The organism is Pseudomonas aylmerensis, assembly GCF_001702265.1.
In the GTDB taxonomy this organism is placed as follows: Bacteria; Pseudomonadota; Gammaproteobacteria; order Pseudomonadales; family Pseudomonadaceae; genus Aquipseudomonas; species Aquipseudomonas aylmerensis.
Genome location: NZ_MAUE01000005.1, coordinates 57,672 through 113,304, shown reverse-complemented (window position 1 = coordinate 113,304; position 55,633 = coordinate 57,672). Strand labels below are relative to the sequence as shown.

Here is a 55,633-nt window from a genome sequence, read left to right as displayed (position 1 = left end):
CTCGATCAAGGTAGTGCCGCCCTGGTGCCTGGGCGCGGCATTAAAAAAGCAGGTAGTCGGACAGGCAAGCATTACCGTCGTCATCCGTGTCGAAGGCCAAGGGAAGCAGGAAAATCCTGCTGTGCGGCCCAAGACTAGCGTCGGTTTTCAGCCCGCGCTGCTGCGGGAACAAAGGGAAATACTTTGGACATGAAGGCCATCATCCGTTACCGCCGACGTGGCGCTATACCTACGGCAGCACCCCAACACTGAATCGGGTCCACGGAGGGACAGCACATGCGACAACACGGTTTTACCCTGATCGAACTGCTGCTAGGGCTGATCGTGAGCAGCATCCTGGCGCACCTGGCGGTGCCCAACTTCAAGCATCTGCTGGCGTCCCAGCAACGACAAAGTGCCGCACAATCGCTGGCGAGCGCGCTGCGCTTTGCACGCACGCAAGCCATTGCACGCAACCAGGCGGTGGTGATTCACGCACGCGAAGACGACTGGAGCCAGGGTTGGCGGGTGATAGTGGATGTGAGTGGACGCGGCCATCTGGACGACGACAACCCGGTGCTGCTGGAGCGCCAGGACAGCGGGCAAGTAGCGATCGTGGGCAATGGGCCGGTCAAGAGCCAGGTTCGCTTCAGCGGGTTGGGTGAACCGGTATTTTCAGGTGGGGGATTCCGCGCCGGTACCGTGCACGTGTGCGCCACGGACGAGGCTCAGAGCCTGCACCAGATAGTGCTGGCCCCCAGCGGGCGCATCAGCCTGCGCAGCGACAGGGCCGAGCAGGCGTTGTGCCGCAGCTACTCCGGCACCCTGGCAGTCAGAGCAGCGAGCGAACCCGCAGCTCCTTGGGCATGGAGAAAGTGATGTTCTCTTCACGACCGGCCAATTCATCCGCGCCGGTAGCGCCCCAGGCGTGCAGCTGCTGGATAACACCGCGCACCAGCACTTCCGGGGCCGAAGCGCCCGCAGTAATACCAATTCGCTCGACGCCATCGAACCAGCTGCGCTGCATGTCCTCCGCACCGTCGATCAGGTACGCCGGTGTCGCCATGCGCTCAGCCAACTCGCGCAGGCGGTTGGAGTTGGAGCTGTTAGGGCTGCCGACCACCAGCACGACGTCGCACTCATTGGCCAGTTGCTTGACCGCGTCCTGGCGGTTCTGGGTGGCGTAGCAGATGTCGTCCTTGCGTGGCCCGCCAATGGCCGGGAAGCGGCTGCGCAGCGCGTCGATCACGCGACTGGTATCGTCCATGGACAAGGTTGTCTGGGTCACGAAGGCCAAACGCTCGGGGTTGCGCACCTGCAGGTTGGCGACGTCTTTCTCGTCTTCCACCAGGTAGATGGCGCCGCCGTTGCTGGCGTCGTACTGCCCCATTGTGCCTTCGACTTCAGGGTGCCCGGCGTGGCCGATGAGGATGCATTCACGGCCGTCACGGCTGTAGCGCGCGACCTCGATATGCACCTTGGTGACCAGTGGGCAGGTGGCATCGAATACTTTCAGGCCACGGCCTGCCGCTTCGGTACGCACCGCCTGGGAAACACCGTGGGCGCTGAAGATGACGATAACGTCGTCCGGCACCTGGTCCAGCTCTTCGACGAAGATGGCACCGCGCGCGCGCAGGTCTTCGACCACGAATTTGTTGTGGACGACTTCATGACGCACGTAAATCGGCGGCCCGAAGACTTCCAGGGCGCGATTGACGATTTCGATCGCCCGGTCCACGCCGGCGCAGAAGCCACGCGGGTTGGCGAGTTTGATTTGCATGCTGTGCCTCGTGTCTTTGTAGGAGCTGGCTTGCCTGCGATGCAGTCGACTCGGTGTAGAAGGTAAACCGAGTGGATGCAATCGCAGGCAAACCAGCTCCTACAGGAACCGGTTTTGTCGGTCAGATTGCTTTAACGTCGATGATTTCAACGTCGAACGTCAAGGTTTTACCGGCCAACGGGTGGTTGAAGTCGATGGTCACTTGCGCGTCATCGAAGGTTTTGACCACACCTGGCAGCTCGGTATTCGCCGCGTCGTTGAAGATCACCAGCAGGCCTTCCGACAGGTCCATGTCCTGGAACTGCGAACGCGGGATGATCTGCACGTTTTGCGGGTTGGGCTGGCCAAAAGCGTTTTCCGGCAGGATTTGCAGGGTGCGCTTGTCGCCGGACTTGAAACCAAACAGGGCTGCTTCAAAACCCGGCAGCAGGTTGCCGTCGCCGACCTTGAAGGTCGCCGGGGCTTTGTCGAACGTACTGTCGACCGTGTCGCCATTCTCCAGGCGCAGTGCGAAATGCAAAGTGACTTCCGTGTTCTGGCCGATGCGTTGCTCAGCCAATACCTGATCAGTCATTGACGGTCTCTCCGGTTTTCTTGCTCTTGAACATATCCAACGCCAGCATGATTGCACCGACGGTGATGGCGCTGTCGGCGAAGTTGAATGCCGGGAAATACCAGCGGTTCTGCCAATGCACCAAAATGAAGTCGATCACATGGCCCAGGGCAATGCGGTCGTACAGGTTGCCGAGCGCGCCACCCAGCACCAGCGCCAGGGCGATGGCGAGCCAGGTGTCATCGCGGCCCAGGCGTTTGAGCCAGACCACCAGCACCGCACTGACCACCACGGCGATCAGGGCGAACAGCCAGCGCTGCCAACCGCCACTGTCAGCCAGGAAGCTGAAAGCGGCGCCGGTGTTGTAGGCCAAGGTCCAGCTGAAGTAATCCGGGATCACCACGATCTGCTGGAACATCTCCAGCGAGCCTTCGAAATGAGCCTTGCTGACCTGGTCGATGACCAGGACCAGCACGCTCAGTACGAGCCAGCCCAGGCGTCCGAAACGACTGGCGTTAGGCATAGTGGCGAACCTCGCCAGTACCGCTGATGTTATCCACGCAACGGCCGCAGATTTCCGGATGCTCAGGGTTCACGCCGACATCTTCACGGCAGTGCCAGCAACGGGCGCACTTGGGGAAGGCCGACTTGACGACTTTGAGCTTGAGGCCCGGCACTTCAGTGGCCACGGCATCGGCCGGCGCCTGGGCAAAAGGTGCCAGGCTCGCGGTCGAGGTGATCAGCACGAAGCGCAGCTCGTTGCTCAGCTTGGCCAGGTCAGCGGTCAGGCCTTCCTCGGCAAACAGGGTGACTTCGGCTTGCAGGTTGCCACCGACGGCCTTGGCCGCACGCTGCACTTCCAGCTCCTTGTTCACCGCAACCTTCACGGCCATCACGCCTTCCCAGTACTCACGGCCCAGTTCGAAGTCGGCCGGCAGTTCGGTCAGGCCTTCGTACCAGGTGTTGAGCATCACCGATTCGTTACGCTCGCCCGGCAGGTATTCCCACAGTTCGTCGGCGGTGAAGGCCAGGATCGGTGCGATCCAGCGCACCAGCGCTTCGGAGATGTGATACAGCGCGGTCTGCGCCGAACGGCGTGCCTTGCTGTTAGCGCCGGTGGTGTACTGGCGGTCCTTGATGATGTCGAGGTAGAAACCACCCAGCTCCTGCACGCAGAAGTTGTGGATCTTCGAGTAGACGTTCCAGAAGCGGTATTCGCCGTAGTGTTCCTGCAACTCGCGTTGCAGCAATAGGGTACGGTCCACGGCCCAACGGTCCAGGGCGAGCATGTCCTCGGCCGGCAGAATGTCGGTGGCCGGGTTGAAACCGGTCAGGTTCGACAGCAGGAAGCGTGCGGTATTACGGATCCGGCGGTAGGCATCGGCGCTACGCTGCAGGATCTGGTCCGACACGGCGATTTCGCCCGAGTAGTCGGTCGACGCGACCCACAGGCGCATGATGTCGGCGCCCAGGGTGTCATTGATCTTTTTCGGCTCGATCACGTTCTTCAGCGACTTGGACATCTTGCGACCCGTCTCGTCGACGGTGAAGCCGTGGGTCAGCAATTCGCGATACGGTGCGTGGTTGTCGATAGCGCAACCCGTCAGCAACGAGGAGTGGAACCAGCCACGGTGTTGGTCCGAGCCTTCCAGGTACAGGTCGGCGCGCGGACCGCTCGCGTGGCCCATCGGGTGCGAGCCGCGCAGCACGTGCCAGTGGGTGGTACCCGAATCGAACCAGACGTCAAGGGTGTCGCTGATCTTGTCGTACAGCGGCGCTTCGTCGCCCAGCAGTTCGGCAGCGTCCAGCTTGAACCAGGCTTCGATGCCTTCCTGTTCAACGCGCTGGGCCACTTCTTCCATCAGTTCGACGGTGCGCGGATGCAGCTCGCCGCTTTCCTTGTTGAGGAAAAACGGGATTGGCACGCCCCAGTTACGCTGGCGGGAGATGCACCAGTCCGGGCGGTTGGCGATCATCGAGTGCAGGCGCGCCTGGCCCCAGGCCGGGACGAACTTGGTGTCTTCGATGGCTTTGAGCGAACGGACACGCAGGGTGTCACCGCTGGTCGGCTCTTTGTCCATGCCGATAAACCACTGCGCGGTGGCGCGGTAGATCAGCGGGGTCTTGTGGCGCCAGCAGTGCATGTAGCTGTGCTTGATGGTGTCGGTCTGCATCAGCGCACCGACTTCGCGCAGCTTGTCGATGATCGGCTGGTCGGCCTTGAAGATGAACTGGCCGCCGAAGAATTCGAGCGAAGGCACGTAGACGCCGTTGCTTTGCACCGGGTTGATGATGTCGTCGTTGACCAGGCCGTATTTCTTGCAGATGACAAAGTCGTCCACGCCATACGCTGGCGAGCAGTGAACAATGCCAGTACCCGAACCCAGTTCGACGTAGTCAGCCAGGTACACCGGCGACAGGCGGTCATAGAACGGGTGACGGAAATTGATCAGCTCCAGCGCGGAGCCTGTGGTGGTGGCGATCACCGCACCTTGCAGCTCATAACGCGCCAGGCAGGCCTCGACCATTTCCTCGGCCAGCACCAGCAGGCGATCACCGACGTCCACCAGGGCGTAGGTGAATTCCGGGTGCACGTTCAGCGCCTGGTTGGCCGGGATGGTCCACGGCGTAGTGGTCCAGATCACGATGGCTGCGGGCTTGCTCAGGCTTGCCAGGCCAAAGGCCTCGGCCAGCTTGGCGTCGTCGGCAATCGGGAAGGCCACGTCGATGGTCGAGGACTTCTTGTCTTCGTACTCGACTTCCGCTTCAGCCAGGGCCGAGCCGCAGTCGAAACACCAGTTCACCGGCTTGAGGCCCTTGAACACGAAACCGCCCTTGACGATTTCGGCCAAGGCACGGATTTCACCGGCCTCGTTCTTGAAGTTCATGGTCTTGTACGGGTTGTCCCACTCGCCGAGCACGCCCAGGCGGATGAATTCGGACTTCTGCCCTTCGATCTGCTCGGTGGCGTAGGCACGGCACAGTTCGCGGGTTTTATCCGCGCCCAGGTTCTTGCCGTAGGTCACTTCGACTTTGTGTTCGATCGGCAGCCCGTGGCAGTCCCAGCCAGGGACATACGGCGCGTCGAAACCGGAAAGGGTTTTCGAGCGCAGGATCATGTCCTTGAGAATCTTGTTCAGCGCATGACCGATGTGAATCGTGCCGTTGGCATAAGGAGGGCCGTCGTGCAGGACGAACTTCGGACGATCCTTGCCAATTTCGCGCAACTTTCCGTACAGGCCAATACTGTCCCAGCGCTGCAGGATCTGCGGTTCGCGCTGTGGCAGGCCGGCCTTCATTGGGAAGGCGGTGTCCGGAAGGTTTAGCGTGGCTTTATAGTCGGTCATTTAAGGCTCTTCGGTTAGCGATGGGCGCTAGGTGCGGCTAGTGCACGGGCGGCGGCGACATCCGCATTGATCGCCGTTTTCAACGCCTCAAGCGAGGCGAAACGCTGCTCTTCACGCAGCTTCTGGTGGAAAACCACCGTCAAACGCCGGTCATACAAATCACCGGCAAAATCCAAAAGGTGAACTTCCAGGTGGGCCTTGCCATCACCTGCAACCGTGGGCCTGACGCCTATGTTGGCGACTCCTGGCCACGATTGGCCATCGATGTCGACGCTCACCAGGTAAACCCCGGTCAGCGGCACACGACGGCGCTTGAGTTGCACGTTGGCGGTTGGCGTGCCCAATTGGCGCGCCAGCTTCTGGCCGTGCAGTACCCGTCCGGCAATGCGGAACGGGCGACCGAGCAAACGCTCGGCCAGGGCGAAGTCGGCAGCGGCCAGGGCATTACGCACCTGGGTGCTGCTCACGCGCAGGCCGTCCAACTCGACGGTTTGCGCGGCTTCGACGGTGAAACCCTGGGTGATACCGGCGTGTTGCAGGAAATCGAAATCGCCGACGCGGTCGCAGCCGAAACGGAAGTCGTCACCGACCTCCAGGTGCTGCACGCCCAGGCCATCGACAAGGATCCGGTCGACGAACTCGGCAGCGCTGAGGCTCTGCAAACGCTGGTTGAAGGCCAGGCACAGGACGCGGTCCACGCCTTCTTCGGCCAGCAATTGCAGTTTGTCCCGCAGGCGGGCCAGACGGGCCGGCGCCGTTTCGGGGGTAAAATATTCCCGCGGCTGTGGCTCAAAAATCACCACGCAGCTGGGCACGCCCAACTCGACCGCACGCTCGCGCAGCCTGGCCAGGATAGCCTGGTGGCCACGGTGAACACCGTCAAAGTTGCCAATAGTGGCGACGCAGCCCCGATGCTGGGGGCGCAGGTTGTGGAGACCTCGAACCAGCTGCATAACGCGCTTCTTGCTCATAAAGTGGTCGATTATAACCACACCCGGCCCCGGACGACAGGCAACAGCGCAGGCCAAATGGATCGAATCGATAAAACAACCGTTTTATCGCGGCAAACGCTCTATCCGAGGGACTTGCGATTGAAATCCCGCAGGCGGAAGCCCTGCAGCAGCAACATCCCGAAGTACACCACCACGCCCGCCACCACCAGAACGCCCAGGCGCATGAAGCGCTCCAGCATATGGCCTTCGTCCCAGGCCGGCATAAAGTGCATCAGCCCGAGCAACACCGCCGACATCGCCGCCACTGCCACCAGCAACTTGAGTGCAAACATGCCCCAACCTGGCTGTGGTTGGAACATCTGCTGTTTGCGCAGCTGGTAAAACAGCAGGCCCGCATTGATGCAGGCGCCGGCGCTGATCGCCAGGGCAAGGCCGGCGTGGGCCAGCGGGCCGATAAACACCAGGTTGAGCAGTTGCGTGACGACCAGCGTGAAAATCGCGATCTTCACCGGCGTGCGGATGTTCTGCTGGGCATAGAAGCCCGGCGCCAGCACCTTGATCACAATGATCCCGAGCAGCCCGACGGAGTAGGCAATCAGCGCGCGCTGGGTCATCAAGGCGTCATGGGCATCGAACTGACCGTACTGGAACAACGACACGGTGAGCGGCTCGGCCAGGATCCCCAGCGCCAGGGAGCACGGCAGCACCAGCACAAAACACAGGCGCAGGCCCCAATCGAGGATCCGCGAGTATTCCTGGCGGTCCTTGCTCGCGTAGGTGCGCGCCAGCGTGGGCAACAGGATCGTGCCAAGGGCCACGCCAAGTACGCCGGACGGCAGCTCCATCAGGCGGTCGGCGTAGTACATCCAGGATACCGAGCCCGAGACCAGCAGCGAGGCGAATGCGGTGTTGATGATCAAGGAGATCTGGCTGACCGACACGCCGAGGATCGCCGGCAGCATGTTGCGCATCACCCGCCATACGCCGGTGTCCTTGAGGTTCAGGCGCGGCAAGACGAGCATGCCGATTTTTTTCAGGTGTGGCAGCTGGTAGAGCAACTGCGCCAGGCCACCCGCCAGTACGGCCCACCCGAGGGCCATCACCGGTGGATCGAAGTACGGCGTGAGGAACAGCGCGAAGATGATCATGCTGACGTTGAGCAACGTCGGTACAAAGGCCGGCACCGAGAAGCGGTTCCAGGTATTGAGGATCGCCCCGGCCAGGGACGACAACGAGATCAGCAATATATAAGGAAAGGTCACGCGCAGCAGATCAGTGGTCAGCGCGAATTTTTCCGGGGTGTTGGCGAAGCCCGGCGCGGTAGCCCAGATCACCCAGGGCGCGGCGAGCATGCCGGCGATCGTCACCAGCATCAGCACCAGGGTCAGCAGGCCCGAGACGTAGGCAATAAAGGTGCGGGTCGCCTCCTCGCCCTGCTGGGTCTTGTATTCGGCCAGGATCGGCACGAACGCCTGGGAAAACGCTCCTTCGGCGAAGATACGCCGCAGCAGGTTCGGCAACTTGAAGGCAATAAAGAAGGCATCCGTGGCCATGCTGGCGCCAAAAATGCGCGCCAGCAGGGTGTCACGCACAAACCCCAATACCCGGGAGATCATCGTGATAGAGCTGACGGCAGCCAACGATTTGAGCAGATTCATTGAAAGAGTTTGCGCCTATAGATAAAGAGCAGGCGAACTGTGCGCCTACTTATGCGATACTGCGCGCCTGCAACAGCACAGAGCCAAAGCTCGCGAGTTTACAGGTCAAGCGCCGGAAATAAATCACCCGCCTCTTCAGATCGACCACTCAGCAGTTCGCATCAGCCGCCCTTGACAACCCATCAAGTCATCGGCATGATTCGCGGCCTATTTTGTTTGCTATTTCCTAAAAAGTCTTTCGAGGAGCTCGACGGTGGCCAACACACCTTCCGCCAAAAAACGTGCAAAACAGGCTGAGAAGCGTCGCAGCCACAACGCCAGCCTGCGTTCCATGGTTCGTACCTACATCAAGAATGTAGTTAAGGCCATCGACACCAAAGACGCTGAAAAAGCCCAAGCTGCTTACGTTCTGGCCGTGCCAGTTATCGACCGTATGGCCGATAAAGGCATCATCCACAAGAACAAGGCCGCTCGCCATAAGAGCCGCCTGAATGGCCACATCAAGGCTCTGAGCGTCGCTGCTGCAGCCTAAGTGGTAACAACTGCAACGTAACCCCGGTTGCGAAACAGTTAAGAAATGCCCCGAACCGAAAGGTCCGGGGCATTTTTGTTTGTGCGGGTTTTTTGTTTGTGCGGGTTTTTTGTGGTGAGCGGGCTTGCCCCGCGTTGGGCTGCGTAGCGGCCCCAAAACCAGAGGACGCGGTCCCACTGGAGGAATGCGGTGATCTTGATGGGGCCGCTGTGCGGCCCAACGCGGGGCAAGCCCGCTCACCACAAAAGCCCGGTGCATAAAGAGCCCGCTGGAGCAAAAAACTGTGCTCGGCTGGATTTTCAGGCACAAAAAAAAACGCCCCGAACCAGTCGGGGCGTTTTGCTACCTATTGATCAAACATCAATCAATGGTGGTGACCGCCTTCACCGTGGACGTGGCCGTGAGCCACTTCTTCTTGGGAAGCGTCGCGGATGGCAACGATCTTCACTTGGAAGTTCAGGCGCTGGCCAGCCAGAGGGTGGTTGCCGTCGACGGTTACGTCGTCGCCGTCCAGGTCACGGATGGTGACGATCTGCATTTGGCCGTCCGGCGCGGAAGCGTGGAACTGCATGCCCACTTCCAACTCATCCACACCTTCGAACATGCTGCGGCTCAGGGTGCTGACCAGTTCGGCGGAGTATTCGCCGTAGGCATCTTCAGGTTCTACGGCAACGGTCAGTTCATCACCGACGCTCTTGCCTTCCAGCGCCTTTTCCAGGCCCGGGATGATGTTACCTGCGCCTTGCAGGTAGACCAGCGGCGCGCCGCCGGCGGAGCTGTCGATGACCTCACCAGCGTCGTTGGTCAGGGTATAGTCGATGGAGACAGCCTTGTTAGCGGCGATCGTCATGGGGCGAGACCTTTTGCATAAGAATGAAGAACGGACAAGTCTAAACAAGGATTTGCCCGAAAGCGAACAGAACCCGGACGGACGGGACCGATCAACGGTCGCGACGATCACCGGATTCCACCAGGATGATGACCAGCACTGGGTTGCCGAGCTGTCTTGTGGCCATACCCAGCACCTGCGCCACCAGCCGCCCTGGCAGTCCCGCGCCTGGGTGCTGGACCCCGCGCAACGCCTGGAAAAAATAGGCCAGCCCTTTGCCTGCGGCTGGTGTGCGCAAGAGCGCGAATAACGATAACCTTGGCGCCTGATTCCCGGTAGGCACTCACGCATAGAGCGCCACCGAAGCCATGCACCTCCAGAGAATTCGCATGCAGACTTTTTTTATCGCGCCCACCGATTTTGGTGTGGGTCTGACCTCCATCAGCCTTGGGCTGGTGCGTACCCTTGAGCGGGCCGGGCTGAAAGTCGGTTTCTTCAAGCCGATTGCCCAGCCGCACCCCGGCGACACCGGGCCCGAACGCTCCACCGAACTGATCGCCCGCACCCACGGCTTGAAGCCGCCGCAACCGCTGGGCCTGGCCCACGTCGAGCGCATGCTCGGCGACGGCCAACTCGACGAACTGCTCGAAGAGATCATCACCCTGTATCAACAGGCCGCCGTCGGTAAGGACGTGCTGATCGTCGAAGGCATGGTGCCGACCCGCAGCGCCAGCTATGCCGCGCGGGTCAACCTGCACCTGGCAAAGAGCCTGGACGCGGAAGTGATCCTGGTCTCGGCCCCGGAAAACGAAGTGCTCACCGAACTCTCCGGCCGCGTGGAACTGCAGGCCCAGCTGTTCGGCGGCCCGAAAGACCCGAAAGTGCTGGGTGTGATCCTCAACAAAGTGCGCACCGACGAAAGCATGGAAGCCTTTTCAGCACGCCTGAAAGAGCATTCGCCGTTGTTGCGCAGCGGCGATTTCCGTCTGCTCGGCTGCATCCCCTACCAACCCGAACTCAACGCGCCGCGTACCCGCGACGTCGCCGACCTGATGGGCGCGCAGATCCTCAATGCCGGTGATTACGAAACCCGGCGCATGACCAAGATCATCATCTGCGCGCGCACCATGCGCAACACCGTGGAGCTGCTCAAGCCGGGCGTGCTGGTGGTAACGCCGGGCGACCGCGACGACATCATCCTCGCCGTGAGCCTGGCCGCGATCAACGGCGTGCCGCTGGCCGGCCTGCTGCTGACCAGCGACACCCTGCCCGACCCGCGCATCATGGAGCTGTGCCGCGGCGCGTTCCAGGCCGGATTGCCGGTGCTGTCGGTGAGCACCGGTTCCTACGACACGGCCAACCAGCTCAACAGCCTGAACAAGGAAATCCCCATCGATGACCGCGAGCGCGCGGAGATCATCACCGATTTCGTCGCCAGCCACCTCGATGCGCGCTGGCTGCACCAGCGCTGCGGCACGCCACGGGAAATGCGCCTGTCGCCGGCGGTGTTCCGCTACCAGTTGATCCAGCGTGCCCAGGCCGCGAACAAGCGCATCGTCTTGCCCGAAGGCAGCGAACCACTGACCGTGCAGGCTGCGGCCATCTGCCAGGCGCGTGGCATCGCACGCTGCGTGCTGCTGGCCAAGCCGGCGGATGTGGAAGCTGTCGCCCGCGCCCAGGGCATCGAATTGCCCGAAGGCCTGGAGATTCTCGACCCGGACCTGATTCGTCAACGCTACGTCGAGCCGATGGTTGCCCTGCGCAAGAGCAAGAGCCTCAACGCGCCGATGGCCGAGCAGCAGCTGGAAGATACCGTGGTGATCGCCACCATGATGCTTGCATTGGATGAGGTCGACGGCCTGGTTTCCGGGGTTATCCACTCCACGGCCAACACCATCCGCCCCGCCCTGCAGTTGATCAAGACCGCACCGGGTTGCACGCTGGTGTCGTCGGTATTCTTCATGCTGTTCCCCGAGCAGGTGCTGGTGTACGGCGACTGCGTGATGAACCCGCACCCCAGCGCCGCCGAGCTGGCGGAAATCGCCCTGCAAAGCGCCGATTCGGCCGCCGCCTTTGGCATTACTCCGCGCGTGGCGATGATCAGCTACTCCAGCGGCGACTCGGCGAGCGGTGAGGAAGTGGAGAAGGTCCGCGAAGCCACCCTTCTCGCCCATGAACAGCAAAGCTCACTGCTGATCGACGGTCCGTTGCAGTACGACGCCGCCGCCAACGAAAACGTCGCCCGCCAACTGGCGCCCGACAGCCTGGTCGCCGGCAAGGCCACCGTGTTCGTGTTCCCGGACCTCAACACCGGCAACACCACCCACAAGGCCGTGCAACGCAGCGCCGATTGCGTGAGCCTGGGGCCGATGCTCCAGGGCCTGCGCAAACCGGTCAACGACCTGCCTCGCGGCGCCCAGGTCGACGACATCGTGTACACCATCGCGCTGACTGCGATCCAAGCCGCCAACCGACCTATGGATATCTAAATGCTGGATTTTCTACCTGCCGCCGTACGCGGGGTGATCGCGTCCCTGCTGTTGGCGCTGAACACGATCCTGCTGTGTTCGTTCCTGTTTATCGTGGCGCTGTTCAAGGCGCTGCCATTTGCCAAGCGCTTCAGCGAATGGCTGATGAACCAGACCCACGAGGCCTGGATCAGCAACAACAACGCCTGGATGACCCTGGTGCGACGCACTCGCTGGCACATCAAAGGCCTTGAGGGCCTGGACTATCAGCACTCGTACCTGGTGACGAGCAACCACCAGAGCTGGGTCGACATCATGGTGCTGCAATACGTGCTCAATCGACGGATTCGCCCGCTGAAGTTCTTCCTCAAGCAGGAGCTGATCTGGGTGCCGGTGATCGGCCTCGCCTGGTGGGCGCTGGGCTTCCCGTTCATGAAGCGCTACACCAAGGCGTACCTGGAAAAACACCCGGAGAAGAAAGGCAAGGACCTGGAAACCACCCGCAAGACCTGTGCGAAATTTCGCGACAACCCGGTGGGCATTTTCAACTTCGCTGAAGGCACGCGCTTTACCCCCGGCAAGCATGCGCAGCAGAAATCGCCGTTCCGTTACCTGCTCAAGCCCAAGGCTGGTGGTATCGCGTTTGTACTGGATGCCATGGGTGAGCAGCTGAAATCACTGGTCAACGTGACCATTCACTACCCTGCCGGGCGCCCTGGGTATTGGGATTTGCTCTGCGGGAACGTGAAAGAGGTGGTCGTTCAATTTGAGGAAGTGCAGATTCCGGCCGAGTTCATTGGCAAGAATTATGAGCAGGATGGCGAGTATCGGTTGGCGTTTCAGGGCTGGATCAACCGGTTGTGGGAAGAAAAGGACCAGTTGTTGGAGAAACTGCACACAGAATTCCCAGGCAAAAGATGATCAACCTGTGGGAGCTGGCTTGCCTGCGATAGCGGTGGGTCAGTTACTGATATATCAACTGACAGTCAGCAATCGCAGGCAAGCCAGCTCCCACATTGATTGAGCCTGATCTTGAGGATGTAAAAAAGCCCGTCACCGAGTCATCGGTGGCGGGCTTTTCTTGTGGCGGCGAGGTTTAGATCGCGCCGCGCTGACGCAACAGCTCCAGCACTTGCTTGACGCTGTCTTCCAGCGACAGGGCCTGGGTGTCGATCACCAGGTCGGCATTCAACGGCACGTCGTACGGGAAAGACTCGCCAGGGATGTTATCCCCACCCGCGGCGTACAGGCCTTGCGGATCACGCTCGGCGCACACCAGCGGCGAGGCTTGCACATAGACCGTGAGCAGGCGGTCGGCGCCAATCAGCGCCTTGGCCTGTTCGCGACCCTCGGCATCCGGTGCAACGAAGGCGGCCAGGGTCAGCAGGCCAGCCTCGTTGAACTGACGCGCCACATGCGCGGCACGCCGCCAGTTTTCGGTACGCCCGGCACGGTCCTGCGGCAGACCTTTGTTCAGGTCGTGACGCAGGTTCTGGCCATCGAGTACGAACACCGCACGCCCCATGTCGAAGAGCTTGCGCTCAACCGCATAGGCCAGGGTGCTTTTGCCGGCGCCCGACAGGCCGCTGAACAATACGGTGGCCGGTTGCTGGCCGAAACGCAGCGCGCGCTCCTCGGTGGCCACATGCGCGAGACTGCCGTGCTGCGCAGCGCCGCCATGGTTGACCGGCGGTGCGATGATCATGCCCGCGGCCACAGTGCCGTTGGTCAATCGGTCGATGACGATAAACGCACCGGTGGTGCGATTGCTGTCATAGCCGTCCAACGCAATGGCGGCGTCGAGGCTGACCTTGACCCGGCCGATCTCGTTCAACTGCAGCGAACTTGCCGGGCCTTCGGCCAGGGTGTTCACGTCCACGCGGTGCACGATGCTGGTGATGGAACCCGGCACGTAGCTGGTGGCGCGCTTGATGTCGTATTTCTTGCCCGGCAGCATCGGCTCTTCGGCCATCCACACCAGCATGGCGTCGAAGGCGTCAGTCACTTGCGGCACGTTGTCGGCATGCACCAGCAAGTCGCCACGGGAGATGTCGATCTCGTCTTCCATGGTCAGGGTCACGGCCTGGCCAGGCCCCGCATGCTCCAGCTCACCTTCGAAGGTCACGATGGATTTGACCCGACTGCTCTTGCCCGACGGCAGCACCACGACTTCGTCGCCCTTGTGCACGACGCCGCTGGCCAGGGTGCCGGCGAAACCACGGAAGTTCAGGTTCGGACGGTTGACGTACTGCACCGGGAACCGCAGGTCGGTGTAGTTGCGGTCGTTGGCGATCTCGACGGTTTCGAGAATCTCCATCAGCGATTGGCCGGTGTACCACGGCGAACGCTCGCTCTTGTTCACCACGTTGTCGCCCTTGAGCGCCGACATCGGCACGAAGGCCAGGGTGCTCGGCTTGAAGGCGATACCGTCGGCGAACTTCAGGTAATCGGCCTTGATCTGCTCGAATACGCTTTGGTCGAAGCCATTGATGTCCATCTTGTTGACGGCCACCACGATGTGTTTGATCCCCAGCAACGAGGCGATGAAGCTGTGGCGACGGGTCTGGGTCTGTACGCCGTAGCGGGCGTCGATCAGGATGATCGCCAGGTCACAGGTGGACGCGCCGGTGGCCATGTTGCGGGTGTACTGCTCATGGCCGGGGGTGTCGGCGATGATGAATTTGCGCTTGGCGGTGGAGAAATAGCGGTAGGCAACATCGATGGTGATGCCCTGCTCACGCTCGGCCTGCAGGCCGTCGACCAGCAACGCCAGGTCGATGTCATCGCCCGTGGTGCCGGACTTCTTCGAATCGCGGGTGATGGCTTCCAGGTGATCTTCGTAGATCATCTTGGAGTCGTGCAGCAGGCGCCCGATCAGGGTGCTCTTGCCGTCGTCGACGTTGCCACAGGTCAGGAAGCGCAACATTTCCTTGCGCTCGTGCTGGCCCAGGTAGGCGAGGATGTCCTCGCTGATCAAATCAGATTGATGGCTCATTGCATTCAAGCTCCAAGCTGTAAGCTTCAAGCGGCAAGCTTGTCGGCGTACAGCTAGTCAGAAATTTTGTTGATCAGGCCGCAGAGCATTTTTGAAAGCTCGCGAGTTTCTGTAATCCAGTTTTCAGCCAGCGGGCGGGCGATGTAGGCAATGTCACAACCGATGAAGATCTGAGTTCGTAGCTCCCCACAAGAAGCCTTTGCAATCCAAAGAAAGTAAGCTTTCTCTTTGGCGCTACGACGTTCCATGCCTTCAGCAATATTGGAAGGCACCGAAAGTGCAGACCGGGTGATTTGATCTTTGAAGCCAAAATCCCCGCACTCCGCAAACTCGCTATAGATCTGCACCGCCAGACACTTGCTTCTTTGCCAGACAACCAGTTTCTCGAAGTCCATCACGAGTCACTCAGTAGCGGCTCGCAACAACCGGCTGCAAGCACCAAGCTGCAAAATTACGCATACCGCCTTTAACTTGCAGCTTGCCGCTTGTAACTCGAAGCTTAAAAGTACCCTTGACGTTTTTTATCTTCCATCGAGCCTGCGCCATCGTGGTCGATGACACGGCCCTGGCGCTCGGAAGTTCGCGTCAGGAGCATTTCCTGAATGATGTCGGTCAGCGTCTCGGCTTCGGACTCCACCGCGCCCGTCAACGGGTAGCAGCCAAGGGTACGGAAACGTACTTTCTTTTTGACGATTCGGGCTTTGTCTTCGTCGGACAAGTGCTCGAGGATGCGGTCGTCGTCGATCATGATCAACGTGCCGTTCTTCTCGATCACTTCGCGTTCGGCGGCGAAGTACAGCGGCACGATCGGGATGCCTTCCAGGTAGATGTACTGCCAGATATCCAGCTCGGTCCAGTTGGACAGCGGGAACACACGGATCGACTCGCCCTTGTTGACGTTGCCGTTGTAGACGTTCCACAGCTCCGGGCGCTGGTTCTTCGGGTCCCAGCGGTGCTTGCTGTCGCGGAATGAGTACACGCGCTCTTTGGCGCGGGATTTCTCTTCATCGCGACGGGCACCGCCGAAGGCGGCGTCGAAACCATGTTTGTCCAGGGCCTGCTTGAGGCCTTCGGTCTTCATGATATCGGTGTGCTTGGCGCTGCCGTGGGTGAACGGGTTGATGCCCTGCGCCACACCATCCGGATTGACGTGGGTGATCAGGTCCAGGCCCAGCTCCTCGACCATTTTGTCGCGGAACTTGTACATCTCCTGGAATTTCCAGCGGGTGTCGACGTGCATCACCGGGAACGGCAGCTTGCCCGGGAAGAAGGCCTTGCGTGCCAGGTGCAGCATCACGGCGGAGTCTTTACCGATCGAGTAGAGCATCACCGGGTTGTCGAACTCGGCGGCGACCTCGCGGATGATGTGGATGCTTTCCGCCTCCAGCTGTTTCAGATGCGTCAGTTTGTCGACCATGGTTACTCACGGAAAAACGATCTTATGGACGGCCAGCGGGCCGTGTTCGAGCGGGGCATGCTAGCACAGCACCTTCTTCTATTCAGGGAGCCAGCTAGATCGAAACGGTATATGAATATGCCTCGTGGTTTGGGGTGCAACGCGTTCAGGTGTGGGAGCTGGCTTGCCGGCGATGGCTTCAACTCGGTGTGCCGGATGTACCGAGTTGCCTGCGTCGCAGGCAAGCCAGCCCCCACAGGGGTTCAGTTGCATGGCTTAGATCGGGTTGGGGCAGTCGATGAACAAATGCTCCAGGGCAAAACGCCGCGCCAGGTAATCGCCCAGTGCCTGCACGCCGTAGCGTTCGGTGGCGTGATGGCCGGCGGCGATAAAGCTGATGTCGTTTTCGCGAGCGCTGTGGAAGGTCTGCTCCGACGCCTCGCCACTCAGGAACAGGTCGACGCCGGCGGCAATCGCGTCGTCGATATAGCCCTGGCCCCCGCCGGTGCACCAGCCGACGCGGCGGATCATCTCGCTGCCTTCGATCAGCAAGGGCTCGCGGCCCATGACGTCCTGCACCCGGCGTGCGAAGTCGCGCGGTGACAGCGGCTCGGAGAGCGAACCGACCAGGCCGACGATCTTCGGGTTGCTCGGGTCCAGCGGGCCTTCGACCGTGATGTCCAGCTGGCGGGCGAGCTGCACGTTGTTGCCGACATCAGGGTGCAGGTCCAGCGGCAGGTGGTAGGCCAGCAGACTGATGTCGTGCTTGAGCAGCGTTTTCAGGCGGCGTTGCTTCATGCCGGTGATGCAGGGGTTTTCGCCCTTCCAGAAATAACCGTGGTGCACCAGGACCAGGTCGGCCTGCGCTTCGACGGCTGCATCCAGCAGCGCCTGGCTGGCGGTCACGCCGCTGACGATGCGCATCACCTGCGGGCGCCCCTCGACCTGCAGGCCATTGGGGCAATAATCGGCAATTTTTGCACTGCCGAGGTAGCGGTCCGCTTCCTCGACGAGGGTGGTAAGGGGGACGGCCATAAAAGACTCCTAAATATCCCGTTCCGAGGCGCTCGCAGCCTCGTATAATGCGCGACATTATGGGCGCTCTCCCGCCCCCTGCAACCTGTCAGGACTTACTTGATGCTCAAGGCACTGCGTTTTTTTGGATGGCCATTGCTGGCTGGCGTGCTGATCGCGATGCTGATTATTCAGCGTTTCCCCCAGTTGGTGGGCTTACCCAGCCTTGATGTGAACCTGCAGCAGGCGCCGCAAACCAGCGCGGTGGTGCAAGGCCCGGTGACCTATGCGGACGCTGTCGTTATCGCGGCGCCAGCGGTGGTCAACCTGTACACCACGAAAGTCATCAACAAACCCGCTCATCCATTATTCGAAGACCCGCAATTTCGCCGCTATTTCGGCGATAACGGCCCCAAGCAGCGGCGCATGGAATCCAGCCTCGGCTCCGGAGTGATCATGAGCCCCGAGGGCTACATCCTCACCAACAACCACGTGACCACCGGCGCCGACCAGATCGTGGTCGCCCTGCGCGATGGCCGCGAGACCCTGGCCCGCGTGGTCGGCAGCGACCCCGAAACCGACCTTGCGGTGCTGAAGATCGACCTCAAGAGCCTGCCTTCAATCACCCTCGGTCGCTCCGACGGCCTGCGCGTCGGTGACGTCGCACTGGCCATCGGCAACCCGTTCGGGGTGGGCCAGACGGTGACCATGGGCATCATCAGCGCCACCGGGCGTAACCAGTTGGGCCTCAACAGCTACGAAGACTTCATCCAGACCGACGCGGCGATCAACCCGGGCAACTCGGGCGGCGCACTGGTGGATGCCAATGGCAACCTGACCGGTATCAACACGGCGATTTTCTCCAAGTCCGGCGGCTCCCAGGGCATCGGTTTTGCGATCCCGGTGAAACTGGCGATGGAAGTGATGAAGTCGATCATCGAGCACGGCCAGGTGATTCGCGGCTGGCTAGGGATCGAAGTACAACCGTTGACCAAGGAGCTGGCCGAGTCCTTTGGCTTGACCGGACGCCCGGGCATCGTGGTCGCCGGGATTTTCCGCGACGGCCCGGCGCAGAAAGCCGGCCTGCAACTGGGCGATGTGATCCTCAGCATCAACGGCGAACCGGCCGGTGATGGGCGCAAATCGATGAACCAGGTGGCGCGGATCAAGCCGACCGACAAGGTGGCAATCCAGGTGATGCGCAACGGTAAAGAGATCAAGCTGCTGGCAGAAATCGGCTTGCGCCCACCGCCTGCACCGGTCAAAGAAGAGGAATAAGACGCCTCGCCAGGTACCCGTTCGCGGGTACCTGTAAGCTCATATTTCAAAGCGAAGGCATTCTCATTAGACATGTTATATTGTTTCAATATCGCTATTGGAACGCTCTATCATGCCGTCTCGAAGAATTGCCCCCATGGCTGGCCTGGCCCTGGGCCTGTTATTTGACCCTGCCTACGCCGAAGACAACACCCTGGAACTCGACACCATCAGCGTCACCACCGACGCCTATGAGTCCGCCACCGGCCCGGTCAAGGGCTACCGTGCAACGCGTTCGGCCAGTGCGACAAAAACCGACACGGCCCTGCGCGACATCCCACAATCGATCAGCGTGATTCCCGCAACGGTGCTCAAGGATCTGGGCAGCACCCAGGTAGAACGCGCCCTTGAGTTTGCCGGTGGCGTGTCCAAGCAAAACAACTTCGGCGGCCTCACCCTCTACGAATACAGCGTGCGCGGCTTCACCACGTCGGAGTTTTACCAGGACGGTTTCAGCGCCAACCGTGGCTACCCGAGCACGCCGGACACCGCCAATATCGAACGCATCGAAGTGCTCAAGGGCCCCGCCGCGAGCCTCTACGGTCGTGGCGATCCCGGCGGCACCGTGAACATCGTCACCAAGAAGCCCCAGCCCGATGCCTTCACCACCGTGCAAACCAGCGCCGGCAGTTGGGATCGCTATCGCACCGCCGTCGACCTCAACACCCCGCTGGACAGCGAGGGCAACCTGCTCTCGCGAGTCAACCTGGCCGTGGAAGACAACCACAGCTTTCGCGACCATGTGCAGAGCAAGCGGGTCTTTGTTGCCCCCTCATTCAGTTGGCAGCTGGACCCGGACACACATCTGCTGGTGGAAAGCGAATTGGTGCGCCACAGCTCCACCTTCGACCGCGGCATCGTCGACGCCAGCGGCGTGTCCCGCACAACCTTCCTGGGTGAACCCAACGACGGCGATATCGACAACCATAACAACCGTCTCCAGGCCAGCCTTGAGCATCACCTCAACGACGCCTGGAAACTGCGCCTGGCCAGCCACTACAAACAGGGCAGCCTGTGGGGCGACGCCTCGGAAAACCGCGCACTGAATGCCGACGGCCACACCATCGACCGCCGCTACCGTGAACGCTCCACGGGCTGGCACGACAGCATTACCCAGGTGGAGCTGCGCGGCCTGTTCGATATCGGCAGCTGGCAGCACGAGTTGCTGGTTGGCACCGAATACGAGGACTATCGCAAGAAAGAACGCGTCACCGCGATTGGCGGAAGCCGCTACACCCTCGATATCTACAACCCGGTCTACGGCCAGCCCAAACCCAACGGCGCGCGCTCCGGCACTGACTTCTTCGAACAGACCCAAAGCCACGCGCTAAACCTGCAAGACCAGGTCATCTTCACCGACCGCCTGCGCGGCATGGTCGGTGCGCGCTTCGAGCATTTCGAGCAGAGCATCGACGACTTCACCCGCAACCACGCCAGGAGCCACCAAACCCACGATGCCTTGACCCAGCGTGCCGGCCTGCTCTATCAGCTCACGCCGCAAGTCGGGGTGTTCGCCAATGCCTCCACGTCGTTCAAGCCCAACAGCGGGCTGGGCGCCGACGGGAAATCCTTCAAGCCGGAAGAAGGCGTGGGCTATGAAGTGGGGGTCAAGAGCGAGCTGTTCGACGACCGTCTCAGCGCCACCCTGGCCGCGTTCCATATCGAGAAGGAAAATGTACTCACCCTGGACCCCGCCACCAACCTCAACCGCGCCGTGGGCAAGGCGCGCAGCCAAGGCCTTGACCTGCAACTGAGCGGGCAAGTGAGCGATGCCGTGCGAGTGATCGGCGCGTTTGCCTACATCGACGCCGAGGTGACCAAAGGCGATAAAACCCTTCCCGCCGGCAGCCGGATCCTCGGCGTGGCCAAGCGCAGCGGCAGTCTGTTGGGCGTGTATGAGTTCCAGGACGGCGCGTTGCGCGGCTCAGACCTGGGGGCGGCGTTCACTTATGTAGGTGACCGCTCGGGTGAGGCAGGGACGCGTTTCGAACTGCCGGCTTATCACACTGTTGACCTGTTGGCCCATTACAAGGCCACGGACAACCTCACCGTGGGGCTGAACCTCAACAACCTGTTTGATGAGAATTACTACGAGCGGTCCTACAGCAGCTACTGGATCAGCCCCGGCGAGCCGCGCAATTTCACGGTCAGCCTGACCCTCAACCTGTAACACCCTCTAACTGCAGGCGCCGGCAAGCCAGCGCCGAGAGGTAGATGGGTGTAAGGCCTGGTTACAGCGCTGTTGGGGCTCTCTCACACAAGGTGTTGAGCGCCTTTGCCCACTGTGGATCATCATTCAGGCACGGCACCAGCACCAGCTCCTCGCCCCCGGCCTCGCGGAACTGCTCCAGGCCGCGATCGCCGATTTCTTCCAGGGTCTCGATGCAGTCGGCGACAAACGCCGGGCACATCACCAGCAGCTTTTTCACACCTTGCTGTGCCAACGCCTCCAGGCGCGCTTCGGTGTAGGGTTCGATCCATTTGGCGCGGCCCAGGCGCGATTGGAACGCCACCGACCATTTATCTTCCGGCAAGCCCAGGCGCGCGGCAAAGTCACGGGCGACGCTGAAGCACTGCGCGCGATAGCAGGTCTTGAGCACCTCGGCGGAGGCGTTCTTGCAGCAGTCGGCATCCTTGAAGCAATGCTGGCCGGTGGGGTCGAGTTTGGTCAGGTGGCGCTCAGGCAAGCCGTGGAAACTCAGCAGCAGGTGGTCGTAATCCTGTTCCACATAAGGCCGCGCGCTTGCTACCAGGGCGTCGAGATATTCGGGCTGGTCGTAGAACGGTTGCAGGATCGAGAACTGCACATCGAGTTTTTTATCGCGCACTACGCGCCTGGCTTCCTCGATGACTGTGGTTACGGTGCTGTCGGCGAACTGCGGGTACAACGGCGCGAGGGTGACTTTCTGAATGCCCTGTGCGGCGAGGCGGGTCAACACGCTTTCAATCGACGGTTCGCCGTAGCGCATCGCCAACTCAACCGGGCCCTGGGTCCATTGCGCAGTCATCTGCTGTTGCAGGCGGCGGCTGAGCACCACCAGCGGCGAGCCCTCGTCCCACCAGATGGAGGCATAGGCGTGAGCCGATTGCTCGGGCCGCTTGATCAGGATCAGCGACACCAGCAGACGCCGCACCGGCCACGGCAGGTCGATCACGTAAGGGTCCATCAGGAACTGATTGAGGTAGCTGCGCACATCGGCCACCGAAGTGGACGCCGGTGAGCCCAGGTTGACCAGTAACAACGCGTGATCCGTCATGCAACATCCTATCTCTAGAGGCGGCTGGACACGTCATCCAAAGCCGCGCGCAACTCAGTGAACTGGAAAGTGAAACCGGCCGCCAGCAACCGCTCAGGCAAGGCCTTTTGCCCGCCCAGCAACAGGCCGGACAACTCGCCCAGCCCCACCTTCAACGCAAAGGCCGGCATCGGCATGAACGCCGGGCGGTGCAACACCTGGCCCAACGTCTTGGCGAACTCACGGTTGCGTACCGGGTGTGGCGCGCAGGCATTATACGGACCGCTGGCGTCAGGCTTGTGCAGAAGAAAATCAATCAGGGCGATTTGATCCTTGATATGGACCCATGGCATCCACTGCCGACCGGTGCCGATCGGCCCGCCCAGCGCGAGTTTGAACGGCAGCAACAGCCGCGACAAAAAGCCGCCCTCTGCGGCCAGCACCAGGCCGGTACGCACCAGCACCACACGCATGCCCAGCGCTTCGGCGCGCAGGGCGGTTTCCTCCCAGGCAATACACAACTGGCTGGGGAAATCGTCCTGCACCGGGCCGCTGGCTTCGGTGAGTTCACGCTCGCCGCCGTCGCCATACCAGCCCACCGCCGAACCGGAGATCAACACCGAGGGTTTCTGTGCCAGGCCTTCCAGCCAGGCCAGCAGGGTTTCGGTAAGGCCGATACGGCTGCTCCACAACAGCGCCTTGCGCTTATAGGTCCAGGGACGGTCTGCAATAGCCGCGCCCGCCAGGTTGACCACCGCATCCACCGGGCCGATCACCTCTTGCAGGCGCCCCACACCCAGGACCTGGTCGCCACACAAACGGGCCACCTGTTCCGGATCACGACTCCACACGGTCAAGCGGTGACCCTGGGCAAGCCAGTGTCGGCAAAGTTGGCGGCCAATCAAACCAGTACCGCCGGTCAGCAAAATGTGCATGGGATCTTCCTCATGTAACGTTTGCCGCCCATCGCTAGTCTATTTTATAAGCAGGGACCATTTGTAATCGGGCGTAACGCAGGTTCAAGCCTCAGCTTTAACCATAGGTCACGCCGTAAGAACAGGTAAGCCAAAACTTATACCAAAAAACAATATTGTACAGCTATTGGTGTCGGCGTAGTCTGTACCCAACGGTAAAACGAGGCCTCCCATGACTGTTCCCATCGCGATCATTGGCACCGGCATCGCCGGTCTCTCCGCCGCCCGAGCGTTAAGAGACGCTGGGCACGTTGTACAACTCTTCGATAAAAGCCGCGGCAGTGGTGGCCGCATGTCCAGCAAGCGCAGCGACGCCGGCGCGCTGGACATGGGTGCGCAGTACTTCACCGCCCGCGACCGCCGCTTCGTTAACGAAGTGCAGCGCTGGCAAAGCAACGGCTGGGTCGAGCAATGGAAGCCCCAGCTGTACAACTTCAAGTCCGGCCAACTCACCCCGTCTCCCGATGAACAAATCCGCTGGGTCGGCACACCGCGCATGAGCGCGATCACCCGCGCCCTGCTCGATGACCTGCCGGTGGAGTTCGGTTGCCGCATCACCGAAGTGTTCCAGGGCAAACAGCACTGGAACCTGCTGGACGCCGACGGCGAAAACCACGGCCCGTTCAGCCACGTGATCATCGCCACACCCGCCCCGCAAGCCACCGCGCTATTGGCCGCCGCGCCCAAACTGGCAAGTGCCGCCGCCGGCGTGAAGATGGACCCGACCTGGGCCATCGCCCTGGCGTTCGACAAGCCCCTGGATACGCCCATGCAAGGCTGCTTCGTGCAAGACAGTCCCCTCGACTGGCTGGCGCGCAACCGCAGCAAACCCGGACGCGACACCACCCTCGACACCTGGGTGCTGCACGCCACCAGCGCCTGGAGCAGGGACCACCTGGACCTGCCCAAGGAAGCCGTGATCGAACACCTGCATGGCGCCTTCGCTGAATTGCTGCACAGCGCCATGCCCGCCCCGTCGTTCAGCCTCGCGCATCGCTGGCTGTACGCGCGACCGTCCAGCGCCCATGAGTTCGGCGTGCTGGCCGACGCCGACCTGGGCCTGTACGTGTGTGGCGACTGGTGCCTGTCGGGCCGCGTCGAGGGTGCCTGGCTCAGTGGCCAGGAAGCCGCGCGACGCTTGATCGAGCACCTGCAATGAACCGCATCAACCCCGCGAAATTGCTGCTGTCGAAGTGGACAGCAGCGCACCCCCGCAACAAGGAAAAACACTTTTTGGTCACCGAGCTGATCCGTGACGAAGAAGGCACCGTGTTGGAAATCGACCTGCAAGCCGTCATGACGCGGCGCACCGAAAGGCTGGCGTGGCAAAGCCTGCAGAACGCCGAGGACTGGCAGATCGGCTGGAAATAACCTCCGCGAAAAATACTTGTACAAAATATTTGACTTGTACAGCATCAAACCTATGATGAGATTTAGTTGTACAAGTTTTTAGTCTTGTACAGGAATCTTGTAGAGGTTTGGCCATGTCCCACTCCGGTAAGCCAAAGATCGCGATCAGCGCCTGCCTGCTTGGCGAAAACGTGCGCTTCAACGGCGGGCATAAACAATCCCCTCTCTGCAGCCAGACGCTCAGCGACTATTTCGAGTTCGTACCGCTGTGCCCAGAAGTCGCGATTGGCCTGGGCATCCCCCGCGAACCGATTCGCCTGGTGGGCGATCCGGCGCACCCGCAAGCCGTGGGCACCGTGCACCGCGAGCTGAATGTGACCCAACCGCTGGATGACTACGGCCAGCAGATGGCCGCCGCGCATACCGACCTGTGCGGTTACATCTTCATGCAGAAGTCACCGTCCTGCGGCCTGGAGCGAGTCAAGGTCTACCGCGACAACGGCACGCCGGTGGATGGCGGCGGGCGCGGCATCTACGCCCATGCGTTTTGCTCGCGCCACCCCAACCTGCCGGTGGAAGAGGATGGTCGGCTGAACGACCCGGTGCTGCGGGAAAACTTCATGACCCGCGTCTTTGTCTACGCCAGCTGGCAACAACTGCTCGCCGAAGGGCTCAGCCGTCATCGCCTGCTGGCCTTCCATTCGCGCTACAAATACTTGTTGATGGCCCACAGCCCGGCGCACTACAAAAGCCTCGGCCACCTGCTGGGCAGCATGACCCGGAGCACTGACCTCGACGCCTTGGCCACCGGCTACTTCAGCGAACTGATGAGCGGCCTGCGCAAGTGCGCCACTCGGGGGACCCACACCAATGTGCTGCAACACATCAGCGGCTACCTCAAGCAAGCCATCAGCGCCGACGACAAACAGGAAATGCAGACCGTCATCGGCCAGTACCACCAGGGGATCGTGCCACTGGTGGTGCCGCTGACCTTGCTCAAGCATCACTTTCGCCAACACCCGGACCGCTACATCGCGCAGCAGGCGTACCTGCAACCGCACCCGGAAAATCTCAGCCTGCGTAATGCGATCTAACCTATGAAAGCCGCCCTGCAAGACGAAACCGGCGACGACATCGCCCAAGCCCTCGAAGACGGCTGGCTGCCGATTCGCGAAGTGGCGCGCCAGACCGGCGTCAACGCCGTGACCCTGCGCGCCTGGGAACGCCGCTATGGCCTGATCGTGCCCCAGCGCACGCCCAAGGGCCATCGGCTGTTCAGCGCCGATCACGTGCAACGCATCCACACCATCCTGACCTGGCTCAATCGCGGCGTGCCGGTCAGCCAGGTCAAAGGCCTGATCGACTCTGCCCAAGCCCTGCCAGAGACTGTCGAGAATGAGTGGCATGGGTTGCGCCAGAACCTGTTGAATGCCATCAGCGAATTGATCGAGCGCCGGGTCGACGACGTCTTCAACCAGGCCATGGCGCTGTACCCGCCGCGCACGCTGTGCGAGCAATTGTTGCTGCCGCTGCTGCAGGACCTGGAGCAGCGCTGGCAAGGCCAGTTCGGCGCGCAGATGGAGCGGGTGTTTTTCCTGTCCTGGCTGCGTAGCAAATTCGGCGCACGCATCTATCACAACAACCGCCAGCTGCAGGGCCCGCCGCTGCTGCTGATCAACCAGTCCGACCTGCCGCTGGAGCCGCACCTGTGGCTCAGCGCCTGGCTGGCCAGCAGTGCCGATTGCCCGGTGGAAGTCTTCGATTGGCCACTGCCCGCCGGCGAATTGGCCCTGGCCGTGGAACACCTGCAACCGCGCGCGGTGCTGCTGTATTCGAGCAAGGCCCTCCACTTGTCGGCACTCGCAAAACTATTGAGCGGCGTCAGTGGCCCAAAGTTGATCGTCGGACCAACGGTATGCATCCACCAGGCCGAGTTAGCCGTATTAACCCGTGACACCCCTGAATTGTTCGTGGCCGAAGACCCCTTGTCGGCCCACCAGATACTGATCCAGCGTGGACTTCTTTAAATGCATTTGATCTGGCTGCGCACCGACCTGCGCCTACACGACAACACCGCCCTCGCCGCCGCCTGCCAGCGCGGCCCGGTTGCAGCCGTGTACCTCATCACGCCGGAGCAATGGCTGGCCCACGATGATGCGCCGTGCAAAGTCGACTTCTGGCTGCGCAACCTGCAGCACTTGAGCCAGGCCCTGGGCAAGCTGAATATCCCCCTGCTGATCCGCCACGCCGCCACCTGGGATCAGGTGCCCGCCGCGCTCGGCAAGCTGTGCCGCGAGTTGTCGGTGGAGTCGGTGCACGTCAACGAGGAATACGGCATCCATGAAAGCCGTCGCGATGCGGCCGTGGCCAAGGCGCTGGAGGCCGATGGCGTCAGCTTTCACAGCTACCTGGACCAGCTGTTTTTCCAACCCGGCAGCGTGCTGACCAAGACCGGCACGTACTTCCAGGTGTTCAGCCAGTTCCGTAAGGTCTGCTACACCCGCTTGCACAGCGCCCTGCCGCGCCTGGTCGCGACGCCGAAGGCCCAGGCGCCTGTCCCGCTGAAAAGTGATCCGGTCCCCGAGCAGGTCGACGGGTTCGCACCACCCAGCGAGACCTTGCGCGCCCTCTGGCCCGCCGGCGAAGAGGAAGCCCGCCGCCGCCTCGACGCCTTCGCCGACCAGCAGATCAGTTACTACAAGGACGAGCGCGACTTCCCGGCCAAGCCCGGCACCAGCCAGCTGTCCGCCTACCTTGCGGCGGGCGTGGTGTCGCCGCGCCAGTGCCTGCACGCGGCGTTGCAAACCAACCAGGGCGAATTCGAAAGCGGCGATATCGGCGCCATCACCTGGATCAACGAGTTGCTCTGGCGCGAGTTCTACAAACACATCCTGGTCGGCTATCCAAGGGTGTCTCGCCACCGCGCCTTCCGCCCCGAGACCGAGGCGGTCGCCTGGCGTGACGCGCCCAAGGACCTCGCGGCCTGGCAACAAGCCCGCACCGGGCTGCCGATCATCGACGCAGCCATGCGCCAACTACTGGAGACCGGCTGGATGCACAACCGCCTGCGCATGGTGGTCGCGATGTTCCTGACCAAGAACCTGCTGATCGACTGGCGTGAAGGCGAGCGCTTCTTCATGCGCCACCTGATCGACGGCGACCTGGCGGCCAACAACGGCGGCTGGCAGTGGAGTTCCTCTACCGGCACCGATTCGGCCCCGTACTTCCGGATTTTCAGCCCACTGAGCCAATCGGAAAAATTCGACAGCGAAGGCGTGTTTATCAAGCATTGGCTGCCGGAACTGGCCGCGCTGAATAAAAAGGAAGTGCACAACCCCGAGGCAGTCGGCGGCCTGTTCGGCGTGGCGGATTACCCGCGCGCCATCGTCGACCTGAAAAAGTCCCGCGAACGCGCCCTGGCAGCCTTCCGCAGCCTGCCTTCACGCCAGGAGGTCGCCGAACATGAGTGATTTCCTGCGCCGCTTCGCCCAGGCTTTTTCCACCCTCGACAAACACAACCTGCACCTGCTCGACAGCCTGTACAGTCAGGACATCGCCTTTACCGATCCACTGCACGAGGTGCAGGGATTGCCCGCGATGCACCGCTACTTCGCCGAGTTGTACAGCAACGTCAGCCAACTGCGCTTCGACTTCCACGGCTTCGACCAGGTGGCCGAAGGCGAAGGCTACCTGCGCTGGAAAATGAGCTTTACCCACCCGCGCCTGGCCAACGGCAAGGTCATCCGCGTGGAGGGCTGTTCGCACCTGATGTGGCGTGAAAAGGTCTACCGCCATCGCGATTACTTCGATGCCGGCGCCCTGCTCTACGAACACCTTCCCGTACTGGGCAGCGTCGTCAACTGGCTGAAAAGGAGAATGGGATGAACGCACTGCCGCCCCGTCGTTATTGGCTGACCGGCGCCAGCAGTGGCATCGGTGCCTCGCTGGCCGTGGAGCTGCTCAACAGCGGCGCCCATGTGGCACTGAGTTCGCGCAGCAAAGGCCCGCTGCAGGCCCTCGCCCAACGTTTTCCCGGACAAGTGCTGGTGGTGCCTGGCGACCTGACCAACAGCCAGACTGTGCGCGAGATCGGTGAGCAGATCGCTGCGGCCTGGGGTTCGCTCGACACGGTGATCCTGAATGCGGGCACCTGTGAATACGTGGACGCCCGGCAATTCGACGCCTCGATTGTCGAACATGTGGTGCGCACCAATTTGCTCGCCAGCAGTTATTGCATCGAAGCCGCGCTGCCGTTACTGCGTGCCGGGCGCACCCCGCATTTGGTCGGCGTCGCCAGTGCCGTGACCTACCTGCCGATGCCGCGTGCCGAGGCCTACGGTGCGTCCAAAGCCGGGCTGCGCTACCTGTTCGAATCGCTGCGCATCAGCCTGTCGCCGGAAAACATCGACGTCACGGTGATCAGCCCAGGCTTCGTCGACACCCCGCTGACTGAGCGCAACGATTTCCCGATGCCCCTGAGCTGGTCCGCCGACAAAGCCGCGCGGCACATCTTCGCCAAGTTGGAAAAACGCCCACTGGAGATTGCCTTCCCGGCGCTGTTTATCGCCACCCTGTGGCCGCTGTCGAAACTGCCCAACCGTGCCCAGTTGATCATCGGCAAGCGCATGCTGCGCAGCCCGCCGCCGCAGAAGGACGACCTGTGAAGATCGCCATTATCGGCAGCGGCATCGCCGGGCTGACCAGCGCCTACCTGCTCAGCCGTCGCCACGACATCACGCTGTTCGAAGCGGGCGACCGCATCGGCGGGCATACCCACACGGCCAATGTGACGGTCGAGGGTAAAAGCTACGCGGTGGACACCGGCTTCATCGTATTCAACGACTGGACCTACCCCAATTTCATCCGCCTGCTGGGGCAGGTCGGGGTGGCGTTCAAACCCACCGAGATGAGTTTTTCGGTGTGCGACGAAAACGCCGGGTTCGAGTACAACGGCAACAACCTCAACAGCCTGTTCGCCCAACGCCGCAATATCCTGTCGCCAGGTTTCTGGGGCATGTTGCGCGATATCCTGCGCTTCAATCGCCAGGCGCCGCTGGACCTGCAGGAGCAGCGCATCAGCGCCGAAATGACCCTGGGTGACTACCTTGAGGCGGGCGGGTATGGCCCGCGCTTTATCCGGCACTACATCGTGCCGATGGGCGCGGCGATCTGGTCGATGTCCCTGCAGGACATGCTGGGGTTCCCGCTGCAGTTCTTTGTGCGCTTCTTCAAGAACCACGGCCTGCTCTCGGTGAACAACCGGCCGCAATGGTGTGTGATCGAAGGCGGATCCAGCCGCTATATCGAGCCGCTGACCCGCAGCTTTCGCGAACAGGTGCGTCTCAATTGCCCCGTGCACCTGGTCGAACGCGACGCCGAGGGTGTGGTTATCCACAGCGCGGCCGGCACCGAAGCTTTTGACAAGGTGGTGTTCGCCTGCCACAGCGACCAGGCACTGGCGTTGCTCGGCGACCCGAGCCAGGCCGAGCAGGAGATCCTCGGCGCCCTGCCCTATGCCGACAACGATGTCGTGCTGCACACCGACACCCGCCTGCTGCCCGACCGCAAGCTGGCCTGGGCCAGCTGGAATTATCGACTGACCGGCAACACGCAGACCCAGGCGGCCGTCACCTACGACATGAACATCCTGCAAGGCATCGACAGCGCCACCACGTTTTGCGTCAGCCTCAACCAGACGCCAATGATCAACCCGCTGAAGATCCTCGCCCGCTATACCTACGCCCACCCGCAATACAGCCTCGCGGCGGTGGCGGCCCAAGGTCGTTGGGAAGAACTCTGCGGTACGCGCAACACCTTTTACTGTGGCGCCTACTGGGCCAACGGTTTCCATGAAGACGGCGTGGTCAGCGCCCTGCGCGTGGCGCAAGCCTTCGGGGAGGCCCTGTGAACAGCGCCCTGTACAGCGGCTGGATCGCCCATCGCCGGTTTGCGCCCAAGGCCCACGCCTTTCGCTACCGCATCGGGCTGCTGTACCTGGACTTGAGCGAAGAAGAGCAAGTGCTCGGGCTCTCGCCCCTGGCCGGCGCGAGTCGCCTGGCACCCTTCGGTTTTCGCCAGCAGGATTACCTGCGTGAATTGACGCGCCACGGCATGAGCTTGACCGCCGCCGTGCGCCAGGAAGTCGGCAAGGCGCTGGGGCGTACACCCCAGGGCGTAATCTGCCTACTGACCCAGGCCCGCAGTTGGGGCCTGGCTTTTAATCCGGTGAGTTTCTTCTACTGCTTCGAGGCCGACGGACGTCTGGCCGCGATCCTGTGCGAAGTGACCAACACCCCTTGGCGCGAGCGCTATCACTACGTGCTGCCGGCCCAGGCCCTTGGCGCGGATGAGCACCAGCATTTCGCCGTGGCCAAGGCGTTTCATGTGTCGCCGTTCTTGCCGCGCGACCTGGAGTACCGCATGAGCTTCAGCCCGCCCGCCGCCAAGCTCGGCGTGCACATGGCCGATTGGCAAGGCGAGCTGAAAGTCTTCGATGCCACGCTGAGCCTGCACAAGGAAACACTCACCCGCGCCAGCCTGCACCGCTACCTGTGGCGCTTTCCGTGGATGACCGCCAAGACCTGCCTCGCCATCTACTGGCAGGCCTTGCGCCTGTTGCTCAAACGCACACCGATTTTTTCCCATCAGGCCGCCGATGGCGCCTCTCGCACCGCAGTCGGGTATACCAAGGATCGCCGCCATGAAATCCCCTAGCTTATCGGTCAAGACCAATCGCCTGAACGTCAACGGCCTGACCAGTGCGCTGCTGCGCAAAGGTGTGCTGCGCCAACTCAGCCAACTGCGCCATGGCCAGTTGGTGGTGATCGAGGATGGCGAGCGCCAAGTGTTCGGCGCACGCGAAGCGCACCTGCTGGGCGAGATCCAGATTCTCGACCCGGCGGTGTGGGGCCTGGTGGCGGCCAACGGTTCCATCGGCGCCGGCGAGGCGTTTATCCACGGCTACTGGAGCAGCCCGGACCTCACCGCAGTGGTGCGCGTGATGGTCAGCAACCTCGATGTGCTCGACGCGATGGAAGGTGGCCTGGCGCGCCTGGCACGGCCGTTCACCCAAGGCCTGCACTGGCTCAACCGCAACACGCGCAAGGGCTCGCAGAAAAACATCGCGGCCCACTACGACCTGGGCAACGACCTGTTCGAAGAATTCCTCGACCCGACCATGATGTACTCGGCCGCGCAGTTCCTGACCGCCGACGACAGCCTGGAACAGGCGCAACTGAACAAGCTCGAGCGTATCTGCCAGAAGCTCGCCCTCAAACCCACCGACCACTTGCTGGAAATCGGCACCGGCTGGGGCAGCATGGCGCTGTATGCAGCGCAGCATTACGGCTGCAAGGTCACCACCACGACCTTGTCCAAGGAACAGTTCGCCTACACCGAAAAACGCATCGCGGCCCTCGGCCTGCAAGATCAGGTTACGCTGCTGCTGCAGGACTACCGCGACCTGACCGGCCAGTACGACAAGCTGGTGTCCATCGAGATGATCGAAGCGGTGGGCCATCGTTTCCTGCCGACCTACTTCAAGCAGTGCGCGCACCTGCTCAAGAGCGACGGCCTGATGTTGCTGCAGGCCATTACCATCCGTGAGCAACGTTTCGAGCAGGCCAAGAACAGCGTCGACTTTATCCAGCGCTATATCTTCCCCGGTGGCGCCCTGCCCTGCGTGCAGAACATGCTGCAGATCGTCAGCCGCGACACCGATATGAACCTGCTGCACATGGAGGATTTCGGCCTGCATTACGCGCGAACCCTACGCCTGTGGCATGAGAACTTTCGCCGCGCCCAGGGTCGCCTGACGGAGCTGGGCTACGACGAATACTTCCTGCGCTTGTGGGAGTTTTACCTGTGCTACTGCGAGGGCGGCTTCATGGAGCGCACCATCGGTACCGCGCAACTGCTGCTGGCCAAGCCATCGGCCATCAACCCACCGCTGCTTGGGCGCTTCAGTGCTTAAGACCGTGGCCAATGCCGTGCTCTTCCAGTGCGGCTGGTTTGCCTGTGTACTGGGTGGGGACAGCCTCTGGCTGCTGGTGGGGCTGGCGGTACTGGCCCTCCATCTGCTGTGGATAAGTGCCTGGTCCCGCGAAGGCCAGGCGATTCTCGCCGTGACCCTGCTGGGGACAGTCATCGATACGTCGCTGCGCACCTTCGGCGTGTTTCACTTCGGCGCGCCCGGGCCGTTGATTCCCTTCTGGTTGATTGTGCTGTGGGCGCTGCTGGCCACGACCTTGCGCCATTGCCTGGCCTGGAGCGCCCAGCCCTGGTGGCGTGCCAGTCTGCTGGGCGCGCTGGGTGGGCCGCTGTCGTATTACGCAGGCAGCCAGTTGGCCGGGGTCAGTTTTGGCTACGGCACTGCCGCCACCCTAATCGGCCTCGCCCTGCTCTGGGCCGTGATATTTCCGGTGTTGCACTGGATTGCCGGGCAACTGGCGCACTGACGTCCGTCAGAGCAGTCATACGCGCATCGTCGCCTTGCCTTACACTGCACGCCTATGACCAACATCCCCCATACCCAAATCACCGAACCCGCCGTTACCTGCTCGACGTGCGCGGCCTGCTGCTGCCAGCTGGAAGTGCTGCTGATCACGGACACAGGCGTGCCGGAGCGCTATATCGATACGGACGATTGGGGCGGCGAAGTGATGCTGCGCCTGGACGATGGCTGGTGCGCGGCGCTGGATCGGGACACGATGATGTGCACGATCTACGAGCGGCGGCCGCTGATTTGCAGGGAATTCGAGATGGGCGCGCCGGAATGCCTGACCGAGCGCGAAGGCATTGCAACAGCGTATCGCTGATTGAACTACATCCTGCAGGAGCCGGCTTGCCGGCTCCTGCAGGAATGTGTGTTTAGAGCGGCATGGTGTAGTGCAGCGAGTAGCTCTCTACGCCGTCGTTGTTGCTGCTGATCCCGGCATTGGAGTAATGGGTGGCGCGAATGCCCACTTCATGCCCACCGGTAAAGCGCAGGCCGAAACCCAGGCGGTCTTCGAACTGGAAGGCCTGGCCAATGTTGTTGTCTTCCAGGCGCGTGCGGGAGAACACCGCCACACCGATCCCCGCCTCGATATAAGGCTTCACCGACTGTCCGGCGAATTCATACACAAACACCGGAGAGAACGACAGGCTGCTCGCGCCTGCACGGTCGTCGCCTTCCCAATAGGTGTAGGCACCGCTCCAGTAGCCGGTCAGGCGACCGACATCACTTTGCATCCAACTCTTGTCCCAATCCGACGTCAGCCCCAATCGATAAGTGAGCGTCGAATCACTGGTGGCCCCCAGGCCAAACTCAAGTCCAGCGGCCTGCGCCGAAAAAGAGTGTCCCACCACAGCGGCCGCAATCGCAGCCAAACAGAACAAGCGCTTCATAAGAAACATCCTTTCCGAACGAAGTTATATGGTTTTGTACAGGCAATCCCGCTATAGAAGCCTACGCAGTGTCAGAAGTTCAGCCTGGAATCACGATATTTCACGAATTTTTCACGCGCTGAAGCTTCGCACATCTCCGGGATGTTTCCATAGTGTCGGTAGGATATTTCTGAAATGACACACATCGCCACTGGTCCAGAACTGTGCGGGCTGAGGATTGCCGCTGGCGAGCAGGTCGCGCTCGCCGAGCAGACGCTTCAGCTGGCGAGCCACGGCGGCGCCGGTGTCGATCAGAATGATGCTGGGCGGCAGCATCTGCGCCAGCAGCGGCTTGAGGAAGGGGTAGTGGGTACAACCGAGGATGATGGTGTCGCAGCCGACGCTGAGCAACGGGTCGACATAACCCTGCAACAGTTGGCGCAACACCGGGCTGTTCAGGTCGCCGGTCTCGATCAGCTCCACCAGGCCGGGGCAAGGCTGGGTGACCACGCGTACATCGGTGGCGAATCGATCCAGTAGCGCGGCGAACTTGGCGCTTTGCAAGGTACCGGTGGTAGCGAGCACACCGACCACACCACTACGGGTCGCGGCGGCGGCAGGTTTGACGGCAGGCTCCATCCCCACCAGCGGCCACTCGGGATAGTCCACGCGCAAATCCGCGACCGCCGCGACCGTGGCGGTGTTGCAGGCGATCACGAACGCCTTGGCGCCCCGCTCACGGAAAAACTCGGCGACGGCCCGGGAGCGCTGAAGAATGAATCCCGGGGTTTTCTCGCCGTACGGGATATGCCCGCAGTCCGCCACGTACAGCAGCGATTCATGCGGCAGCAACTGCTGGATTTCATCCAGTACCGACAAGCCGCCGACACCGGAATCGAACACACCGATCGGCGCGCCCTTAACCATGCCGCGGCCCGCAGACGCTGCAGCCGGGGTCACGCTTGACGCGCAACTCGCGAAAACGCGTGGTCAGCGCGTCGATCAGTAGCAGGCGGCCCACCAGCGGCTCGCCAAAACCGGCCAGCAGCTTCAAGGCTTCCAGCGCCTGCAGGCTGCCGACCACGCCGACCAGCGGACCGACCACGCCGGCTTCGCTGCAGGTGAGTTCGCTGTCGCTGCCGTGCCCATATAAACAGTGGTAGCACGGGCTGTCGGCGCGGCGCGGGTCGAACACCGACAACTGGCCCTCAAGGCGAATCGCCGCGCCACTGACCAGCGGCTTGGTCGCCGCCACGCAGGCGGCGTTGACTGCTTCGCGGGTGGAGAAGTTGTCACTGCAATCGAGCACCACGTCCACCGCCGCCACAGCTGCAGCCAAGGAATCGGCATCCAGCGCACTGCGATGGGCAACCAGGCTGATTTCGGGGTTTATCGCGCCCAGGCGACGCAGGGCCGAGTCGACCTTGGTCTGCCCGACGCTGTCGGTATCATGAATGATCTGGCGTTGCAGATTGGTCAGGTCGACGCTGTCGAAATCCGCCAGGTGCAATTCGCCCACCCCGGCGGCGGCCAGGTAAAGCGCCACCGGCGCGCCCAGGCCACCGAGGCCGACGATCAGGGCGCGGCTGTTTTTGAGGCGCAACTGGCCTTCGATGTCGACATGTTGCAACAGAATCTGTCGGCTATAGCGCAACAGCTCCTGATCGGTCAGCACGGCCGGCGTCCCAGGGTAATGCGTTCGTGGCCGCCAAGGTCGATGCGGCTGGCCACCGCCTCGAAGCCCTGGCTGGACAACAGGTCACGCACAGACGCGGCCTGGTCGTAACCATGTTCCAGTAGCAACCAGCCACCGGCATTCAGGTGGGCCGGGGCCTCGCGGATGATCAAGCGCAAGTCGTCCAGGCCGTCATGGCCCGCCACCAGCGCACTCGCCGGCTCAAAGCGCACGTCGCCCGCCACCAGGTGCGGATCGTTGTCGGCGATGTACGGCGGGTTACTGATGATCAGGTCGTAGGCATGACCTTGCAGGGCACTGAACCAATGGCTGTTCAGCACCGTGGCATTGTTGAGGTGCAGGCGCTGGCGATTGCGCTCGGCCAGGGCCACGGCCTCCAGCACACGATCGACGGCGGTGACCTGCCAGGCGGGGCGCTCGCTGGCCAGGGCCAGGGCGATGGCGCCGCTGCCGGTGCCCAGGTCGAGAACCTTGGCCGGCGTGGCCGGCAACAACTCCAGCGCCGCCTCTACCAGCATCTCGGTTTCCGGACGCGGGATCAGCGTGTGAGGCGCGACCTCCAGGTCAAGTTTCCAGAAGCCTTGCTGGCCGAGGATATAGGCCACCGGTTCACCGCCACGACGGCGCTGCAGGTAGTCGGCGAACGTCAGTGCGGCCTCGCTGCTGACAATTTTTTCCGGCCAGGTGTGCAGGTAACTGCGCGACTTGCCCAGGGCAGCGGCCAGCAACAATTCGGCATCCAGGCGCGCGGTAGGCGAGTCGGGAAGGTCGGCGGCGCGCAGCAGGCTGGCGATGATGGTCATTTATTCACCTATCGCGGCCAATTGATCGGCCTGGTATTCGGCGAGCAACGGCTCGATCACCGCATCCACGCCGCCGGCGAGAATCTCGTCCAGGGAGTAAAGGGTGAGGTTGACCCGGTGGTCGGTGACCCGGCCCTGGGCGAAGTTGTAGGTGCGGATGCGTTCGGAACGGTCGCCCGAGCCCACCAGCAACTTACGTTCGCTGGCAATCGCGTTGGCGGCGGCGCTGGTCTGCTGGTCATTGAGCTTGGCCGACAGCCAGGACATGGCGCGTGCACGGTTCTTGTGCTGGGAACGCTCCTCCTGACACTCGACCACGATGCCCGACGGCAAGTGAGTGATACGAATCGCCGAGTCAGTCTTGTTGACGTGCTGGCCACCGGCGCCCGACGAGCGGTACGTGTCGACCCGCAGGTCCGCCGGGTTGATCTCGATCGCTTCCTGCTCGTCCGGCTCGGGCAACACGGCCACGGTGCATGCGGAGGTATGGATGCGACCTTGGGATTCAGTCGCCGGGACCCGCTGCACGCGGTGCGCGCCGGACTCGAACTTGAGCTTGCCGTAGACGTTGTCGCCTTCGACCCGCGCGATGACTTCTTTATAGCCGCCGTGTTCGCCTTCGTTCTCGGACAGGATCTCGACCCGCCAGCCACGACGCTCGGCGTAGCGCGAGTACATGCGGAACAGGTCGCCGGAGAAGATCGCCGCCTCATCGCCGCCGGTGCCAGCGCGGATTTCGAGGAACACGTTACGCCCGTCGTTGGGGTCCTTGGGCAGCAACATGCGCTGCAGGTCACCTTCCAGCTCGGCAAGTTTTTCCTTGGCTTCGCGGACTTCTTCCACGGCCATTTCACGCATGTCCGGGTCGCTGTCCTTGAGCAGCGCCTGGGCGCCCTCGAGGTCGGCCTGCACTTTAGTCAAGTGTTTGTAGGTGGCCACGATAGGCTCAACTTCGGCGTATTCCTTGGAATAGGCGCGGAACTTGGCTTGATCGGAAATGACCTCGCCGTCGCCGAGCAAAGCGGTCAGTTCTTCGAAACGGTCCTGGAGCACGTCCAGTTTATTGAGCAGTGACGCTTTCATTGCGGTTTTTTATCCGAAGAGCTGTCTGACGCGCCCTCACCGAGGGCAAAGAGTTCCTGGGCCATGGCCAACGCATCGAGGCGGCCTTCGGCAGTCAATTTTTTAAGCTGTACGCTGGGTGCATGGAGCAACTTGTTAGTCAGGCCGCGCGCCAGTTGCATCAGCACCTCTTCGGCGCTGCTGCCATTGGCGAGCAGGCGCTGGGCCTTGATCAACTCCTCATCGCGCAGGCGCTCGCCTTGCTGACGATACGCCTTGAGCACGTCCACCGCCGCGAGTTCACGCAGGCGCACCATGAAATCTTCGGCGCCGGTGCTGACCATTTCCTCGGCGGCCTGGGCTGCGCCCTGTCGGCTCTTGAGGTTTTCGGCGACCACTTCGTGCAGATCGTCGACGCTGTAGAGGTAAACGTCGTCCAACTCGCCGACTTCGGGCTCGATATCGCGGGGAACGGCGATATCGACCATGAAGATCGGCTTGTGCTTGCGCAGCTTCAGCGCACTTTCCACCGCACCCTTGCCCAGGATCGGCAACTGGCTGGCGGTAGAGCTGATGACGATATCGCTGCGCACCAGCTCGGCCGGGATATCCGACAGCAGCACCGCGTGGGCACCGAACTGTTCGGCAAGGATGCTCGCGCGCTCCAGGGTACGGTTGGCGACGACGATGCGCTTCACACCCAGGTCGTGCAGATGGCGGGCGACCAGGGTGATGGTCTCGCCGGCGCCGATCAGCAAGGCCTGGCTGCGCTGCAAATCACTGAAAATCTGTTTGGCCAGGCTGACGGCGGCGAACGCCACGGACACCGGGTTTTCGCCGATGGCGGTGTCGGTGCGCACCTGCTTGGCAGAATTGAAGGTGGCCTGGAACAGGCGGCCCAGCAGCGGGCCGACAGTGCCGGCCTCACGCGCCACGGCGTAGGCGGACTTCATCTGGCCGAGAATCTGCGGTTCGCCCAGAACCAGCGAATCAAGGCCGGACGCCACGCGCATCATGTGACGAACTGCCGCATCATCTTCATGCACATACGCACTGGCGCGCAGGTCGTCGAGGCTCAAATGGTGGTAATCGGCCAGCCAGCGCAGTACCACATCCGCGGAAAGATGTTCCTGCTCTATATAAAGCTCGCTGCGATTGCAGGTCGAAAGGATTGCAGCTTCGCGGCTGTCGGTGAGCCGGCAGAGCTGCTGCAAGGCCTCAACCAACTGCTCGGGCGTAAACGCCACGCGCTCGCGCACGTCTACGGAGGCAGTCTTGTGGTTAATACCGAGTGCGAGGAAGGCCATTCAATATCGCTGATGATGTCGGGAAGCCGACAATTGTCCTACTTCGAAAGATTCAGAACAACCACCGTCGTCTATTGTCCTAATGCCTTGTGTCTATAAAGGCATCCATTGAGACTCGGTTATGTTTGGCCGAAGGCTTGTGTCATGATGATCCGACCGCAGGTTAGTCGTCCTCTTCCTATATGAATAGATCTTCCGCGTTGCTCCTTGCTTTTGTCTTCCTCAGCGGCTGCCAGGCCATGGCACCCGTGTCGCCGGACGGTACGCCGCCGGTAGAAGACAGCACCCCCGCCCCTGAAAAGCCCAAGGTTTATTCCTCATTCAGTGAAGAAACGGTGTTCAGCCTGCTGAGCGCGGAGCTGGCCGGGCAACGCAATCGTTTCGACATTGCGCTGGATAACTACGTGACCCAGGCGATCAACACGCAGGATCCGGGCATTTCCGAGCGAGCGTTTCGCATCGCCGAGTACCTGGGCGCCGATCAGGCTGCGCTGGACACGTCGCTGATCTGGGCGAAAAACGCGCCGGACGACCTGGAGGCGCAGCGTGCCGCCGCCATCCAACTGGCGCGCGCGGGCCGCTATGACGACTCCATGGTCTATATGGAGAAGGTCCTGCAGGGCAAGGGCGACACCCATTTCGACTTCCTTGCGCTGTCGGCTGCCGATACCGACCAGGACACGCGCAATGGCCTGATGAAGAGTTTCGACCGCCTGCTGCAAAAACACCCGAAGAACAGCCAGCTGATTTTCGGCAAGGCCTTGCTGCTGCAGCAGGACGATGAAGCCGAAGCCGCGCTGAAGCTGCTGGAGCAGAACCCGCCGGAAGACGGCGAGATCGCGCCGATCCTGTTGCGCGCGCGCCTGCTGCAGAACCTCAATCGCGGCAAGGAAGCGATTCCGCTGCTGGAAAAAAGCATCAAGAAGTATCCGGAAGACAAGCGCCTGCGCCTGACCTACGCGCGCACACTGGTGGAGCAGGACCGGATGGAGGACGCCAAAGTGCAGTTCGCCAACCTGGTCCAGCAGTACCCGGACGACGACGAACTGCGCTACTCCCTGGCACTGGTGTGCCTGGAAGCCAAGGCCTGGGACGAGGCCAAGGGCTACCTGGAAGACTTGATCGCCCGGGAAAGCCATGTGGACTCGGCGCACCTGAACCTCGGCCGTATTGCCGAAGAGCGCAACGATCCACAGGCTGCGCTGCTCGAATACGCCCAGGTCGGCCCGGGTAATGACTACCTGCCGGCGCAGTTGCGCCAGGCCGACATTCTGATGAGCAACGGGCGCACCGACGAGGCGGAAAAACGCCTGGCCGCCGCCCGCGACGCCGAACCCGACTATGCGATCCAGCTCTACCTGATCCAGGCCGAGACCTTGTCCGCCAACAATCAGGGCGAGCGCGCCTGGAAGGTGCTGCAACAAGCCTTGTTGCAATTTCCTGACGATTTGAACCTGCTGTACACACGCGCCATGCAGGCGGAAAAACGCAATGACCTGGTGCAGATGGAAAAAGACCTGCGCCTGATCATCAAGCGCGATCCGGACAACGCCATGGCCCTGAATGCCCTGGGCTACACCTTGTCCGACCGCACCACGCGCTACGACGAAGCCAAGGTCCTGATCGAACAAGCCCACAAACTCAACCCGGAAGACCCGGCGGTGCTCGACAGCCTCGGCTGGGTGAATTACCGCCTGGGCAACCTGGACGAAGCCGAACGCTTGCTGCGCCAGGCGCTGGAGCGTTTCCCCGACCAGGAAGTCGCCGCGCACCTGGGTGAAGTGCTGTGGGCCAATGGCAAGCAGCGCGAAGCCCGGCAAGTCTGGGAGAAATTCCTCAAGGAACAACCCGAAAGCCCCATCCTGCGCGGCACCATCAAGCGCCTGACCGGATCCGAGACCCTTTAAGCTTATGTTCTTGCGCCACGTTATTGTTTTCAGCTTCATCGCCTTGCTCGCCGGTTGCGCGGGCATCGGCAGCCGAGAATCCGTTGAGGGCCAGGGCAACCCGGCGCAATGGAAACAACACAAGGACCAGCTCAGCAGCATCGACGGCTGGCAAATCGACGGCAAGGTCGGGGTTCGCGCGCCGAAAGACTCCGGCAGCGGCACCCTGTTCTGGCTGCAACGCCAGGACTACTACGACATTCGCCTGTCCGGTCCGCTGGGTCGGGGCGCTGCCCGCCTGACCGGCCGACCTGGGCAGGTCAGCCTTGAAGTGGCCAACCAGGGCCGCTATGAAGCGACCTCACCGGAAGAATTGCTGGAACAGCAGATGGGCTGGAAGCTGCCGGTATCCCATCTGGTGTGGTGGGTGCGCGGCTTGCCCGCGCCCGATAGCAAAAGTCGCCTGAGCCTCAACGGCGACAGCCGCCTGGCCTCCCTGGAGCAGGATGGCTGGCAGGTCGAATACCTGAGCTACGTGCAGCAGAACGGCTATTGGCTGCCCGAGCGCATCAAGCTGCACGGCACCGACCTTGACGTCACGCTGGTGATCAAGGAATGGCAACCGCGCAAGCTGGGGCAATGACGTGACCGGACGCCTGACCCTGCCCTCCCCGGCCAAACTCAATCTGATGCTGCACATTCTCGGGCGTCGCGAAGACGGCTACCACGAACTGCAGACACTGTTTCAATTTCTCGACTACGGCGATGAACTGACCTTCGCCGTACGCGACGATGGCGTGATCCAGCTGCACACCGAATTCGAAGGCGTGCCCCACGACAGCAACTTGATCGTGAAGGCGGCAAAAAAACTTCAGGAACAATCCGGCTGCACGCTGGGCATCGATATCTGGATCGATAAAATTCTGCCCATGGGCGGCGGGATCGGTGGCGGCAGCTCGAATGCCGCGACTACGCTGCTGGGTCTGAACCACTTGTGGCAGCTCGGCTGGGACCACGATCGCCTGGCTGCGCTGGGCCTGACGCTGGGGGCCGACGTGCCGGTTTTCGTGCGTGGACACGCGGCTTTTGCCGAGGGCGTGGGCGAGAAACTCAGCCCCGAATACCCCGAAGAGCCGTGGTATGTCGTGCTTGTTCCGCAAGTATCTGTAAGTACAGCAGAAATTTTTTCAGATCCACTGTTGACACGTAACTCTCCTCCCATTAAAGTGCGCCCCGTTCCCAAGGGAAACAGTCGAAATGACTGCTTACCGGTTGTAGCAAGGCGTTATCCAGAGGTACGTAACGCTTTGAATTTGTTAGGTAAATTTACCGAAGCAAAATTAACCGGCACTGGAAGTTGTGTGTTTGGGGGCTTCCCAAGCAAAGCTGAAGCTGATAAAGTCTCGGCCCTTCTTACAGAGACCCTTACAGGGTTTGTAGCAAAGGGAAGCAACGTTTCGATGTTGCATCGCAAGCTGCAAAGTCTGCTCTAAAAGGAACCGAGTACTGGGTACTCGTTGCAACAGATACAGGGGCGTCGCCAAGCGGTAAGGCAGCAGGTTTTGATCCTGCCATGCGTTGGTTCGAATCCAGCCGCCCCTGCCATTTTCCTATACTCATCCAGGTTACCCTCAGCCTCTAGGTACTGCGCGTGTCCAAGATGATGGTCTTTACGGGGAACGCTAACCCCGATCTGGCTCGACGTGTCGTACGTCAGCTGCATATCCCTCTCGGTGACATCTCTGTCGGTAAATTCTCCGACGGCGAAATTACTGCCGAGATCAATGAAAACGTCCGCGGTAAAGACGTCTTCATTATTCAGCCGACTTGCGCTCCGACCAACGATAACCTGATGGAACTCGTCGTGATGGCTGATGCCTTCCGCCGCTCCTCAGCGACTCGAATCACAGCTGTAATCCCTTACTTTGGTTATGCCCGTCAGGATCGCCGTCCGCGTTCCGCACGTGTGGCAATCAGCGCGAAAGTCGTAGCTGACATGCTGACCGTGGTAGGCATCGACCGTGTTCTCACGGTTGACCTGCACGCTGACCAAATCCAGGGGTTCTTCGATATTCCGGTAGATAACATCTACGGCTCCCCCGTCCTGGTGGATGACATCGAAGACCAGCGCTTTGAAAACCTGATGATCGTGTCCCCGGACATTGGCGGCGTCGTGCGTGCACGGGCTGTTGCCAAATCCCTGGGCGTGGATCTCGGGATCATCGACAAACGCCGCGAGAAAGCCAATCACTCTGAAGTGATGCATATCATCGGTGATGTCGAAGGGCGTACCTGTATTCTGGTTGATGACATGGTCGACACCGCCGGCACCCTGTGCCACGCGGCCAAAGCCTTGAAAGAGCACGGTGCAGCTAAAGTCTTCGCCTACTGCACACACCCTGTGCTGTCGGGCCGAGCGATCGAGAACATCGAGAATTCCATGCTGGACGAACTGGTGGTGACCAACACCATCCCGTTGTCCGCTGCAGCTCAAGCCTGTTCGCGTATCCGTCAACTGGATATCGCACCGGTAGTTGCCGAGGCGGTTCGCCGTATCAGCAACGAAGAATCGATCAGCGCGATGTTCCGTTAAGGGTCAAACCTTTCGGAGCACCTCACTGACGAAAAGCGCCCCGCCCCAGCATACTGTTGGGGCGGGGCTTTTTTGCCCATATCGCCTTTAGCGCTGGTCGCAAACGCTGGGGCGAATGTGGTTATTTTGGAGATACAACATGAACGATTTTACTCTGAATGCTGAAGTGCGTTCCGACCTGGGGAAAGGTGCGAGCCGCCGCCTGCGTCGTCTCGCAAGCCTGGTTCCAGCTGTAGTTTACGGTGGCGACAAAGCCCCTGAATCCATCAGCATGCTGGCCAAGGAAATCGCCAAACTGCTCGAAAACGATGCTGCCTACAGCCACGTTATCGAACTGAACGTTGGTGGCACCAAGCAAAACGTCATCATCAAGGCTCTGCAACGTCACCCGGCCAAAGGCCACGTGCTGCACGCTGACTTTGTACGCGTTGTTGCCGGTCAGAAACTGACCGCCATCGTTCCAGTGCACTTCGTTGGCGAAGCTGCTCCGATCAAGAAAGGCGGCGAAATCTCGCACGTCACTTCGGAAATCGAAGTGTCCTGCCTGCCGAAAGACCTGCCTGAGTTCATCGAAGTCGACCTGGCTAACGCTGAAATCGGCGACATCATCCACCTGTCCGACCTCAAGGCCCCTAAAGGCGTTGAGTTTGTTGCACTGGCTCACGGTGATGACAAAGCTGTTGCAAACGTACACGCTCCACGCGTTGCACCAGAAGCTGAAGAAGGCGCTGCAGAGTAATTCACTCTGTATTGCCGGAGCTTGAGGAAACATCGCGGACCGAAACGTAGCGAGAAAGCGGGCGATAACGCGGCGTTTACTCTTGAGTAAATGATCTCTTGTCGTCCACTTTCGCCGCACGCAGGTGTAGCGATGTTATCCACAACTCCAAAGGAAGGGCCCCTGTCGTGACTGCCATTAAACTGATCGTTGGCCTGGGAAATCCAGGCGCCGAATACGAACAGACCCGGCATAACGCGGGGGCCCTTTTTGTTGAGCGTATCGCCCATGCCCAAGGTGTGAACCTGGTGGCCGATCGCAAATATTTTGGCCTGACCGGGCGCTTCTCGCATCAAGGTCAGGATGTTCGTCTGCTGATTCCCACCACCTACATGAACCGCAGCGGCCAGGCTGTCGCGGCGCTTGCGGGGTTCTTCCGGATCAAACCCGAAGAGATCCTGGTGGCCCATGACGAACTGGACCTGCCACCCGGCGTTGCCAAGCTTAAGCTTGGCGGCGGGCATGGCGGGCACAACGGCTTGCGCGACATCATTGCGCAATTGGGCAATCAGAATAATTTCTACCGTCTGCGGCTCGGCATTGGCCACCCAGGCGTCGCCAGTATGGTTTCAAATTTCGTCCTGGGTCGTGCGCCACGCGCCGAACAGGAAAAACTCGATGCCAGCATCGACTTTGCCCTCGGCGTGCTGCCGGATATCTTCGCCGGTGAATGGAACCGTGCGATGAAAAACCTGCACAGCCAGAAGGCCTGACTCTTACCGAGGGGAAACACCATGGGATTCAATTGCGGCATCGTCGGCCTGCCCAACGTCGGCAAATCCACCCTGTTCAACGCCTTGACCAAGTCCGGTATTGCGGCGGAGAACTTCCCCTTCTGCACCATCGAACCCAACAGCGGCATCGTGCCGATGCCGGATCCGCGCCTGGAAGCACTGGCGGCCATCGTCAATCCCAAGCGCATCCTGCCGACCACCATGGAATTCGTCGACATCGCGGGCCTGGTTGCCGGCGCGTCGAAAGGTGAAGGCCTGGGCAACAAGTTTTTGGCCAACATCCGTGAAACCGATGCCATCGCCCACGTGGTCCGCTGCTTTGAAGACGACAACGTGATCCATGTCTCCAACAGCGTTGACCCTAAGCGTGACATCGAGATCATCGACCTGGAACTGATCTTCGCCGACCTCGACAGCTGCGAGAAGCAACTGCAGAAAGTCGCACGTAACGCCAAGGGAGGCGACAAGGATGCAGTGGTCCAGAAAGGCCTGCTGGAGCAACTGATCGCTCACTTCACCGAAGGCAAGCCTGCACGCAGCCTGATGAAGACCATGGGCGCTGACGAGAAGGCCGTGATCAAGGGCTTCCACCTGCTGACCACCAAGCCTGTGATGTACATCGCCAACGTCGCTGAAGACGGCTTCGAGAACAACCCGCTGCTCGACGTGGTCAAGGCCATTGCCGACGAAGAAGGCGCGATTGTGGTGCCGGTGTGCAACAAGATCGAAGCAGAAATCGCCGAGCTCGATGACGGCGAAGAGAAGGACATGTTCCTCGAGGCCCTGGGCCTGACCGAACCTGGCCTGAATCGCGTAATCCGCGCGGGCTACGAGATGCTCAACCTGCAGACCTACTTCACCGCCGGCGTGGAAGAAGTCCGCGCGTGGACCGTCAAGGTCGGCGCCACCGCGCCACAAGCCGCAGGTGTGATCCACACCGACTTCGAAAAAGGTTTCATCCGCGCTGAGGTGATCGCCTACAACGACTTCATCCAGTACAAAGGTGAGGCGGGTACCAAGGAAGCCGGTAAGTGGCGCTTGGAAGGTAAGGATTACATTGTGAAAGATGGCGATGTGATGCACTTCCGCTTTAACGTATAAGCGCTAACCGCGGTTGACACCGCACACTAAAAGCCGATGCATTGCATCGGCTTTTTTGTGGGCGATCACTTAAGCCTAATCCATGCTTACATCAAAATATTAAACACCCTCAGACTTTTCCTGCTGACTTGTTAGTTATAAGCCAAGACAGAATCAACGCGACCTCTTCGATATAACTGAAAGACACTCTCCTACAACACCTGCCCTTCTAAGCGCCTTAATACTGATTCGAAACCTCTATAATCTGCTCCCAATGGTCACCGCGTGCATACCGTTTTTTAATACAAACAAGGAAGCATTCGTCAATGCCGGCTACCTTCAACATGGAAAATGAAACGGCAATTTCACTCATTGATGGTCCCGACATTGAAAACACACTTAAAAGCACAGCCACCCTCAACATTGACATCCTGTTACTCGGAGAAACTGGCACCGGCAAGGATACCTTGGCGCAACGGGTTCATCGCTTATCAGGGCGGCGTGGCAACTTCGTTGCGGTGAACTGTGCGGCGATCCCGGAAAGCCTTGCGGAGAGCCAATTGTTCGGTGTTAACAGCGGCGCCTATACAGGAGCGACTCAATCACGAGCAGGATTTATCGAAGCTGCTCATCTCGGCACATTGTACCTAGATGAAATAGACAGTATGCCTCTTCTCCTTCAAGCCAAGCTACTGCGTGTACTGGAGTGCCGCGGCGTCGAACGCTTAGGCTCAACTCGGTTTATCGCCGTGGATATGCGCGTTATCGCGTCCGCCCAGCGGTCGTTGCATGAGATGGTCGAGCAAGGGGCGTTCAGGCGCGATCTATATTTCCGCCTGAACGTTGTGAACATCCAGCTCTCTCCCCTACGTGAACGCCGGGAGAGAATTATCCCATTGTTCTTGAGCATGATTCGTCAAGAGGCTGAGCACTTCCAGTGTCCTGCCCCCCCACCGTCCAGCGAATTGCTACAACAACTCTTGTGTCACTCGTGGCTTGGCAATGCCCGAGAACTACGCTCGGCCGCCAAACGCTTCGTGTTGGAACTTCCACCCCTGCTAACCCCGCTCGATGATCACCCAAATAGGCAACTGCCGCTCAAGAGCCGCTTGCAACAAATCGAAAAATCACTGATCGAAGAATCGCTTCGTCGACACCGCCACTGCGTTGACAGTGCGGCGGTAGAGTTAGGAGTTGCCAAGCGAACGCTCTACTATCGAATGAAACAATTGAACATATCTCTGACGTGAAAAATAAGACATCAGTCGCCCTGCCCCATGAAATTAAACATTTTGAAATATCCTCTTCTGAAATGGGCGGAACGCATTCACCATTTGGACCACTGATAGTACGGATCAGCGATACAAGACATTCACATTCTATGTAGGTATGGCTGAATCCCTTAATTTACTCAGTGTGGAGCAGACAATATGAATATCGGTTCTAATAGCATGTCCCCTTACGACAATATGATGAATATTAGGGGTGGTATGAGCGAATCATCCGCAGATGCGACCCTTGAGGGCTTGGAAGCGAAAAAGAGGGCAGACCTTGTAATCAATACCGCGAAATCGGTGGCAAACGCTAATACCTCTGGCATCAAAGCGGCAATTAGTGACCTCCGATAATTTGCCGACCTTCTCGGCACATCGTGTCGGGAAGGTCTTTTCAGAAAATGCGAATGCAAGCAAACTCATTCAAATGCTCAGCACGCTCTATCCTGAATATTTACATAGTAGGTGCCCATGATTATTGAGAGAACAACACCCACTAAAGAAAATCAGTTTGATGGTACCTCCAGCGCACACGACTCATCCCCCTTATCTACCGATGTCAACTTTTTCAACTCATTAATAGCTCCGTCATCATCCCCTCACAAGGAGACAAATCATACCTCGCCGAAAAATGCTATTTCCGAGGTATCGGACAAACTGGACGTGCTGACTAAAAGTATGACAAAAAGTTTACGAGCCTTGAGCGAGCGTGGGCGCATTGACGAAGCGCGTAAATATCCAGGCCATCTGTCCGACGCAGTATTGCTAACGCATATAGCAGTTAAAAGCATCGGTAAAAGCGCACAGTGCGTTGATAAGATTTGCAACCTTCAGTAGATAACTATGACGCATCCCCTGCTTAAAGCGTTAACGCTATCCCTCTTATTCATGCTGAGTGCCTGCAGTGATCGCGTAGAACTTCATCGTCAGCTTTCCGAGCAGGAAGCTAACGAGGTGATCGCGGAACTGGCGGACAAACATATTCGCGCCACCAAGATTCCTGCCAAAGATGGAGTAACAGTGGCTGTCAATGCAACCGATATTGCACGTGCCGTACGCACTCTAGAGGCCGTCGGACTCCCTAGGGCTGCCCGAGCAACGCTGGGAGACACCTTTCGTAAAGAAGGAGTTATCTCAACGCCCCTCGAGGAACGGGCACGCTACATTTATGCCTTGTCCCAAGAATTGGAGACGACGTTGTCAAATATCGACGGAGTTATCGTAGCTCGAGTGCACGTGGTGCTACCCGAACGCGTTGCACCGGGGGAACCCGTACAACCCGCCTCCGCGTCGGTGTTCATAAAACATGATCCCCGGCTTGATCCCGACAACATACGCGCTCGTGTTCGGAGAATGGTAGCCAGCAGTATCCCCGGCATGACAACTGCGGTCGAGAACCCGCAAAAATTAACGGTTGTATTCGTCCCAGCTACAGCCTACTTGGAGCAACAAAGTCTAACTTACTTCGGTCCGTTCCTTGTGCCTGGGACTGATCTTGGCTTTTGGCGAGCCAGCGTTACATTCTCAATTATTGCGCTGGCACTGCTGATAATCGCCATCGTTTTCTGGCGCAATCGAGTGCAGCGAGCATTACCAGCTCCGGCCTTTGATACCCAAGCAGCAAACCGTTCCCCTGCTCCCTCCCACCCACTCAATGAATAATCTTGCATGGGCTCGTTGGTGGAGCGCGCCTTGGATGTCTTGTCATAATGATTGGGCGGCCGTTGATAGATACGTTGAGCTTAGAAAGCGTATCCGTAGTCATCAGGAGTGCGCGGCCAATATTTACGGCATTGTTCCCTGTCTGCCTCCAAACCCTCAGCCGACTTTACTTAAGCTCGCCCTCGCCTCAACAGATCAACTCGAACTGGCGTTGGCATTGATTGATAGTACATGCCGCCACACCCAGACGAGTGTATTGGATGAGAGCCAAAATCAGTGGTGCACTCGACTCTCCAAAACGCTGCCACTTGATATATTACAGCCCGATGATGACCCCTTGCAGTTGCTACGTACTTGGGTTCCCTCTGAGACATGGCAACGCATCAGATTGCGCTTTCCTCGTTCGCGTATTTTAGAGCTGGAAAAACAAACTTTTTTGCTCGACGACAGCCTTAGCCGCCTCGATACTCTGTGGCAGGCGGTCGTCTGGCGTATTGCACCGAGTATTGCTCCTGACTCTAAGGAGCCCGGAGACTGAGAATGTTCTGCAGGAATAAAATCGAATTGCCCAAATGTGCTGCCTCTCTCCCACAAACTCTGATCTTGCGCGAAACGCTGGAAAGTTACATTCACGCTACTCAACTGATAGATCATGCAAAGGCCCAAGCCAAACAACTACTGCAGTTGGCAACCGAACAACGCGAGGAAATACTGGAAAAATGCGGTGCTGAATTTTGGCACCGTGCGAATGCCCAACTCGAACGCTGGGAAGTCGACTATCAATCTATATGTGAAAGCGTCGAAGAATATGCCACGTCAATTGCAAACAAGGCTATTTTTCTTTTACTTGAAGAGACGCCTTCCCAACAACGACTGAAAGCGTTGACTCATCAATTGCTGATAAGCCAAATCCCAGCGGTCAGGGCGATATTACTTTGCCACCCCCTTGAGCTCGAGACCGTGACACACTGCCTCGCCAACGGCGGTAATACGCTCTGGGTAGTTCGCCCCGATGATACAATCAAACCTCAAACACTTGTCTTAAATACTGACGAGGGTGACTTTCGCATTGAATGGGCTTCAATGCTCGATGCATTGTTAAAACACAGGAATCCTCCTTCAAGCCGCCAGCATTGAAAGAGTTTTCTTACACACCAAAAAAATTGCCACAGAGGGAACCATCTCGAAACACTAACCACAAAGAAGAAACACAAAAGGAGCAATCACATGAGCTTTTATAAAGACTTCAGACTAAAACTTCTGCGAGACGTAAAACGGATCGAAAATGACTACGATGCGTCATTAAAAAATAACTCGGGTTCAGAAGAGGACATGGAGCTGTTCTTTGAGCTTGCGTTCAAGAGACGCATGTCAGAATACACCTTTAGTGAGCATAATCGAGCAAAGCACATGATGTTCAAGTCAGCGCTTGATAGCATACAGTAAATTGAAAACCGTCCTTGCCAAATGGCTGAGCAGCCGCACCGAAACGTTAACGCTGTACGAAGATAACTACACAATAAGCCTGCAGCGCTATTCAAATGCTGTGTTGCTGCGAGTCCAACTGACTCACTATCAACCGGATAAATCACAGCTACAAACTTGGATGCGGCTGGGAGGTGCCAGCCTCAATCATTTCCAGGGAGTACTCTCCCAGGTGCCGATGATTGGTGAGCTTTGGTTGATTCGATTTCTGAATGACGTGCGCGACGAAGACCATTTACGTGGGAGCCTCGAATCCCTGCTCAACCAACGCGATACCTGGTCCGCGATGGCCGCACGCCTTGCAAGACCGGCCCAGAAATTCACTCCCACTTCGCTGCGCTCGCTGCCTTACTAAATCAGAGAATTCCCATGTACAACAAAATCTACAAGCACGACCGCTTGGGTACAGTCTCGTCTGCACCTCTATCAAAACGCCCCCAATGGCGCTGTTTGATTGTACTGCCCTGGTTGCTTGCCCCCCTGGAAAGCACCCTGGCAGCCATTCCCCCAGAATGGAAAAACACCGCCTACGCCTACGAGGCCGAACACAAACCCCTGCGCGATGTACTCGAAGACTTCGCCCAGACCTTCGGCACGCAACTGCAAGTCGAAGGCCTGCTGGAGGGTAACGTCAACGGCAAGATACGCGCTAATACCCCGCAGTCGATGCTCGACCGTCTCGGTGTAGAGCACCGTTTCCAGTGGTACCTCTACAACAACACCCTCTATATCAGCACCCTCGACCAGCAGGAGTCCGCGCGCCTGGAGGTCTCCTCCGAAACCATTTCAGACCTCAAGCAAGCGCTCACCGATATCGGCTTGCTCGACAGCCGATTCGGCTGGGGTGAGTTGCCCGAAGATGGCGTGGTGCTCGTCTCCGGTCCTCGGCGCTACATCGAGCAGATCAAACAGTTCAGCAGCCAACGCCGCTCTCCGGATGAAAAACAGAGCGTGCTGAGTTACCCGCTGAAGTTCGCGAATGCGGCGGACCGTCATGTCGATTATCGCGGCGAGAAGCTTGCTGTCCCGGGCGTTGCCAGCATTCTGCGCGGGCTGCTGGAACCGCGGTCCACCTCGGCGCCCTCGTCGCTATCGGCACTGAGCCAACGTCCCACATCACCACCCGCACCGCTCACGCCCAACATTCCCCGATTGGGTAACCCGTTGCTGGGCCAGATGCTCGGGGCAAACGCCAACCCGGCGCAAATGGACCTCGGTCCCACGCTCACCTCACGCGCATCGACCTCCAACAGCCGGATTCGCGTCGAGGCCGATATACGCAATAACGCCGTGCTGATCTATGACCTGCCGGAACGCCAGGCCATGTATCGCGAGCTGATCACTCAACTCGATGTGGCGCGCAAGCTGGTGGAAATCGACGCGATCATTCTCGATATCGAGCGCACGCAGTTGCGTGAGTTCGGGGTGAACTGGGGTTTCCAGAACAGCCGCTTCCGCGGTGGTGCCAACGTGTCGCCGGGCACCTCGTCGCAACTGACGATTGAAAATCGCGATCGCTTCTATGCCGACATACGCGCATTGGAAGCCAAGGGGCTGGCAACCATGGTCTCCAACCCTTCGGTGCTCACCCTGGAAAACCAGCCGGCGGTCATCGACTTCAACCGCACGCAATACCTGACGCCCGGTAGAGAGAACGCAACCATTTTGCCGGTCACCGTGGGCACCAGCTTCCAGGTCGTACCCCGCGTCATCACCAGCCGTGGCGGCCATCAGATCCACTTGGTGGTGGATATCGAAGACGGCAATTTCGACGAGACCAACCCCCTCCCCGGCAACCTGGATGTCCGTCGCGGCAAAGTCAGCACCCAGGCGGTGATGGCGGAAAAGCGTTCGCTGGTGGTCGGCGGGTTCCACGTGACTGAAAGCACTGACAAGCACAACAAAGTCCCGCTGCTGGGGGATATCCCGCTGCTGGGCAAGGCACTGTTTTCCTCGACCGAACGGCAGAACAATCGACGTGAACGCCTGTTTATCCTGACCCCGAGGGTCATCGGCGACCAGGCCGACCCCTCGCGCTACTTGCCCCAGGCCGACCAGGTTGATTTGCAGGCCGCGCTCACACCGCTGGCCAGGCGGTATGCCCCTCACCAGCCGGTAATCAAGCGCAGCGACATCATCAGCACCCTGGCGCACCTGGTCAGTGGCGAAGTCCCCAAGGCCTTCAAGGCTGCACCGATGCCGTTGGGGCTGAACACCTTATGCAGTACACGGGATTTGCTCGCGCTGAACACCGAGCGCAGCCAGTGGTATGCGGGTCCTGAGTACAACGTGGCCGTCGTGGTGCTGCGCAATCAGTTCAAGCGCAATGTGCGTATCGACGAAAAGGAATGCAGCAACTCGCAGACCCTGGCCGTCAGCGTCTGGCCGCGCGCCTGGCTCAAGCCTGGCGAAGAAGCCGAGGTATTTATCGCGATGCGCCCCGTCGTAAAGGATGAACACCTCAGTGTGCCCCGCCCCTCCTTGATCACTCCCGCTCAAAAGGCTACGCCATGAAACACCGCCTACTCTGCGTCACCCTGATCGGCACTGCGCTGCTCGTCGCCGGCTGCACCCCGACCTGCAAGGGCGACTCGTGCTCTCGCCCGCAATCGAGCCAAAACAAAATGGTGATCTGGTGGCCGGCGCAAATGCGCGTCGAGCCTGGTCCTGCCGGGGAACGGGCGGACTATCAAACGATCTCGCTCGAACGATGAGCCTCCCGGAAATGCCCGACGCACAACGCCAGGTGTTTCTGCAGAATCTGGTGAGCGGCACTGCCGCTCACCTGTCACTCGCGCCTGGAATCAAGGTGTGCAAACAGCAAGCCGGCCAGCAGCCGGGGCTGGCGTTGCATGTCGCTCGCGAAGTGTTGCAACCGGGGCAACTGCAATGGGTACTGGAGCGGCGCTTTGAGCATGCGACGTTGTACGATGGCTGTTTCATCTACCTCGACGCCCAGCACGCCCTGGTGATCTGGCACGCACTGCCTGCTGTGCCTGGTACGCTCGACAAGGTCCTCAGTCGGATGTTGTCGCTGGCCAACCTGAGCGCCCTGGACACACCTTCCAATCGCTGATCAGCGGCGCTCAAGCTCCGGCAATTCCAGGGTCTCGCGCTTGGCTTCATCGTCCAGTTCGCGCAAGGTGCGATAGATCAGCGCCACGGCCTGCAGGGTTTCACGAGGAATGCTTGCGCCCAGCTGTTTCGTATAGAGCATGCGAGCCAGCCACACACACTGGATCACCGGCACGTCGGCGGCCTTGGCTCGTACGATCAACGTGCGGGCCTCGGCGTCGGTGCCTTTGCTGATCAGCAACGGCAGCGGCGTCTTACCGGGCCGGTAGTACAGGGCGACAGCAAAGTGCGTCGGGTTGACCACCAGCATATCGGCCTCCTCCAGCTTGGGCAGCTTGACCTTCGGCTCCTCCTGGGCCAGTTGGTGCGCCAACGCGCGGCGCTGGCCTTTCACATGGGGGTCGCCTTCCATGTCCTTGTACTCCTTGACGACTTCGACCTGGGTCATGCGCATGCGCTTGGCGAAGAAGTGCTTCTGCAAACTCAGGTCGATCAGCGCCAGCACCAGTAACAGTCCGAGACAGGCGTGCAGCAAGTGACGAAACAGGGCTATCAGCGCCAGCAGATAACTTTGCAGATCGCTGTTCGCCAGGTTGATCAACACCCCTAACGAAGGCCAGACCACCAGGTACACAATCAGGCCGATAAGAAATGCCTTGGTGATGCTCATCAGCAGATTCATCACCGACTGGGCTGAGAACATCTGCTTGACCTGGCTGACCGGGTTGAGCCGATTGAAATCGAGCTTCAGGGTTTCCGGTGCGAACAACAACCCGAATTGCATCCAGCTGCTGATCAGCTTCGTGGCAATCACCACGCCAACCATCAACAGGGAGAACGAGAAAAACATGACCAGCCCATCAACCAGCACTTCTTCCAGCGCTCGTGCGAACGGCTGGTTGAAGCGCGACATCGGCAACACCATCATTTGCTGGAAGCGTTGCAGGCTGGTCTCGGCGGTGAACAAGGCGATCTCACTGATGGCCGTGAGCGCCAGTAACTTGGGGACGTCCTGACTTTGCGCGACCTGGCCTTTTTTGCGTTGGTCGCGCAGCTTCTTGGCTGAAGCCGGGTGCTTCTTTTCGCCTGAATCACTCATGGCACCGCGGCCTTGAACAACAGCCCGAGTGAATGTTTAAGGTCGCCCAACTCGAGCATGCGCCCGACAATCAGGTCCTGCAGCAGCGCAAAGTACAACAGCACAATGCCAATACCGGCCAGGCTCTTGACCGGCGGCGCCAGCGTACTCACCTGCAATTGCTGGCTATAAACCCCCAGCAGCGCAATACCGAACTCCAGCAACAGCAGCACCGCGATGAAGGGCGCGGCGTACAACATCATGTGCGTGAAGGTATCGCCAAGCAGGCCGACGAACACACTCATGCCATTCGGCGCGGGGAGCGGAAACCATACGGTGGGCGGCCAGATCAGGTAGCTGTCCCAGATCACCTGGGTCAAGGCGCCCAACCCCAGGCTGACCATCAGCAGGAAAATCGCCAGTTGCTTGAACAAGTGCCCGATCGGCGTTGCATCCGGCCCCAGTGAAGGGTTGAGTTGGCCACCGGCCAAGGCGCCGCGCTGATTATCCAGCAGCGCCCCCACCGCCTCGAACATCCAGAACGGCATCGCCAGCAGCACCCCCAACAACACCCCCAGCGCCAGCTCCTTGAGCACCAGGGCGCCGAGCATCAGCGCCGAGTAATCCTGGCCCTCCAACGCCGCATGGATACCCGGTGCGGGCATCAGTGCCATGACCATCACCAGGGTGTGCCGGAGCATGCCGCGTATATGTTGAAAACAAAACGCCGCCACCAGAATGCCGCAGGGATAGATACGCGCCATGCCGATCACCAGGCTGGGCAGGAACTCGAGATAGAGCAGCACAGGCGAACCCTCAGTTCAGGGCCGAACGGCCGATCATGTCGAAGGTCAGGTTGATCAACTGGATCAACTCCACACCGATCCAGCGCCCCGTCATGATCAACGTGATGCCCACCGCTACCAGCTTGACGCCAAAGGGCAGTGTCTGGTCCTGTATCTGCATGAGCGCCTGCACCAGGGAAGTCAGCACCCCCACCACCACCGCCACGATCAACGGTGGCGCGGACAGCACCACCACCAGCAACATGCCCTGCTTGAACAGCACGATAGGTTCCATAAGCCACTCAGAGATAGGAAAGGAACAGACTGTCGAGCAACCGTGACCAACCGGACACCAGCACGAACAAGAGCAATTTGAGCGGCAGGGAAATGGTCATCGGCGAGACCATTTGCATGCCCAGCGCCAGCAGCAGGTTGGACACAATCAGGTCGATGACGATGAAGGGGATATAGATCAGGAAACCGATCTCGAACCCCGCCTGCAGTTGCGACAATACGAACGCCGGGACCAGCAGGATCAGGTCCTCGCGCTCCACCTCCTGGGCCATTTGTGGCGGCCACAGGCGTGCG

General features: G+C 60.2%; 60 protein-coding genes and 1 tRNA gene (2 of these 61 only partly in view). 37 read left to right on the top strand and 24 right to left on the bottom strand.

From position 1 onward, the window contains the following. A protein-coding gene (gene pilV / locus BBG20_RS04315; protein WP_065900554.1) for a type IV pilus modification protein PilV crosses the window boundary here: on the bottom strand, positions 1–72 show its start. It extends 402 nt beyond the left edge of the window; 72 of the gene's 474 nt are visible here — the first part of the coding sequence; it begins with the start codon at positions 70–72; its stop codon lies off the left edge, out of view. A gap of 204 nt (positions 73–276) precedes the next feature. Here pilV and BBG20_RS04310 point away from each other — a divergent pair, with 204 nt between their 5' ends. Beyond that, a complete protein-coding gene (locus tag BBG20_RS04310) occupies positions 277–858 on the top strand; it encodes a GspH/FimT family pseudopilin (protein WP_065900552.1) in 582 nt (193 codons plus the stop codon). Here the strand turns inward: BBG20_RS04310 and ispH are convergent. The 6 genes from ispH to murJ form a co-directional block, all read right to left on the bottom strand. Then, a complete protein-coding gene (ispH, locus tag BBG20_RS04305) occupies positions 812–1,759 on the bottom strand; it encodes a 4-hydroxy-3-methylbut-2-enyl diphosphate reductase (RefSeq protein WP_065900550.1) in 948 nt (315 codons plus the stop codon). The two genes, BBG20_RS04310 and ispH, sit on opposite strands and share 47 nt — an antisense overlap. Before the next feature lie 121 nt (positions 1,760–1,880). Then, entirely contained in the window at positions 1,881–2,318 is a 438-nt protein-coding gene (gene fkpB, locus BBG20_RS04300) for an FKBP-type peptidyl-prolyl cis-trans isomerase (protein ID WP_177343921.1), read from the bottom strand. A 7-nt stretch (positions 2,319–2,325) separates the two neighbouring features. Then, positions 2,326–2,835 carry a signal peptidase II gene (gene lspA / locus BBG20_RS04295; RefSeq protein ID WP_065900545.1) on the bottom strand — a complete coding sequence of 170 codons (510 nt, stop codon included), beginning with the start codon at positions 2,833–2,835 and terminating at the stop codon, positions 2,326–2,328. After that, on the bottom strand, positions 2,828–5,659 hold the full coding sequence (ileS, locus tag BBG20_RS04290; RefSeq protein WP_065900543.1) for an isoleucine--tRNA ligase: 2,832 nt from the start codon (positions 5,657–5,659) through the stop codon (positions 2,828–2,830). The genes lspA and ileS overlap by 8 nt, the downstream gene beginning before the upstream one ends. A gap of 14 nt (positions 5,660–5,673) precedes the next feature. Beyond that, positions 5,674–6,612 carry a bifunctional riboflavin kinase/FAD synthetase gene (ribF, locus tag BBG20_RS04285; RefSeq protein WP_065900541.1) on the bottom strand — a complete coding sequence of 313 codons (939 nt, stop codon included), beginning with the start codon at positions 6,610–6,612 and terminating at the stop codon, positions 5,674–5,676. A gap of 119 nt (positions 6,613–6,731) precedes the next feature. After that, on the bottom strand, positions 6,732–8,270 hold the full coding sequence (gene murJ / locus BBG20_RS04280; RefSeq protein WP_065900539.1) for a murein biosynthesis integral membrane protein MurJ: 1,539 nt from the start codon (positions 8,268–8,270) through the stop codon (positions 6,732–6,734). A 253-nt stretch (positions 8,271–8,523) separates the two neighbouring features. On the opposite strand from murJ, the gene rpsT reads away from it, so the two are divergent. Then, positions 8,524–8,802 carry a 30S ribosomal protein S20 gene (gene rpsT / locus BBG20_RS04275; protein ID WP_016976313.1) on the top strand — a complete coding sequence of 93 codons (279 nt, stop codon included), beginning with the start codon at positions 8,524–8,526 and terminating at the stop codon, positions 8,800–8,802. A 364-nt stretch (positions 8,803–9,166) separates the two neighbouring features. Here the strand turns inward: rpsT and BBG20_RS04270 are convergent, their stop codons facing one another. Beyond that, entirely contained in the window at positions 9,167–9,652 is a 486-nt protein-coding gene (locus BBG20_RS04270) for an FKBP-type peptidyl-prolyl cis-trans isomerase (RefSeq protein WP_027606858.1), read from the bottom strand. Here BBG20_RS04270 and BBG20_RS04265 point away from each other — a divergent pair. From BBG20_RS04265 to BBG20_RS04255, 3 genes are all read left to right on the top strand, one after another. Next, complete coding sequence (locus BBG20_RS04265) at positions 9,651–9,941, top strand: DUF3565 domain-containing protein (RefSeq protein ID WP_065900537.1); 291 nt, start codon at positions 9,651–9,653, stop codon at positions 9,939–9,941. The two genes, BBG20_RS04270 and BBG20_RS04265, sit on opposite strands and share 2 nt — an antisense overlap. A gap of 79 nt (positions 9,942–10,020) precedes the next feature. Next, positions 10,021–12,120: a phosphate acetyltransferase gene (gene pta, locus BBG20_RS04260; RefSeq protein ID WP_065900536.1), complete on the top strand. Its 2,100-nt coding sequence runs from the start codon at positions 10,021–10,023 to the stop codon at positions 12,118–12,120. Continuing rightward, positions 12,121–13,020, top strand: coding sequence for an acyltransferase (locus BBG20_RS04255; protein WP_065900534.1), 900 nt, complete (start codon positions 12,121–12,123; stop codon positions 13,018–13,020). It abuts the gene before it with no gap. Between the two features lie 175 nt (positions 13,021–13,195). On the opposite strand, the gene cysN is transcribed toward BBG20_RS04255, so the two are convergent. The 4 genes from cysN to BBG20_RS04235 form a co-directional block, all read right to left on the bottom strand. Continuing rightward, positions 13,196–15,094, bottom strand: a complete 1,899-nt coding sequence (gene cysN / locus BBG20_RS04250) for a sulfate adenylyltransferase subunit CysN (protein WP_065900532.1) — start codon at positions 15,092–15,094, stop codon at positions 13,196–13,198. Between the two features lie 53 nt (positions 15,095–15,147). After that, positions 15,148–15,489, bottom strand: a complete 342-nt coding sequence (locus BBG20_RS04245) for a four helix bundle protein (protein WP_065900530.1) — start codon at positions 15,487–15,489, stop codon at positions 15,148–15,150. Positions 15,490–15,593: 104 nt separating this feature from the next. Beyond that, positions 15,594–16,511 carry a sulfate adenylyltransferase subunit CysD gene (gene cysD / locus BBG20_RS04240; protein WP_005784641.1) on the bottom strand — a complete coding sequence of 306 codons (918 nt, stop codon included), beginning with the start codon at positions 16,509–16,511 and terminating at the stop codon, positions 15,594–15,596. A 255-nt stretch (positions 16,512–16,766) separates the two neighbouring features. After that, positions 16,767–17,525 (bottom strand): Nif3-like dinuclear metal center hexameric protein, encoded by a 759-nt coding sequence (locus BBG20_RS04235; RefSeq protein WP_065900529.1) that lies wholly within the window; start codon positions 17,523–17,525, stop codon positions 16,767–16,769. 102 nt (positions 17,526–17,627) lie between these two features. Here BBG20_RS04235 and algW point away from each other — a divergent pair, with 102 nt between their 5' ends. Both algW and BBG20_RS04225 read left to right on the top strand, forming a co-directional pair. Continuing rightward, entirely contained in the window at positions 17,628–18,782 is a 1,155-nt protein-coding gene (gene algW, locus BBG20_RS04230; RefSeq protein ID WP_065900528.1) for a Do family serine endopeptidase AlgW, read from the top strand. Between the two features lie 112 nt (positions 18,783–18,894). Then, complete coding sequence (locus BBG20_RS04225; protein ID WP_065900527.1) at positions 18,895–20,991, top strand: TonB-dependent siderophore receptor; 2,097 nt, start codon at positions 18,895–18,897, stop codon at positions 20,989–20,991. A 61-nt stretch (positions 20,992–21,052) separates the two neighbouring features. Here the strand turns inward: BBG20_RS04225 and hemH are convergent, their stop codons facing one another. Continuing rightward, positions 21,053–22,078, bottom strand: coding sequence for a ferrochelatase (hemH, locus tag BBG20_RS04220; RefSeq protein WP_065900526.1), 1,026 nt, complete (start codon positions 22,076–22,078; stop codon positions 21,053–21,055). Between the two features lie 14 nt (positions 22,079–22,092). Next, positions 22,093–22,992 carry a TIGR01777 family oxidoreductase gene (locus tag BBG20_RS04215; RefSeq protein ID WP_065900525.1) on the bottom strand — a complete coding sequence of 300 codons (900 nt, stop codon included), beginning with the start codon at positions 22,990–22,992 and terminating at the stop codon, positions 22,093–22,095. Between the two features lie 211 nt (positions 22,993–23,203). Between BBG20_RS04215 and BBG20_RS04210 the strand changes: the two genes are divergently transcribed. The 12 genes from BBG20_RS04210 to BBG20_RS04155 all read left to right on the top strand — a co-directional run bounded on the left by BBG20_RS04210 (position 23,204) and on the right by BBG20_RS04155 (position 33,197). After that, complete coding sequence (locus BBG20_RS04210) at positions 23,204–24,190, top strand: NAD(P)/FAD-dependent oxidoreductase (RefSeq protein ID WP_065900524.1); 987 nt, start codon at positions 23,204–23,206, stop codon at positions 24,188–24,190. Beyond that, positions 24,187–24,402, top strand: coding sequence for a TIGR02450 family Trp-rich protein (locus tag BBG20_RS04205; protein WP_065900523.1), 216 nt, complete (start codon positions 24,187–24,189; stop codon positions 24,400–24,402). The genes BBG20_RS04210 and BBG20_RS04205 overlap by 4 nt, the downstream gene beginning before the upstream one ends. A 113-nt stretch (positions 24,403–24,515) precedes the next feature. Beyond that, positions 24,516–25,475, top strand: a complete 960-nt coding sequence (locus BBG20_RS04200) for a YbgA family protein (RefSeq protein WP_065900522.1) — start codon at positions 24,516–24,518, stop codon at positions 25,473–25,475. Positions 25,476–25,478: 3 nt separating this feature from the next. Then, positions 25,479–26,408: a MerR family transcriptional regulator gene (locus tag BBG20_RS04195; protein ID WP_065900520.1), complete on the top strand. Its 930-nt coding sequence runs from the start codon at positions 25,479–25,481 to the stop codon at positions 26,406–26,408. Beyond that, a complete protein-coding gene (gene phrB, locus BBG20_RS04190) occupies positions 26,409–27,851 on the top strand; it encodes a deoxyribodipyrimidine photo-lyase (RefSeq protein ID WP_065900518.1) in 1,443 nt (480 codons plus the stop codon). Further along, on the top strand, positions 27,844–28,266 hold the full coding sequence (locus BBG20_RS04185; protein WP_065900516.1) for a nuclear transport factor 2 family protein: 423 nt from the start codon (positions 27,844–27,846) through the stop codon (positions 28,264–28,266). Before phrB ends, BBG20_RS04185 begins: the two co-directional genes overlap by 8 nt. Beyond that, a complete protein-coding gene (locus tag BBG20_RS04180) occupies positions 28,263–29,045 on the top strand; it encodes an SDR family NAD(P)-dependent oxidoreductase (protein WP_065900514.1) in 783 nt (260 codons plus the stop codon). The genes BBG20_RS04185 and BBG20_RS04180 overlap by 4 nt, the downstream gene beginning before the upstream one ends. After that, entirely contained in the window at positions 29,042–30,289 is a 1,248-nt protein-coding gene (locus BBG20_RS04175) for an NAD(P)/FAD-dependent oxidoreductase (RefSeq protein ID WP_065900512.1), read from the top strand. The genes BBG20_RS04180 and BBG20_RS04175 overlap by 4 nt, the downstream gene beginning before the upstream one ends. Next, positions 30,286–31,095, top strand: a complete 810-nt coding sequence (locus tag BBG20_RS04170; protein ID WP_065900510.1) for a DUF1365 domain-containing protein — start codon at positions 30,286–30,288, stop codon at positions 31,093–31,095. The genes BBG20_RS04175 and BBG20_RS04170 overlap by 4 nt, the downstream gene beginning before the upstream one ends. Next, positions 31,082–32,353, top strand: coding sequence for an SAM-dependent methyltransferase (locus BBG20_RS04165; protein WP_065900509.1), 1,272 nt, complete (start codon positions 31,082–31,084; stop codon positions 32,351–32,353). Before BBG20_RS04170 ends, BBG20_RS04165 begins: the two co-directional genes overlap by 14 nt. Continuing rightward, positions 32,346–32,837 (top strand): DUF2878 domain-containing protein, encoded by a 492-nt coding sequence (locus BBG20_RS04160; RefSeq protein WP_065900508.1) that lies wholly within the window; start codon positions 32,346–32,348, stop codon positions 32,835–32,837. The genes BBG20_RS04165 and BBG20_RS04160 overlap by 8 nt, the downstream gene beginning before the upstream one ends. 54 nt (positions 32,838–32,891) lie before the next feature. Beyond that, entirely contained in the window at positions 32,892–33,197 is a 306-nt protein-coding gene (locus BBG20_RS04155; RefSeq protein ID WP_065900507.1) for a YkgJ family cysteine cluster protein, read from the top strand. A 52-nt stretch (positions 33,198–33,249) separates the two neighbouring features. Here BBG20_RS04155 and BBG20_RS04150 read toward each other — a convergent pair whose 3' ends face one another. The 6 genes from BBG20_RS04150 to hemA form a co-directional block, all read right to left on the bottom strand. After that, positions 33,250–33,768 carry an acyloxyacyl hydrolase gene (locus BBG20_RS04150; RefSeq protein WP_065900506.1) on the bottom strand — a complete coding sequence of 173 codons (519 nt, stop codon included), beginning with the start codon at positions 33,766–33,768 and terminating at the stop codon, positions 33,250–33,252. A gap of 111 nt (positions 33,769–33,879) precedes the next feature. Further along, the gene (murI, locus tag BBG20_RS04145; RefSeq protein WP_065900504.1) at positions 33,880–34,674 is read right to left on the bottom strand and encodes a glutamate racemase; all 795 of its coding nucleotides are present in this window, start codon (positions 34,672–34,674) and stop codon (positions 33,880–33,882) included. Continuing rightward, on the bottom strand, positions 34,667–35,422 hold the full coding sequence (gene moeB / locus BBG20_RS04140; protein ID WP_065900502.1) for a molybdopterin-synthase adenylyltransferase MoeB: 756 nt from the start codon (positions 35,420–35,422) through the stop codon (positions 34,667–34,669). Before moeB ends, murI begins: the two co-directional genes overlap by 8 nt. Continuing rightward, the gene (prmC, locus tag BBG20_RS04135) at positions 35,416–36,246 is read right to left on the bottom strand and encodes a peptide chain release factor N(5)-glutamine methyltransferase (RefSeq protein WP_065900500.1); all 831 of its coding nucleotides are present in this window, start codon (positions 36,244–36,246) and stop codon (positions 35,416–35,418) included. Before prmC ends, moeB begins: the two co-directional genes overlap by 7 nt. After that, positions 36,247–37,329 carry a peptide chain release factor 1 gene (gene prfA / locus BBG20_RS04130; protein ID WP_012722110.1) on the bottom strand — a complete coding sequence of 361 codons (1,083 nt, stop codon included), beginning with the start codon at positions 37,327–37,329 and terminating at the stop codon, positions 36,247–36,249. After that, positions 37,326–38,615: a glutamyl-tRNA reductase gene (hemA, locus tag BBG20_RS04125; RefSeq protein WP_065900498.1), complete on the bottom strand. Its 1,290-nt coding sequence runs from the start codon at positions 38,613–38,615 to the stop codon at positions 37,326–37,328. The genes prfA and hemA overlap by 4 nt, the downstream gene beginning before the upstream one ends. 182 nt (positions 38,616–38,797) lie before the next feature. Between hemA and BBG20_RS04120 the strand changes: the two genes are divergently transcribed. From BBG20_RS04120 to BBG20_RS04045, 18 genes are all read left to right on the top strand, one after another. After that, the gene (locus BBG20_RS04120; protein ID WP_065900496.1) at positions 38,798–40,522 is read left to right on the top strand and encodes a tetratricopeptide repeat protein; all 1,725 of its coding nucleotides are present in this window, start codon (positions 38,798–38,800) and stop codon (positions 40,520–40,522) included. A gap of 4 nt (positions 40,523–40,526) precedes the next feature. Then, positions 40,527–41,144 carry a lipoprotein insertase outer membrane protein LolB gene (gene lolB / locus BBG20_RS04115; RefSeq protein WP_065900494.1) on the top strand — a complete coding sequence of 206 codons (618 nt, stop codon included), beginning with the start codon at positions 40,527–40,529 and terminating at the stop codon, positions 41,142–41,144. A gap of 1 nt (position 41,145) precedes the next feature. Beyond that, entirely contained in the window at positions 41,146–41,994 is an 849-nt protein-coding gene (gene ispE / locus BBG20_RS04110) for a 4-(cytidine 5'-diphospho)-2-C-methyl-D-erythritol kinase (protein WP_083221332.1), read from the top strand. Between the two features lie 37 nt (positions 41,995–42,031). Next, a tRNA-Gln gene (locus tag BBG20_RS04105) sits at positions 42,032–42,106 on the top strand. Positions 42,107–42,152: 46 nt separating this feature from the next. Continuing rightward, complete coding sequence (locus BBG20_RS04100; RefSeq protein WP_003208392.1) at positions 42,153–43,094, top strand: ribose-phosphate pyrophosphokinase; 942 nt, start codon at positions 42,153–42,155, stop codon at positions 43,092–43,094. A 139-nt stretch (positions 43,095–43,233) separates the two neighbouring features. After that, positions 43,234–43,833 (top strand): 50S ribosomal protein L25/general stress protein Ctc, encoded by a 600-nt coding sequence (locus BBG20_RS04095; RefSeq protein WP_065900493.1) that lies wholly within the window; start codon positions 43,234–43,236, stop codon positions 43,831–43,833. Between the two features lie 167 nt (positions 43,834–44,000). Next, positions 44,001–44,585 (top strand): aminoacyl-tRNA hydrolase, encoded by a 585-nt coding sequence (gene pth, locus BBG20_RS04090; protein ID WP_010213318.1) that lies wholly within the window; start codon positions 44,001–44,003, stop codon positions 44,583–44,585. A gap of 21 nt (positions 44,586–44,606) precedes the next feature. Then, on the top strand, positions 44,607–45,707 hold the full coding sequence (gene ychF / locus BBG20_RS04085; protein WP_065900492.1) for a redox-regulated ATPase YchF: 1,101 nt from the start codon (positions 44,607–44,609) through the stop codon (positions 45,705–45,707). 305 nt (positions 45,708–46,012) lie between these two features. Beyond that, complete coding sequence (locus tag BBG20_RS04080; protein ID WP_065900491.1) at positions 46,013–46,936, top strand: sigma 54-interacting transcriptional regulator; 924 nt, start codon at positions 46,013–46,015, stop codon at positions 46,934–46,936. A 180-nt stretch (positions 46,937–47,116) separates the two neighbouring features. Further along, the gene (locus BBG20_RS04075; RefSeq protein ID WP_065900490.1) at positions 47,117–47,314 is read left to right on the top strand and encodes a hypothetical protein; all 198 of its coding nucleotides are present in this window, start codon (positions 47,117–47,119) and stop codon (positions 47,312–47,314) included. 489 nt (positions 47,315–47,803) lie between these two features. Then, the gene (sctJ, locus tag BBG20_RS31605; RefSeq protein ID WP_083221330.1) at positions 47,804–48,622 is read left to right on the top strand and encodes a type III secretion system inner membrane ring lipoprotein SctJ; all 819 of its coding nucleotides are present in this window, start codon (positions 47,804–47,806) and stop codon (positions 48,620–48,622) included. Positions 48,623–48,656: 34 nt separating this feature from the next. Then, positions 48,657–49,160 carry a type III secretion protein gene (locus tag BBG20_RS31600; protein ID WP_226939951.1) on the top strand — a complete coding sequence of 168 codons (504 nt, stop codon included), beginning with the start codon at positions 48,657–48,659 and terminating at the stop codon, positions 49,158–49,160. Between the two features lie 2 nt (positions 49,161–49,162). Further along, entirely contained in the window at positions 49,163–49,759 is a 597-nt protein-coding gene (gene sctL / locus BBG20_RS04070; protein WP_065900489.1) for a type III secretion system stator protein SctL, read from the top strand. Positions 49,760–49,849: 90 nt separating this feature from the next. Next, positions 49,850–50,068 (top strand): hypothetical protein, encoded by a 219-nt coding sequence (locus BBG20_RS04065; protein ID WP_065900488.1) that lies wholly within the window; start codon positions 49,850–49,852, stop codon positions 50,066–50,068. Between the two features lies 1 nt (position 50,069). Continuing rightward, on the top strand, positions 50,070–50,462 hold the full coding sequence (locus tag BBG20_RS04060) for a type III secretion protein (RefSeq protein WP_065900484.1): 393 nt from the start codon (positions 50,070–50,072) through the stop codon (positions 50,460–50,462). Positions 50,463–50,476: 14 nt separating this feature from the next. Continuing rightward, positions 50,477–52,621, top strand: coding sequence for a type III secretion system outer membrane ring subunit SctC (gene sctC / locus BBG20_RS04055; protein WP_065900482.1), 2,145 nt, complete (start codon positions 50,477–50,479; stop codon positions 52,619–52,621). Further along, complete coding sequence (gene hrpT / locus BBG20_RS33075; RefSeq protein WP_065900480.1) at positions 52,618–52,821, top strand: HrpT family type III secretion system protein; 204 nt, start codon at positions 52,618–52,620, stop codon at positions 52,819–52,821. Before sctC ends, hrpT begins: the two co-directional genes overlap by 4 nt. Positions 52,822–52,832: 11 nt before the next feature. Continuing rightward, positions 52,833–53,183: a transcriptional regulator gene (locus tag BBG20_RS04045; RefSeq protein ID WP_065900478.1), complete on the top strand. Its 351-nt coding sequence runs from the start codon at positions 52,833–52,835 to the stop codon at positions 53,181–53,183. On the opposite strand, the gene sctU is transcribed toward BBG20_RS04045, so the two are convergent. The 4 genes in view from sctU to sctR are tightly spaced (at most 10 nt apart) and all read right to left on the bottom strand, a layout consistent with a single transcriptional unit that may run on beyond the window. Then, positions 53,184–54,281: a type III secretion system export apparatus subunit SctU gene (gene sctU, locus BBG20_RS04040; protein WP_065900476.1), complete on the bottom strand. Its 1,098-nt coding sequence runs from the start codon at positions 54,279–54,281 to the stop codon at positions 53,184–53,186. It lies immediately after the preceding gene. Continuing rightward, a complete protein-coding gene (gene sctT, locus BBG20_RS04035; protein WP_065900474.1) occupies positions 54,278–55,066 on the bottom strand; it encodes a type III secretion system export apparatus subunit SctT in 789 nt (262 codons plus the stop codon). The genes sctU and sctT overlap by 4 nt, the downstream gene beginning before the upstream one ends. 10 nt (positions 55,067–55,076) lie before the next feature. Further along, positions 55,077–55,340 (bottom strand): type III secretion system export apparatus subunit SctS, encoded by a 264-nt coding sequence (gene sctS, locus BBG20_RS04030; RefSeq protein WP_065900472.1) that lies wholly within the window; start codon positions 55,338–55,340, stop codon positions 55,077–55,079. A gap of 7 nt (positions 55,341–55,347) precedes the next feature. Further along, positions 55,348–55,633: the end of a type III secretion system export apparatus subunit SctR gene (gene sctR / locus BBG20_RS04025; RefSeq protein WP_065900470.1), read on the bottom strand. 368 nt of this gene lie beyond the right edge of the window; 286 of the gene's 654 nt are visible here — the last part of the coding sequence; its start codon lies off the right edge, out of view; the stop codon is at positions 55,348–55,350.

Excerpts from the sequence above, each read along its gene's own strand:
- BBG20_RS04310 (WP_065900552.1), top strand. The coding sequence starts at position 277 with ATGCGACAACACGGTTTTACCCTGATCGAACTGCTGCTAGGGCTGATC.
- ispH (WP_065900550.1), bottom strand. The coding sequence starts at position 1,759 with ATGCAAATCAAACTCGCCAACCCGCGTGGCTTCTGCGCCGGCGTGGAC.
- lspA (WP_065900545.1), bottom strand. The coding sequence starts at position 2,835 with ATGCCTAACGCCAGTCGTTTCGGACGCCTGGGCTGGCTCGTACTGAGC.
- ileS (WP_065900543.1), bottom strand. The coding sequence starts at position 5,659 with ATGACCGACTATAAAGCCACGCTAAACCTTCCGGACACCGCCTTCCCA.
- ribF (WP_065900541.1), bottom strand. The coding sequence starts at position 6,612 with ATGCAGCTGGTTCGAGGTCTCCACAACCTGCGCCCCCAGCATCGGGGC.
- murJ (WP_065900539.1), bottom strand. The coding sequence starts at position 8,270 with ATGAATCTGCTCAAATCGTTGGCTGCCGTCAGCTCTATCACGATGATC.
- BBG20_RS04265 (WP_065900537.1), top strand. The coding sequence starts at position 9,651 with ATGGGGCGAGACCTTTTGCATAAGAATGAAGAACGGACAAGTCTAAAC.
- BBG20_RS04270 (WP_027606858.1), bottom strand. The coding sequence starts at position 9,652 with ATGACGATCGCCGCTAACAAGGCTGTCTCCATCGACTATACCCTGACC.
- pta (WP_065900536.1), top strand. The coding sequence starts at position 10,021 with ATGCAGACTTTTTTTATCGCGCCCACCGATTTTGGTGTGGGTCTGACC.
- BBG20_RS04255 (WP_065900534.1), top strand. The coding sequence starts at position 12,121 with ATGCTGGATTTTCTACCTGCCGCCGTACGCGGGGTGATCGCGTCCCTG.
- cysN (WP_065900532.1), bottom strand. The coding sequence starts at position 15,094 with ATGAGCCATCAATCTGATTTGATCAGCGAGGACATCCTCGCCTACCTG.
- BBG20_RS04245 (WP_065900530.1), bottom strand. The coding sequence starts at position 15,489 with ATGGACTTCGAGAAACTGGTTGTCTGGCAAAGAAGCAAGTGTCTGGCG.
- cysD (WP_005784641.1), bottom strand. The coding sequence starts at position 16,511 with ATGGTCGACAAACTGACGCATCTGAAACAGCTGGAGGCGGAAAGCATC.
- BBG20_RS04235 (WP_065900529.1), bottom strand. The coding sequence starts at position 17,525 with ATGGCCGTCCCCCTTACCACCCTCGTCGAGGAAGCGGACCGCTACCTC.
- algW (WP_065900528.1), top strand. The coding sequence starts at position 17,628 with ATGCTCAAGGCACTGCGTTTTTTTGGATGGCCATTGCTGGCTGGCGTG.
- BBG20_RS04225 (WP_065900527.1), top strand. The coding sequence starts at position 18,895 with ATGCCGTCTCGAAGAATTGCCCCCATGGCTGGCCTGGCCCTGGGCCTG.
- hemH (WP_065900526.1), bottom strand. The coding sequence starts at position 22,078 with ATGACGGATCACGCGTTGTTACTGGTCAACCTGGGCTCACCGGCGTCC.
- BBG20_RS04215 (WP_065900525.1), bottom strand. The coding sequence starts at position 22,992 with ATGCACATTTTGCTGACCGGCGGTACTGGTTTGATTGGCCGCCAACTT.
- BBG20_RS04210 (WP_065900524.1), top strand. The coding sequence starts at position 23,204 with ATGACTGTTCCCATCGCGATCATTGGCACCGGCATCGCCGGTCTCTCC.
- BBG20_RS04205 (WP_065900523.1), top strand. The coding sequence starts at position 24,187 with ATGAACCGCATCAACCCCGCGAAATTGCTGCTGTCGAAGTGGACAGCA.
- BBG20_RS04200 (WP_065900522.1), top strand. The coding sequence starts at position 24,516 with ATGTCCCACTCCGGTAAGCCAAAGATCGCGATCAGCGCCTGCCTGCTT.
- BBG20_RS04195 (WP_065900520.1), top strand. The coding sequence starts at position 25,479 with ATGAAAGCCGCCCTGCAAGACGAAACCGGCGACGACATCGCCCAAGCC.
- phrB (WP_065900518.1), top strand. The coding sequence starts at position 26,409 with ATGCATTTGATCTGGCTGCGCACCGACCTGCGCCTACACGACAACACC.
- BBG20_RS04185 (WP_065900516.1), top strand. The coding sequence starts at position 27,844 with ATGAGTGATTTCCTGCGCCGCTTCGCCCAGGCTTTTTCCACCCTCGAC.
- BBG20_RS04180 (WP_065900514.1), top strand. The coding sequence starts at position 28,263 with ATGAACGCACTGCCGCCCCGTCGTTATTGGCTGACCGGCGCCAGCAGT.
- BBG20_RS04165 (WP_065900509.1), top strand. The coding sequence starts at position 31,082 with ATGAAATCCCCTAGCTTATCGGTCAAGACCAATCGCCTGAACGTCAAC.
- BBG20_RS04155 (WP_065900507.1), top strand. The coding sequence starts at position 32,892 with ATGACCAACATCCCCCATACCCAAATCACCGAACCCGCCGTTACCTGC.
- BBG20_RS04150 (WP_065900506.1), bottom strand. The coding sequence starts at position 33,768 with ATGAAGCGCTTGTTCTGTTTGGCTGCGATTGCGGCCGCTGTGGTGGGA.
- murI (WP_065900504.1), bottom strand. The coding sequence starts at position 34,674 with ATGGTTAAGGGCGCGCCGATCGGTGTGTTCGATTCCGGTGTCGGCGGC.
- prmC (WP_065900500.1), bottom strand. The coding sequence starts at position 36,246 with ATGACCATCATCGCCAGCCTGCTGCGCGCCGCCGACCTTCCCGACTCG.
- prfA (WP_012722110.1), bottom strand. The coding sequence starts at position 37,329 with ATGAAAGCGTCACTGCTCAATAAACTGGACGTGCTCCAGGACCGTTTC.
- hemA (WP_065900498.1), bottom strand. The coding sequence starts at position 38,615 with ATGGCCTTCCTCGCACTCGGTATTAACCACAAGACTGCCTCCGTAGAC.
- BBG20_RS04120 (WP_065900496.1), top strand. The coding sequence starts at position 38,798 with ATGAATAGATCTTCCGCGTTGCTCCTTGCTTTTGTCTTCCTCAGCGGC.
- lolB (WP_065900494.1), top strand. The coding sequence starts at position 40,527 with ATGTTCTTGCGCCACGTTATTGTTTTCAGCTTCATCGCCTTGCTCGCC.
- BBG20_RS04095 (WP_065900493.1), top strand. The coding sequence starts at position 43,234 with ATGAACGATTTTACTCTGAATGCTGAAGTGCGTTCCGACCTGGGGAAA.
- ychF (WP_065900492.1), top strand. The coding sequence starts at position 44,607 with ATGGGATTCAATTGCGGCATCGTCGGCCTGCCCAACGTCGGCAAATCC.
- BBG20_RS04080 (WP_065900491.1), top strand. The coding sequence starts at position 46,013 with ATGCCGGCTACCTTCAACATGGAAAATGAAACGGCAATTTCACTCATT.
- BBG20_RS04075 (WP_065900490.1), top strand. The coding sequence starts at position 47,117 with ATGAATATCGGTTCTAATAGCATGTCCCCTTACGACAATATGATGAAT.
- sctJ (WP_083221330.1), top strand. The coding sequence starts at position 47,804 with ATGACGCATCCCCTGCTTAAAGCGTTAACGCTATCCCTCTTATTCATG.
- BBG20_RS31600 (WP_226939951.1), top strand. The coding sequence starts at position 48,657 with ATGTCTTGTCATAATGATTGGGCGGCCGTTGATAGATACGTTGAGCTT.
- sctL (WP_065900489.1), top strand. The coding sequence starts at position 49,163 with ATGTTCTGCAGGAATAAAATCGAATTGCCCAAATGTGCTGCCTCTCTC.
- BBG20_RS04065 (WP_065900488.1), top strand. The coding sequence starts at position 49,850 with ATGAGCTTTTATAAAGACTTCAGACTAAAACTTCTGCGAGACGTAAAA.
- sctC (WP_065900482.1), top strand. The coding sequence starts at position 50,477 with ATGTACAACAAAATCTACAAGCACGACCGCTTGGGTACAGTCTCGTCT.
- hrpT (WP_065900480.1), top strand. The coding sequence starts at position 52,618 with ATGAAACACCGCCTACTCTGCGTCACCCTGATCGGCACTGCGCTGCTC.
- BBG20_RS04045 (WP_065900478.1), top strand. The coding sequence starts at position 52,833 with ATGCCCGACGCACAACGCCAGGTGTTTCTGCAGAATCTGGTGAGCGGC.
- sctU (WP_065900476.1), bottom strand. The coding sequence starts at position 54,281 with ATGAGTGATTCAGGCGAAAAGAAGCACCCGGCTTCAGCCAAGAAGCTG.
- sctS (WP_065900472.1), bottom strand. The coding sequence starts at position 55,340 with ATGGAACCTATCGTGCTGTTCAAGCAGGGCATGTTGCTGGTGGTGGTG.